Below are 53,255 nucleotides of genomic sequence, written 5' to 3'. Positions count from 1 at the left end.
CTGTTCTTCCGTGAACCGTGAACGCTTCATGCCGTCCGTCTCCGTGTCGTGACAGACTCTACCAGAATCTGGAGGAAGTTCAGGGGCTCAGGTCACCCCATAAAAGGGGCTCACATGGGTGCATGTGATTTGATTCAATGGTTTCTGCAAAGGAGACCATTGATGCGCCGTCATTTTGACCTGATGGATTTCGGGTGAGCGGTGAGCGAGCCGCTTATGCTCCACAACAGCGGCAGCGTGCCGCGGGTCGATGATCGCCGTGTATTCAATGGCATTCTCTGGCGCTTTCGCACCGGCAGACCACCGTGCGGGAGAAGGAGCTCGCCAATACCCCGGCCAACCGAAACGTTCTGTTCTGATACCTAAACCGAGAATACATCTTGAAAGGAATGGCTGGGGAACCTGGATTCGAACCAGGACTAACGGAGTCAGAGTCCGTGGGTCTACCGTTAACCTATTCCCCACCGTCCGGCGCAAACGCGCCTTCAATGTGGGGCGCTTATAAACAGAATTACCCCGGCTTGCCAAGGGGAAAATTCAAAATTTTCCTGTTCGTTGACGATCATGCCCGGACAGGCGGCGGGACGCAAAATCGACAAAAGAAAAGGCATTGGCCTTGCCTTCCGCGGCTGCTATGATGACGTCAACTGAAAATCGATTGAGCGCCATGTTGCGAGCGACCCTTTGGGACAGCGGCTTGCGCGGCGCGATGGAACTGGAAAAGTGGAAGACCCCCAAAACAGCGACAGGCTGTCGGATGGCGGGGCGCGCTTGGAAAAAGGCAGCGAGGGCAAGCGGACCCGTCGTCGCCGATCCCGGAAAGGCAACAGAAATGCTGCCCCCGGAGTGCCCGCATTGAATGACGGCGCAAACGCGTCGTCCGGTAGCGACCCGGCTGTGCCGCAGGCCGCAGCCGTTCCCGGTAAACGCAAGCGCCGTCGCGGCAAACGCCGCAAGGGCGGTTGCGGTCCCGTGCACGACGCAGGCAGCGGCCAGCCGCTTGCGAGCGTTGGCGATATCGCCCGTGAAAAGCCGGACGGCGACACCGCCGCACCCCGACAAAAGAAACGCAGACGGCGACGCAAGGCCCATACCAAGGGGCCGCTTGGCGCCGATGGCTGCAAACATGTGCGCGCTTCCGGTGCAAAATCAGACCGGCCGGATGCCGCGGGTAAGCCGGCCGCAGCAGATGCCCCGCCGCCCCCGCAAAAACGGGGTCCGCACACGGGCGGGACGGCACAAAACGCACCACAGAAACCACAACGCGACCCGGCGCCGCATACAACCGGTCCCGGAAACGGCGGTCCGCGACATGCGGGCAATACCCTCTACGCGGCGCTTGATCTCGGCACCAATAATTGCCGGCTTCTGATTGCCCAGCCGACACGCCACAATCAGTTTCGCGTGGTCGACGGTTTTTCGCGCATTGTCAGGCTTGGCGAAGGCCTTGCCGCAACAGGCAGCCTGTCACCCGAGGCAATGGACCGGGCCGTCGAGGCGCTTTCATTGTGCGCAGCCAAGCTGAAGGGGCGCTCGGTCCGGCGCATGCGGTTGATTGCGACGGAAGCCTGTCGCGCCGCCGATAATGGCGACGCCTTTCTCGAACGGGTGCGTAACGAGACCGGGCTTGAACTTGAAATCATCAACCGCGAAACCGAAGCACGGCTTGCCGTTTCGAGCTGCGCCTCGCTGATCGGGCGGGAAACCCGTTCCGCCGTGCTTTTCGATATCGGCGGCGGCTCCTCGGAAATCGCCGTGATCCGGTTCGGCGAGAACCGGTCGCTACGCATCGCCAATCATATTTCGCACTGGACATCGCTGCCTGTCGGGGTCGTCACGCTTTCGGAGCGGTATGGCGGCCATCACGTCACGCCGGCGATTTTCGAAGACATGGTTGCCGAAGTGACCGCTCTGCTTGGTGATTTCCACTGCCCGGAAATCGGAGGCAGCGCCCATGACGACGGCTTTCACCTGATCGGCACGTCGGGGACGGTGACAACGCTGGCCGGTGTCCATCTCGATCTGCCGCGCTATGACCGGCGCAAGGTCGATGGCATATGGCTTTCCAATGACGAGGTCTCCGCCATGCAGGACAAGCTTTTGTCCTGGGATTTCGCCGGGCGGGCGGCCAATCCCTGCATCGGCCCCGACAGGGCCGATCTTGTGCTGGCGGGTTGCGCCATTCTGGAGGCGATCCGCCGCCGCTGGCCGGCGCCGCGCATGCGGGTTGCCGACCGGGGCCTGCGCGAGGGCATTCTGACGGACATGATGATGCGCGACGGCGTGTGGCGCTCGAAGCGCCGCCGGGGCGGGTTCAACCGCGCCCACCAGCCGCGCCACGACAGCAGGGACTGACAAAAATGGCCAAGCCAACCTCAAAACCGGCCCGCACCGGCCGCAAGATCGGCCAGAAGGTCAAGAAAAGCAAACTCAAGGCCTCGTCACGGCGCTGGATCGAGCGGCATATCAACGACCCTTACGTTCAGCGCGCAAGGACCGAGGGTTTTCGCGCACGTGCGGCCTACAAGCTGCTGGAGATCGATGAAAAACACGAGATCCTCAAGGGCGCACGGCGGATCATCGATCTGGGCGCGGCCCCCGGCAGCTGGTCGCAGATCGCCGCCAAGGTGACCGGGTCCACGGATACGGATGTGCGGGTGGCCGCGATCGACTTTCTCGAAATGGCACCTATTCCCGGTGTCAAATTCTTCCAGATGGACTTTCTGGACGATGACGCGCCGGAACTTCTGCGGGACGCGCTCGACGGTCCGCCCGATCTGGTGATCTCGGATATGGCCGCGCCGACCACGGGCCACAAGCGCACCGACCATCTGCGCACCATGTATCTGTGCGAGGTGGCCGCCTATTTTGCAATCGAGACCCTGGCCGAAGGCGGGCATTTTCTGGCCAAGACCTTTCAGGGCGGGGCCGAAAACGATCTGCTGACCATGCTCAAGCAGAATTTCAAACAGGTGGTCCACGTCAAGCCGGCGGCATCGCGTTCCGAATCGGTGGAGATGTTCGTGCTCGCCAAATCCTTCAAGGGCCGTCAGACGGACGATTGAGAGCGCCGTCACCCGATCGAGATTGCAATCCCGTCAGGCAACAGTGATGCCTATTGATGAGCTGCGTTCATCTTTGTCAGCAATGCGGGCATCTTTTTGCGCCGGCCGCGCATGGCCACATTGAGGATCGATGTGGTCAGGGGGCACGCAATGCCTTCCCGGCCATGACAGACGTGATCGAAGTGAAAGGACAGCGCCATGAACTGGACACCGGAACAACTCGAGGATATCGCGGTCGCCGACGATTTCCGCATCGCCCCGTTTCGCGAGGATGGGAAAACCTACGGTACGCCAACCTTCATCTGGTCGGTTGTGGCGGATGGCGATCTCTACGTGCGCGCCTATAACGGCACGCGTTCACGCTGGTATCGGTCAGCACTTGAACAAAAGGCAGGTCGCATCAGTGTTGCCGGGAAAACCCATGAGGTCAGCTTCGAGCCGGTGACCGACGATGCCGTGAATGACCGCATTGATGATGCATACCGTGCAAAATACGCCAGCAGCAGCTATCTGTCCCCGATGATCGCGCCGCGGACGCGCGCTGCAACGATGCGGGTTACCCTGCGCAAGGCCTGAAGGCCACGGGATGGACCGCGCTGATGCGGTCTGTCCCGGAGAAACGATTACCGGAAGCTGTTGGGATACCGGCGATAGGCTTCGCGGCGGACTTCCTGATAGTTTTCGATGAAGTCGTTGAAGCCGTGGGCAAGGCGAACAAAGGGATTGTGCGAGCGGGTGTTTGAGGTCTGGCCGTCACGGTTGCGATGTCCGAAAGACATGTCTTGAACTCCTTATTTTCGCGTGTGACCAATATATAATACCGTCGCGGCCGCACGAACATGGACAAGCTGTCATCGCAGCCATGCACTGAAGTCTTGCCTCACGGGTCGCCCTCCCCGAAATCGGGTTTGGACGGGTTGTCGGCACTGTTGAGAAACCAGGCGAGCAACTCCGCACTGTTGCGCAGCCCAAGCGCCCGGGTCATGCGCAACCGGTGGGTTTCGATGGTTCTGCGCGAAAGCCCCAGTTCTTCGGCAATGGCGGCATTGGTCTTGCCCTGGGCAACCAGTGTGAGGATCTGACGCTGGCGGCCGGTCAGAACCGTGTTGGCCGCAGACACCGGCCGGGTGATCGGTTCGAAACAGTAAACTGCCGCCGCAAACGGATCTTCGGTGTTGTGCGAGCGCCCCCGAACACGACACCAGAACCGGCGTCCGTCGGTCGCCGCCATGATCCGCTCGTCGTAATAGACCGCACCGCCCGGCAGATTATCCCTCCACATCTCTCCGGTGCGCACGAAGTCGTCGATGGCCGGATAAAGACGCGCAAAGCTCTTGTTGATGAGCGCCTCGCGATCATAGCCGAACAGCGCCGCAAACTCTTCATTGCAGTCACGGATCACGCGATGGGTGGCAAACACAAGCGGCACCGGCAGTTCGGGCAGGGTGAAGGTGGGCGAGGGGTGAGCAGTGTTCATGTCGTATAAATACGACTCGGGCCGGGGCTGCCGCAAGCTTATTCTGTTTCTGACAAATGGCAATTTCTCTGGGAGGAGACAATGCGGAAAGTCTATCAGACCGCAGCCGAAGCGCTGGCCGGTCAGTTGCGTAACGGCATGGTGATCATGTCGGGCGGCTTCGGCCTTTGCGGCATTCCCGAGGCGCTGATCGAAGCGGTCGAGCAATCCGGCGCCCGCGACCTGACGGTGATTTCAAACAATGCCGGCGTTGACGGGATCGGCCTCGGCCGGCTTCTGGAAACCCGGCAGATCAAGAAAATGATCTCGTCTTATGTCGGCGAGAACAAGCTTTTCGCCGAACAGTATCTGGCCGGCGAACTGGAACTGGAGTTCAATCCGCAGGGCACGCTTGCCGAGCGCATCCGCGCCGGCGGGGCCGGCATTCCGGCCTTCTTCACCAAAACCGGCGCCGGCACGCTGATTGCCGAGGGCAAGGAAGTCCGGCGCTTTGATGGCGACGACTATATCATGGAGACCGGCCTTGTTGCCGATGTCGCGCTGGTACACGCCTACAAGGGCGATCATGAAGGCAACCTCGTCTACCGAAAGACGGCCCGCAATTTCAATCCGGATATGGCGACGGCGGCCCGGCTGACGGTCGCGGAGGTCGAGCATCTGGTCGCCCCCGGTGAGATCGATCCCGACCATGTGCACACGCCCGGCATCTTCGTTTCCCGCATCGTGCATGTACCCGACCCCGTAAAGCATATCGAAAAGCGCACCGTGCGCGAACGCAAGACGGAGGGCGCGTAATATGGCCTGGACACGTGACGAGATGGCGGCCCGCGCCGCCCGCGAACTTGAGGATGGATTCTACGTCAACCTCGGCATCGGCATTCCCACGCTTGTTGCCAATTATATTCCCGACAGCATGGATGTCCGCCTGCAAAGCGAAAACGGCATGATGGGCATGGGGCCGTTTCCCTATGAGGGCGAGGAAGATGCCGACCTGATCAATGCCGGCAAGCAGACGGTGACCGCACTTCCCGAAACCAGCTTCTTCTCGAGCGCCGACAGTTTCGCGATGATCCGCGGCGGCCATATCGACCTGTCGATCCTCGGCGCCATGCAGGTTGCCGAAAACGGCGACCTCGCCAACTGGATGATCCCGGGCAAGATGGTCAAGGGCATGGGCGGCGCCATGGACCTGGTTGCCGGTGTCAAACGCGTGGTCGTGGTGATGGAGCACGAGGCCAAGGGCAGCCCGAAGCTTCTGCGCGAATGCAATCTGCCGCTCACCGGCACCCGCGTGGCCGATATGGTGATCACCGATCTCGGCGTTTTCACCATCGCGCGTCACGGCCCGGTGAAGATGGTTCTCACCGAACTTGCCGACGGCGTCAGCCTTGAGGAGATCACCGCCCGAACCGAAGCCCGTTTCGAGTTGGGGCTGGACCACCGGGAGGGCTTGAAATGAGTGATGTCGTCATTGTCGCGGCAACGCGCACCGCTGTCGGAAGCTTCATGAAATCCTTCGCCTCCGTTCCCGCCCATGTGCTTGGCGCCGCTGTCATCGGCGAGGCGCTGAAGCGCGCCAACGTGGCGCCGGATGCGGTGGACGAGGTAATCCTTGGGCAGGTGCTGGCGGCAGGTGCCGGCCAGAACCCGGCCCGGCAGGCAGCCATCGCCGCCGGAATTCCCGATACCGCAACCGCTTTCGGCATCAACCAGGTCTGCGGCTCCGGGCTGCGCACCATAGCACTGGGCATGCAGCAGATTGCCTGCGGCGATGCCGGGATCGTGGTCGCCGGCGGGCAGGAATCCATGTCGCTTGCACCCCATTGCGCCAATCTGCGCAGCGGCCAGAAAATGGGTTCGGTCAGCTTTGCCGACACCATGCTTTGCGACGGGCTGATCGATGCATTCGATGCCACCCATATGGGCATCACCGCCGAAAATGTCGCCCGGAAATTCGGTATCGACCGGGCGCGGCAGGATGCCTTTGCGATTGAAAGTCACCGCAAGGCAGCTGCCGCCCGGGCGGCGGGCCGGTTTGCCGAGGAAATCACCCCGGTCACGGTGCGTGTGCGCAAAAACGAAACGGTCGTCGACAGCGACGAACATATCCGCCTCGACGCAAGCCCGGAAACGCTTGCCGCCCTGCGCCCCGCCTTTGAAAAGGACGGCACGGTGACGGCGGGCAACGCCTCGGGGCTGAATGATGGTGCTGCCGCTCTGGTGCTGATGCATGCAGACGAGGCCGCCCGGCGCGGCCTTGTTCCGCTTGCCCGCATCGCCTCCTGGGCGACAGCCGGCGTCGATCCGACCATCATGGGCACGGGCCCGATTCCTGCCTCCCGCAAGGCGCTCGAAAAGGCCGGCTGGTCCGCAGAAGACCTCGATCTTGTCGAAGCCAACGAGGCGTTCGCGGCACAGGCCTGCGCGGTCAATGACGGGCTCGGCTGGGACCCGGAAAAGGTCAACGTCAATGGCGGCGCGATTGCCATCGGCCATCCGATCGGCGCGTCCGGCGCCCGTATTCTGGTGACGCTGCTTCACGAACTGAAACGCCGCGACGCCCGCAAGGGCCTCGCCACGCTCTGTATCGGCGGCGGCATGGGCGTCGCGCTCTGCGTGGAGCGGGGATAAGGCGCAGCGGGGATGACACCGGCAGGTTCAAGATACCGGGCGACGCTGAGAAGCGCCCCGGGAGACCATCATGCCGTTTACCGCTCAAGCCGTTGCAGCAGGGCCATTGACGGCTCGCCGGTGACCTCAAGCCCCCGACCTCTCTGATAGGCGGATATCGCAGCACGGGTTTCATCGCCGAATACGCCATCAATGCTGCCCGGATCATAACCCGCCGCCTTCAGCCGCATTTGCACCGCCTTGCGCTGATCGGCGGAAAAACCGTATCGATCCGGCGGAAAACTGCCGCGAATCGGACCGGCGCCCGCAATCCGGTCTGCAAGATAGCCGACGCCGAGCGCATAATTCGTCGAATTGTTGTAGCGCTTGATAACGTCGAAATTCGGCCCTACGGCAAAGACCGGCCCGCCGGCCTGCGGCTGGATCTGTCTGGTGCCGGCGGCAGCCCCGGGCGAGCCCTCCTCCCCGCCCCAGGGTTGGCCTTTCCGCCATCCCGAACGCGAAAGATAAGAAGCCGTGCTGGCCAGTGCATCGGTCGGGTCGTCGCCCCAGATATCGCGCCGCCCGTCGCCGTTGAAATCGACCGCATAGGCCAGATAGGACGTCGGAATGAACTGGGTATGGCCCATGGCCCCGGCCCAGCTTCCCACCATGCCCTCCGGGCTGATGTCGCCGTTTTGCAGGATCCTGAGAGCCGCCGTCAGCTGTTGTTCGAAAAACGCGCCGCGCCGGCCGTCATACGCCAGCGTGGACAGGGACGACACGACCGGCACATTGCCGCGCCGTTCGCCATACATGGTTTCAAGCCCCCAGATCGCAACGATGACGTTGGCATCGACGCCGTACGTCGCCTCGATCCGGTCCAGCACATCACGATAGCGCGCATAATTGGCGCGCCCCTTGGCAACCCGCTCATCGGATGCGGCAATCGCCAGATATTCCTCCAGCGTGCGGGAGAATTCAGTCTGGTTGCGGTCGGCCTCGATCACGCCCGGCGTATAGCCTGCGCGGGCAAAGGCTGCGTCCAGCGTCGCCGTGGAAATGCCGCGCCCTTCAGCCCGGCCCCTGAACCCGGCCACCCAGGCATCCCAGCCGCGATTGGGCATTTGCCGCATGCCGGGATCGGCAACTGGCGTAAACCCGCCCGTCAGATTGCTGGAGCAGGCAGACAGAAGAACGGCAAGGGCCCCGGAAGAAAATGCGCGTCGTGTCAAATACATGGCGTCGATCCGATTCGGAGCATTTCTGAAGAGAACGATTCTATCGGATAACAGGAAAGCGGCAAAGAGTGGGCAGAAAGCGCAGACCACGCTGCCGCGGCATACAGGACATCCCGGAGCATTGTCACCTCAAACCGGCTTGCGGCAAGGGACCAACGTCAACCGTCCTGAAATATCAATGTCTTGAAAAAATGATTGGTGCCCAGAAGAGGACTCGAACCTCCACACCCTTGCGAGTACCAGCACCTGAAGCTGGCGCGTCTACCAATTCCGCCATCTGGGCAACGAAGGCCCGTTTAAGAGACCCGGCGGGTTTCGTCAACGGGTATTTGACGTTTTCGCGACAAAAAATTCAAAGCCCTGCAAAATGCGGGGTGCGCGCGCCCGGTCAGTCCTCGGCCTGTTGCACCTCTGTCCGGTCGACATGGCCGAGATCGCGTTCGGGATCGATGATATCGCGGACACGCTGTTTCAGCTCCTTCGGGCCGGGAAAGCCGCCATCGCGCTTGCGCTCCCAGATCAGGGTGTCGTCGACGTGGATTTCGAAGATGCCGCCGGTGCCCGGCTTGAGCGTGACCGCGCCCAGTTCATGCGAAAACGTCGAAAGCAGCTCCTGCGCCATCCAGGCCGAACGCATCAGCCAGTTGCACATGCTGCAATAGTGAATGGTCACTGCCGGTTTCTCGGTCATCCCGCACTCCTGAACTCTATTGGTCTTGCGATCCATAAGCGCAAGCTTCGGCGCAAGGCAACACCGGCGCGCCTCAATTCTGCTTGCTCCGGCTGTTTCATCGTGATTTGCTTTGGATGGAAGCGGCGACGGGAGCGCGGCATGGCAGAGGAACAATTTGCAGGTGGCTGTTTTTGCGGCGCGGTGCGTTTTTCCATGCGCGGCCGCCCGATGTTCATCCATGCCTGCCACTGTCGCGACTGCAGGCGGCAATCCGGCGGCCCGTTCGTCATCAACGGACTGATCGAAACGGACCGCATCACGGTCCTGAAGGGCGCCCCCACCGGCCGCACGCTTGCAACAGACAGCGGCCATCCGCATGATCTGTCTTTCTGCGCGGATTGCGGCACAGCGCTGTGGAGCGACTACGGACGGCGCGGCTGGATGCTGTTTGTGCGCATGGCCACGCTCGATGCACCGGAAAGCTTTGTGCCGGATGTGCACATCTATACGGCGACGAAACTGCCATGGCTGCCACTGCCGGAAAGCGCCCGCAGCTTCAGCCACTATTACGACATGAACGCCGAATGGCCGGCGGAAAGCACCGAAAGACGCCGCGCGGCAAGGTCTCGCGCAGCAGCCGGCAGACAGGACAACAGCTGAAAATACGAGATACCCGGAACCAAAAGCCCGCTTAACAGTTGCTTTTTCAGCAGAAATAGGCCTTTTTAGCGCAAAGACAGGATCGTCAATGAGTATCACAGTGAAACCGCTCCTCGCCACGACCTTCGCCGCCTGTGCCCTGCTTCTGGCGGGCTGCACCACGTATGAGCAGCCGCGCAGTCTGCCGACGCCCACGCAGCCGCAGGTACCGCGGACCGCCGTGGACGGTCAGTGGCTGGATCGGGACGGCATCATTTCGAGCTTTTCTGCCGGAAAGTTCGAAACCCGCACGACGGATTCCAATCAGGTTCTCGCCGTCGGCCAGTACACGGTCACCGGCAATATGGTCGAAATTGATCTGACCTCCGTGCTGCGGCAGACCCGCTCGCGGGTCAATTGCGCGATTGCGGCCCCCTACCTGATGAACTGCACGCCGAGCCAGGGCGACCAGTTCTCGCTCTACAAGCCGGCATCGGCACCGGTCGGCTTCACGCTTGATGACGCCGCCGCCGTGACGGCCGCCAATGCGCCCCAGCAGCCGATGGCCCCCGGCAACGCCGTCACAGGGCAGCAGCAGCCAATGGGCTCGTCCATGCCGCAGACCGGTTACCCGAACACGCCGACGACCTATACCCCGGCGGGCACACCGGCACCCGGCACCAATGTCAACTTTTCCGGCATGCAGAGCGGCGCCGGTTACTGACAACCGTCGATAATCCTCCTGAAGATGACAGCCGGCGCGTATCATATGGGTCCTAATCATTGACTCTTGGTATTATCCGTCAAAAGCAGGCTTGACGGCGCACCCAAAATCATCGTCACATTCGAAGTCTATACTCGGCATCGGGCGACACGTGCCGCGCCTCATCTTCGAACCAGGAGCCTGCCATGCATTCCTTTTCCAAAGCCGCCCTGCTCGCGGCCTCCGTGCTGTCGCTTTCCGCCGGCAGCGCGCTTGCCGATTTCGAGCTGAACATTTTGCACAACAATGATTTCCATTCGCGCTTCGACCCGATCAACAAGTATGATTCCAGTTGCTCGGCGGAAGATGATGCGGCAGGCGAATGCTTCGGCGGCGCGGCACGGCTTCTGACGGCCATCAACGAAACCCGGGACGCGCTGGAAGCCGACGGCAAGAATGTCATCCTGCTGAACGCCGGCGACAATTTTCAGGGATCGCTGTTCTACACCTTCTACAAGGGTGCGATGGAAGGCGAATTCATGAACATGCTCGGTTACGACGCCATGACCGTCGGCAACCATGAATTCGATGACAGCGAAGACGGGCTGAAGACCTTCCTCGACATCGTCACCTTCCCGGTGGTCACCGCCAATGTGAAGACCAATGCGGATTCCACCGTCAAGGACATGATCGAGCCCTCGATCGTGCTCGACATTGACGGCGAGAAGGTCGGCATTATCGGCGCGGTCACCAACGACACGCCGGACATCGCCTCTCCCGGCGAGAACATCGACATCACCGTCGATGTCGACGCGATCACCACCGAGGTCGAAAAACTGCAGGGCGAAGGCATCGACAAGATCATCGCGCTCACCCATGTCGGCTATCCGCGTGATCTGGCGGCCATCGCCGTGATCCCGGGCGTGGATGTCGTCGTCGGCGGCCATTCGCACACGCTGCTTTCCAACACCGATGAAGATGCCGCCGGCCCCTACCCGACCATGGTCGACAACCCCGACGGCTATCAGGTCCCCGTTGTTCAGGCCAACCAGTACGGCAAGTATCTCGGCGACCTCGACGTCGTCTTCAACGATGAAGGCGTCGTCACCTCCGCCAAGGGCGATCCGATCCTGCTTGATGCCTTGTTCACGCCTGACGCGGACGTGGCCAGCTGGATTGCCGAAAAGGCCGGCCCCATCGAAGAACTCAAGATGGAAGAGGTCGGGGAATCCACCGCGCTCATCGTCGGCGACCGCGAAGTCTGCCGCGCCGAGGAATGCCCGATGGGCAATCTCGTTGCCGATGCCATGCTTGACCGCGTTGCCGACCAGGGCATCACGATTGCGATCCAGAATGGCGGCGGCGTGCGCGCCTCGATCGATGACGGCGTTGTGACCATGGGCGAAGTGCTGACCGTGCTTCCCTTCCAGAACACGATTGCGACGTTCCAGCTCAAGGGCTCCGACATTGTTGCGGCGCTGGAAAACGGCCTGTCCCAGATCGAAGACGGTGGCGGTCGCTATCCGCAGGTCTCCGGCATGAAATACACCTATGATTCGAGCAAGGAACCCGGTAGCCGCGTCGTGTCGGTCGAGGTCGAAACCGGCGAGGACGAATTCGCCCCACTCGAGCCCGAAACCGTTTATGGCCTCGTCACCAACAATTACGTGCGCGGCGGCGGCGATGGCTATGCGGTCTTCGCCGAAAACGCCATGAACGCCTATGATTTCGGCCCGAACCTCGAAGAGGCTGTGGCTGAATATCTCGGCATGAACAGCCCGTACACGCCCTATGTCGACGGCCGCATCACCAATGTCGCCGAATAAGGCTCTGTTCTGAAACCCTCTTCTTCGGCCCGGCCTCGCCGGGCCGTTTGCTTTTGACCGGCAAATCGCGACAATTCGCCAGTCTGGCGGGGCCTGCGCTTCGTATCTATATATGGCGCCAGAAAACTGCGCCCCAAAAGCTCGAAACACACGAAACGGAACCGGGATAAAACAATGTCTGAAATGCATGCCGCCTGGCCGGATAACCATCCCAGTGTCGCCTTCGGAAAGACCGGTGTTCTTCTGGTTAATCTCGGAACACCCGACGGCACGGACAAGAAATCCATGCGCCGTTATCTGGAAGAATTTCTGACCGACAAACGCGTCATCGAATGGCCGCGGGCGCTGTGGTATCCGATCCTTTACGGCATCGTGCTGAACCGCCGCCCCGCCAAGGTAGGCCAGGCCTACGAGCTGATCTGGAACAAGGAACGAAACGAGAGCTTCCTGCGCACCTACACCAGAAGCCAGGCGGAAAAACTGGCTGAACACTACGCCGATAAAGACAATCTCGTCATCGACTGGGCGATGCGATACGGCCAGCCCTCCATCACCGCCCGCATCGAAGCGCTGAAGGCGGCGGGCTGCGAGCGCATTCTGCTGTTTCCGCTCTATCCGCAATATGCGGCTTCAACGACGGCGACCGTCAACGACAAGGCGTTCGAGACGCTGCTCGACATGCGCTGGCAGCCGGCGCTGCGCACCGTGCCGCCCTATCACGACGACCCGGTCTATATCGATGCGCTGGCGCAGTCGATCACCGACCATCTGGCAACGCTCGACTGGGAACCGGAACTGATCATCACATCGTTCCACGGCATCCCGCAGTCCTATTTCAAGAAGGGCGATCCCTATCACTGCCAGTGTCAGAAGACGGCGCGACTGCTGCGCGAAAAGCTCGGACTTTCCGAGGAAAGAATGATGATCACCTTCCAGTCCCGCTTCGGGCCTGAGGAATGGCTGCAGCCCTATACCGACAAGACCGTGGAAGGTCTGCCGAAAAAGGGCGTGAAGCGGGTCGCGATCCTCAATCCCGGTTTTGTTTCCGACTGTCTCGAGACCCTTGAGGAAATCGGCGAACAGGCGCGCGAGAGCTTCATGGAGCATGGCGGTGAAAAGTTCACCCACATCCCCTGTCTCAACGACACGCCGGCCGGCATGCGGGTGATCGAACATGTGGTGGCGCGTGAGTTGCGCGGCTGGCTTGAATAGGGCCTCAACGCCTGAAAAACAAGGTCATGGCCTCGCGCACGCCGTTGCGTCTATAATGATAAAACAGACATCAGCCTCGCAAGGCCGATGCAACAGGAGGAAACGACATGGCAGCACTGACCGGATTTTCCGTCACGATCATCATACTGGCGGTCCTGATCCTTCTGACGCTTCTGGCGGGGATCAAGACCGTGCCGCAGGGCTATGGCTACACGGTCGAACGCTTCGGCCGCTATACCCGCACGCTGACGCCGGGCCTCAACCTGATCATTCCGTTCATCGACCGTATCGGCAAGCGCATCAACATCATGGAGCAGGTGCTGGATGTGCCCGAACAGGAGGTGATCACCCGCGACAATGCCAGCGTGGAGGCCGACGCGGTCGCCTTCTACCAGATCCTCAATCCGGCAAGTGCCGCCTATCAGGTCGCCAATCTGGAAATGGCGATCCTGAACCTGACCATGACCAATATCCGCTCCGTCATGGGCTCCATGGATCTCGACGAACTGCTCTCCAACCGCGATTCCATCAATGAGCGACTGCTGCGCGTGGTCGATCTTGCGGTCGAACCCTGGGGCGTGAAGGTCACCCGCATCGAGATCAAGGACATCCGTCCGCCGAACGATCTCGTGGAAGCCATGGGCCGGCAGATGAAGGCGGAACGCGAAAAGCGCGCCCAGATCCTCGAGGCGGAGGGCAGCAAGACCGCGCAGATCCTGCGTTCGGAAGGCTCCAAACAGTCTGCAATTCTTGAAGCCGAAGGCGAGCGCGAGGCAGCCTTCCGCGAGGCCGAAGCCCGCGAACGCCTTGCCGAAGCCGAAGCCAATGCGACACGCTCCGTGTCACTGGCCATTGCCGACGGCGATGTCGCCGCGATCAACTACTTCGTCGCCCAGAAATACACCGAGGCCATGGCCTCGATCGGCACGGCAAAGAACTCCAAGGTGGTGCTGATGCCGATGGAGGCCTCGTCACTGATCGGTTCGCTCGGCGGGATCGGCGAGATTGCGAAGGAAGTGTTCGGCAAGGATGGCGGCGGCCAGGAACAGGCAACGTCCCGTCGCTCGACACCGTCAGTCCGCCCCGGCAATCCGGAAAGCTGACCGGCGATGGAGGCGCTGTTCGACTTCTTCACCGCTGCCGGCCCCTGGGGCTGGTTTATCGCCGGGCTGCTGCTGCTTGTTGCGGAACTTCTCCTGCCCGGAGTGTTCCTGATGTGGGTCGGCATTGCCGCCATCATACTCGGCGCGCTGTCGCTGGTCTTCTGGCCCTTCGGCTTCTGGGGCTGGCAATTGCAGATCCTGCTGTTTGCCGTCCTTTCCGTTGTCGCCATTATTGTCGGGCGGCGGATCCTCAAAAACCGGGAAACCACATCCGACGAACCGCTGCTCAACCAGCGCGCCGCCAGTCTTGTGGGGCGCACCGCCATCGTGGTCGACGCGATCACCGACGGGCGCGGGCGCATCAGGCTCGACGATACGCTCTGGGTCGTGGAAGGGCCGGACCTGCCGGAGGGCGCGCATGTGCACATCGTCGCCGGCGATGGCCGTAAACTTACGGTCGCACCGCTCGAAAAAGCCTGAAGTGGAAAGGATCAGGCCGCGCCGATCCGCAGGAAATCGTGGAAATGCACGATGCCGACCGGACGGTTGTCGTCATCGACCACCATCAGCGCGGAAATATTGTGCTTGTGGATCAGCGCCAGCGCACCCGACACCATCATCGATGGCTTCACCGTCTTCGGCCCTGCCGTCATCACATCGTCGACGGCAAGCGCACTCATGTCGCGCGACAGGTTGCGCGCAAGGTCGCCATCGGTGACGATGCCTGCCAGCCGGCCGTCATCCGACAGCACGCCGACGCAGCCGAAGCGCCGCTTCGACAATTCCATGATCGCCTGCGGCAGCGGCGTGCCTGAACGCACCAGTGGAATTTCCTCGCCCACATGCATGATGTCGGCCACATGCGAAAGCAGCGCGCCGAGCTTGCCGCCCGGGTGATAGACCTTGAAATCGCCCGCGGAAAAGCCCCGCACCTCAAGCAGTGCAATCGCCAGCGCATCGCCAAGCGCAAGCTGCATGGTCGTTGACGTCGTCGGCGCAAGCCCGTGCGGACAGGCTTCTTCGGCCTTCGGCAGGGCGAGCACGATATCGGCCGCCAGCGCCAGTGACGATTTCACCCCGGCGGTAATTGCAATCAGCGGAATGGCGAAACGGCGCGTATAGGCGACCAGCGCCGTCAGTTCGCTACTTTCCCCGCTCCACGAAAGCGCGACCACGGCGTCTTTCTGGGAAATCATTCCCATATCGCCGTGATTGGCCTCGGCGGGATGCACGAAAAAGGCCGGCGTGCCGGTGGACGCGAAGGTCGCCGCAATCTTGGTGCCGATATGACCGCTCTTGCCGACGCCGGAGATAATGACATGCCCCTGCGTTTCCCGAAGCAGCGCGACGGCCTTGTCAAAAGGTTCCGCCAGCCCGTTTTCAAGTGCTGCAGCAAGCGCATCCAGCCCCTTGCGCTCGAATGCGATCGTTCTGAGTGCGGAACGGGTTGCGTCGTTGCCGGGGGTCTTGTCTGTCACATCTGCCATGCACCGCTGTTAGCGCCTTTGGGTTTTGCAATCAATAACCATTCGGTCGCAAGGGCTCACCGGCTGCTGCTCTCAACCAACCTGCTGCGTTGCCGTCTTTGCGGCTTTGCGCTTCATCCAGTCGACAGCAAGCCCCGGCCAGGCCGCCTGGGTGCCATCGAGTGCGCGCAAGGCGAAACCATGCGGCGCATCGGCAAACACATGCAGGTCGACATCCAGCGCCCCGGCTGCTGCCGTTTCGACATAACGCAACGCATGCTGCAGCGGCACCGACCGGTCACTAAGCGCATAGGCAAGAAACACCGGGACTGACGGCAGCCCGTGGGGGTAATCGGCAAGGCCGATCGGCCAGTCGTCATAAAAATCCTGTTTTTCCACCGGCGGATAATCCGGCTTGCCTTCGGGGAACTTGTGTTTGCGGTGATTGGCATTGATCGGGGCATAGGCAATCACGGCGCCGGCGGGTTTCAGGTCGTGCTTTTGGCAGGCCATGACCCCGGCAAGATGACCGCCGGACGACAGCCCGACATGAAACAGCGGCAGATCGCTTTGCTCCGCCGCCACGACATCAAGCGCCCGCAGCCCATCAACAAGCGCTATGTCTTTCGGGTGAACCCCGCCCTTGCCATCAGGGGCGCCGGGAAGCCGGTGCACGACCAGATGAACGTCGATACCCTGCGCGTTCAGCCAGGAGGCAACCTCCGCCCCTTCCTTGTCATAGACCAGCTTCGTGTATCCGCCGCCGACAAAGAGCAGCGCCCGCGCCCAGGGATCACGCGCCCGCCAGGTGTGGACTTCCGGGCGGCTGACGGCATCGAACTGCCGATCGGGCCAACACCCCTGCAACCGGTTCTCCGCCCCCTCAATGAGCGGAACAATAGTCGGTTCAGACGGCATGTCGGCGTTTAAGGGCATGATCAGTTCTTTCGGCAACAAAAAAAGGCGACGCATCTGCGCCGCCCGGTTTTCATGACGAGGCCCGGTCTTGCCGGGCCTCATTGTATTTCCGGTCTGTTATTTCAGCGCTGCGATCAGGGCTTTGAGATCGTCTTCGACCTTCGGACGAATGTCGTCACGCTTCAGCGCCAATGCGATATTGGCGATGATGAAGCCTTCCTTCGAGCCGCAGTCGAAGGTCTGGCCATCGAACTTGTAGCCGAAAAATTCCTGCTCGCCGGCAAGCTTCAGCATGCCGTCGGTCAGCTGGATTTCGTTACCGGCGCCGCGTTCGAGCGTTTCCAGGATCGGGAAAATCTCCGGCTGCAGGATATAGCGGCCGTTGATGAAATAATTGGACGGCGCTGTGCCCGGCTCCGGCTTTTCGACCATCTGGGTGATCTTGAAACCGTTGCCGACGGCATCGCCAACACCGACGATACCGTATTTATGCGCCAGTTCCGGGTCGCATTCCTCAACGGAAACGACATTGCCGCCGGAAACCTCGTAGACATCCATCATACCCTTCAGGCACGGAGTTTCGGCATCCATGACCATGTCGGGCAGGATCAGCGCGAAGGGTTCCGGGCCGACGATTTCGCGCGAGCACCACACAGCGTGGCCAAGCCCGTGCGGCTCCTGCTGGCGGGTAAAGGTGGAGGTGCCGGCTTCCGGCAGCATGGAAGAGAGCAGGCTCAGTTCGGCATTCTTGTTGCGCGCCTTCAGCGTTGCTTCCAGCTCGTACTGGATATCGAAATAGTCTTCGATAACGTGTTTGTTGCGGCCCGTGACAAAAACAAAGTGTTCGATACCGGCTTCAATCGCCTCATCGACAACATACTGGATGATCGGTTTATCCACGACCGGAAGCATTTCCTTGGGAACAACCTTGGTTGCGGGAAGAAACCGCGTTCCAAGACCGGCAACCGGCAAAACCGCCTTACGAACCTTCTTGTTGTGAGCCAAAATACTCTCCTTCATTGCAATGACTGAAAAAGCCTGAAACCAATTTTTTTCCAATATTGGTCAGGCTTAGCAAGATGCAAGAGGGGGTGCAATTCGACGACACGGCGCTTGGCCGGTTTTTCGGTCCGATTGCCTCTTTTTTTCGGAAAAAAGTCCGTCAGCCCGGCGCCGGAACAGCGCCACGCGGATCATCGGTAAAAGAGGACTTACGAAGAAGGCAGACCGCCCCTGCAACCGGAAACGGTATTCCGGCTACAAGGGCGGAAAAAGGCATCAGCGCGGCAGCAGGGTCTCACCCATCAGCGTTTCATCGATCGCGCGCGCTGCCTGACGGCCTTCGCGGATCGCCCAGACGACCAGCGACTGGCCGCGACGGATATCACCGGCCGCCCAGAGCTTGTCGACCGAGGTTTTGTAATCCTGGTCATTGGCAACGACATTGACCGCACCGCGCTGGTTGGTGTTCAGCTCCAGCCTGCCATCCAGTTCGGCAACGAGGCCCTCCTTGTGCGGCCCCAGAAAGCCGAGCGCGATAAAGGCAAGATCGGCCTTGATGACGAATTCCGTACCGGCAATCGGCCGCCGCTTTTCGTCGACATGGCAGCACTTCACACCGGTGAGAACACCGTCCTCACCGACAAATTCAAGCGTACCCACCTGGAATTCACGGATCGCGCCTTCCGCCTGCGAGGAAGACGTCCGCATCTTGGTCGGCCAGAACGGCCAGACCGCAAGCTTGTCTTCCTTTTCCGGCGGCTGCGGGCGAATGTCGAGCTGGGTCACCTTGACCGCGCCCTGACGGAATGCGGTTCCGACACAGTCCGACGCCGTATCGCCGCCGCCCACGACAACCACATGCTTGCCGCCCGCCAGAATGGGTTCCGACGGCCATCCGGTGCTCTCGATATTCTCGCGACCAACCCGCCGGTTCTGCTGAACCAGGAACGGCATGGCGTCATAGACGCCGTGAATATCGCTGCCTTCGATCCCGGACGGACGCGGGGCTTCCGAGCCGCCGCTGTAGAGCACAGCATCATAATCGGAAAGCAGCTGCTCGACCTTCACATCGACGCCGATATTGACGCCGCAATGGAAGGTCACACCCTCGCCGCGCATCTGCTCGACACGGCGGTCGATGAAGTTCTTCTCCATCTTGAAATCGGGAATGCCGTAGCGCAGAAGCCCGCCGGGCCGGGATTCCCGCTCATAAACGTCAACCTCGTGGCCGGCGCGGCCGAGCTGCTGGGCGGCCGCCATGCCGGTCGGGCCGGAGCCGATGATGGCAACCCGCTTGCCGGTCTTCATCGTTGCCGGCTTGGGCACGATGTAGCCAAGCTCATAAGCCTTGTCGGCAATCGCCTGTTCGATGGTCTTGATGGCAACCGGGATATCTTCCAGGTTCAGCGTGCACGACTCCTCGCACGGCGCCGGGCAGACACGGCCGGTGAATTCCGGGAAGTTATTGGTCGAATGCAGGTTTGCAATCGCCTCCTTCCAGTTGCCATTGTAGATGAGGTCGTTCCAGTCCGGAATCTGGTTGTGAATCGGACAGCCGGTCGGGCCGTGGCAATAGGGAATGCCACAGTCCATGCAACGGGCGGCCTGTTTCTGCACTTCCGGTTCCGACATCGGGATGGTGAATTCACGGAAGTGGCGAATGCGGTCGGAGGCCGGCTGATACTTCGCCACCTGCCGGTCGATTTCCAAAAACCCAGTAACCTTGCCCATTTCGTAATCCTGACTGCTTCAAGCTGATATTTCGCGCCCCTGGCGCGCGCAAGAAAGCGCCCCGCACACACGCGGACGGGACGCCGACAGTTATCCTTTGCCTGTTATTCCGCTGCGACACCCATGCGCATGCGCTCCATATCCTCAAGCGCGCGCCGGTATTCGACCGGCATCACCTTGCGGAACATCGGGCGGTAATGCGCCCAGTCGTCCAGAATGGCCCTGGCGCGGGCCGAACCGGTGTAGAGCAGATGATTGTTGATGAGGCGCACCAGACGCTCCTCGTCATGACGGGTCATGTCGCCGGAAACGTCGACGCGGCCCTTGTGCATGAGGTCGCCGCCGTGATGATGCAGCTTCTCCAGCATGTCGTCTTCTTCCGGCACCGGCTCCAGCATGACCATGGCCATGTTGCAGCGATCGGCAAAGCCGCCATCCTCATCGAGAACGTAGGCGACACCGCCCGACATGCCGGCCGCGAAGTTGCGCCCCGTGGAGCCGAGCACGACGACAAGACCGCCGGTCATGTATTCGCAGCCATGGTCGCCAACGCCTTCGACAACGGCAATCGCGCCGGAGTTTCTGACCGCAAAACGCTCACCGGCAATGCCGTGGAAATAGCATTCACCGGCCGTGGCGCCGTAAAGCACGGTATTGCCGACGATGATCGATTCTTCCGGCACGACGGGCGAATTTTCCGGCGGACGGATGATGATCTTGCCGCCCGAAAGCCCCTTGCCGACATAGTCGTTGCCGTCACCGATAAGATCGAAGGTGACACCGCTGGCCAGAAACGCACCGAAGGACTGACCGGCCGTACCATGAAGGGTAACGGAGATCGTGTCTTCCTTCAGGCCCTTCTGGTTCCAGCGCTTGGCCACTTCACCGGAAAGCATGGCACCTGCCGAACGGTCGACATTCTTGATGTCGATGTCGAAGGCGACCTTTTCCTTGCGTTCAAGGGCAGGCATTGCCTTTTCAATCAGCTTGCGGTCGAGAATATCGTCAATCGGGTGCTTCTGCCGCTCGGTCCAGTAGGTGGCTTCCTTGGGTGCTGCCACCTTGTGGAAAATCTTCGAGAAGTCGAGACCCTGCGATTTCCAGTGGGCAATCGCCTCGTCCTTGTCGAGCAGCTCGACCGCGCCGATCACCTCGTTGAGGCTGGTGAAGCCGAGTTCGGCCAGCATCTCGCGCAGTTCTTCGGCCACGAAGAAGAAGTAGTTGACGACGTGCTCCGGCAGGCCCTTGAAGCGCTTGCGCAGGACCGGGTCCTGGGTGGCAACGCCGACCGGGCAGGTGTTCAGATGGCACTTGCGCATCATGATGCAGCCTGCGGCAATCAGTGGCGCGGTGGAGAAGCCGAACTCGTCGGCACCGAGCATGGCGCCGATCAGCACGTCGCGACCGGTCTTCAGGCCGCCATCGACCTGCAGCGCAATGCGGGAGCGAAGCCCGTTCAGCACCAGCGTCTGCTGGGTTTCGGCAAGGCCGATTTCCCACGGGCTGCCGGCATGTTTCAGCGAGGTCAGCGGCGAAGCGCCGGTTCCGCCATCGAAACCGGAAACGGTGATGTGATCGGCGCGCGCCTTGGCGACGCCGGCGGCAACCGTGCCGACGCCCACTTCCGACACCAGCTTGACCGAAACATCGGCCGCCGGGTTGACGTTCTTCAGGTCGTAGATCAGCTGCGCCAGATCCTCGATCGAGTAGATGTCATGATGCGGCGGCGGCGAGATCAGGCCAACGCCCGGCGTCGAATGGCGGGTCTTGGCAATCGTCGCATCGACCTTGTGGCCGGGCAGCTGACCGCCCTCGCCGGGCTTTGCGCCCTGCGCCACCTTGATCTGCAACAGATCGGCATTGACCAGATATTCGGTGGTAACGCCAAAGCGGCCCGAAGCGATCTGCTTGATCGCCGAACGCTCCTTCGGCGTCGCCCCGCTGGGCAGCGGCAGATAACGGTCGGATTCCTCGCCGCCTTCGCCGGTGTTCGACTTGCCGCCGATCTCGTTCATGGCAATCGCCAGCGTGGTATGCGCCTCACGCGAAATCGAACCGAACGACATCGCACCGGTCGAAAACCGCTTGACGATTTCAGAGGCCGGCTCGACCTCGTCAACCGAAACCGGCTTGCGGCCGATTTCCTCTGCATTTTTGATGCGGAACAGGCCGCGGATGGTGTTCATCCGCAAGGACGAAGCGTTCTCGATCCTGGCAAACGCATCATAGCGGTCACGGGCATTGCCGCGCACGGCATGCTGCAGCTCAGCGACCGCATCCGGCGTCCAGGCATGGGCTTCGCCGCGCATGCGGAATGCATATTCGCCGCCGATATCGAGCGTGGAGGCGAGAACCGGGTCCTTGCCGAAAGCGGAGCGATGCCGGGCCACGGTTTCTTCCGCGACTTCCTTCAGGCCAACCCCCTCGATCATCGAGGCCGTACCGAAGAAAAAGCGCTCGACGAATTCCGACGACAGGCCGATGGCGTCGAAGATCTGCGCGCCGCAATAGGACTGGTAGGTCGAAATGCCCATCTTGGACATGACCTTCAGCATGCCTTTGCCGATTGCCTTGATATAGCGGTAGATCACCTCGCCGGCGTCCACTTCCTCGGGGAACAGCCCCTTGGCGTGCATGTCTGCCAGCGTATCGAAGGCGAGATAGGGATTGATGGCTTCCGCGCCGTAACCGGCGAGACAGCAGAAGTGGTGCACTTCGCGCGGTTCGCCCGATTCGACCACGAGACCGACCGACGTGCGCAGCCCCTTGCGGATCAGGTGATGGTGCACGGCCGCCGTTGCCAGCAGCGCGGGCATGGCAATCCGGTCGGGGCCGATCTGACGGTCGGACAGCACGATGATGTTGTAGCCGCCGCGCACGGCCGCTTCGGCACGTTCGCACAGGCGGTCGATCATCGCCGGCATGCCGGCTTCGCCCTCATCGACATCATAGGTGATATCGAGCGTCTTGGTGTCGAACCGGTCCTCGGTATGCCCAATGGAGCGGATCTTCTCCAGATCGCCATTGGTCAGGATCGGCTGGCGCACTTCCAGACGCTTCTCGCGCGCTGCACCCTCATGGTCGAGGAGGTTCGGACGCGGGCCGATGAAGGACACGAGGCTCATCACCAGCTCCTCGCGGATCGGGTCGATCGGCGGGTTGGTGACCTGGGCGAAATTCTGCTTGAAATAGGTGTAAAGCAGCTTCGACTTGTCCGACATTGCCGAAATCGGCGTATCGGTGCCCATCGAGCCGATGGCTTCCTGCCCCGTCGTCGCCATCGGCGACATCAGGATCTTGGTGTCTTCCAGCGTGTAGCCGAAGGCCTGCTGACGGTCGAGCAGCGACACGTCGCGGCGCAGCGCGCGCGGTTCCACCGGGTTCAGTTCCTCGAGGATCAGCTGCGTGCGGTCGAGCCACTGCTGATAGGGATGCATGCCGGCAAGCTCGGACTTGATCTCGTCATCGGAGACGATCCGGCCCTTTTCCATGTCGATGAGAAGCATGCGGCCGGGCTGCAGACGCCATTTGGCAACGATATTTTCTTCCTCAACCGGCAGCACGCCGGCCTCGGATGCCATGATGATGCGGTCATCCTTGGTGATCAGGTAACGCGCCGGACGCAGACCGTTACGGTCAAGCGTGGCGCCGATCTGGCGACCATCGGTAAAGGCAACGGCGGCCGGGCCGTCCCACGGCTCCATAAGCGCTGCGTGATACTCGTAAAATGCCCGCGTCTGCGGGTCCATCGACATGTTGCCGGCCCAGGCTTCCGGGATCAGCATCATCACGGCATGCGCCATGGAGTAGCCGCCCTGCACCAGGAATTCGAGCGCATTGTCGAAACAGGCGGTATCGGACTGGCCCTCATAGGAGATCGGCCACAGCTTGGAAATGTCGTCGCCGAAGAGCGGTGAGGACACCGAAGCCTGACGCGCAGCCATCCAGTTGACGTTGCCGCGCAGGGTGTTGATCTCGCCGTTATGGGCGACCATGCGGTAGGGATGCGACAGCTTCCACGACGGGAAGGTGTTGGTCGAAAACCGCTGATGCACCAGCGCCACCGCCGATTCGAAGCGCGGATCGGCCAGGTCCTTGTAATAGGCGCCGACCTGATAGGCGAGGAACATGCCCTTGTAGACGATCGTCGAGGACGACATCGAGACGATGTAGAAGTCCTCGGTGGCACCGTCCGATTCGGCAAAGATCGTGTTGGAAATCACCTTGCGCAGGATGAACAGGCGGCGTTCGAAATCGGCCTGCGTATCGGCCCGTTCGCCGGCACCGATAAAGACCTGGAGGTGGTAGGGTTCAGTCGCCGCAATATCCTCCGCCTTCGACAGCGAGGAATTGTCGACCGGCACTTCACGGAAGCCGAGGAAATTCTGGCCCTCGTCGGCGATCACCTTCTGGATGATGTCCCGGTAGTGGGCAATGCGTTCGGGATCGCGCGGCATGAAGAAGTAGCCGACGGCATATTCGCCGACCTTCGGCAGCACGACACCTTCGGCCGCCATTTCCTCACGGAAAAACCTGTCCGGGATCTGCATCAGCATGCCGGCGCCGTCGCCCATCAGCGGATCGGCGCCGACAGCGCCGCGATGGGTGAGGTTTTCGAGAATGAACAGCCCGTCCTTGACGATCTGGTGCGACTTCTCACCCTTCATGTGGGCGATGAAGCCGACGCCGCAGGCATCGTGTTCGTTTCTCGGATCGTAGAGCCCCTGACGTTTGTTACGACGGCCGTCAGCAGCTGTTTTGGCGGCAGGCGTCACGTTCATCTGCGTGAGCGGGGCAGCACTAAGCGCTAAGGGCGTCATCTTCGTCATACAAGATCTCCTTAAAACCTGCAGAAATGCAGGTGAAGCCGGATCGTGGAGCAGGCGGATAGAAAAGGCGCAAATCCACCCTGCTTGCCGCAATCATCTTTCGTTTAGGACCGGATTGACCATATCAACGGCGCTCCGGTCGATAGTCCTGCCAAGGCGTGCCGGAACGAGGTCTCCGCTTATAAGATCATTATAGACCATAAAGCGGCAGGACGTCAGCCCCTTGCTAGCGGCACACGGCACAGCCGGACACAAAAATAGGACAGCATAACTGTCCTATCTTCATCTCATGCCAGAAACATCGGAAAGTCGCAAGCAAATAATGAAAATGCGCACCCGGCAGGGAGAGATTATTACCAATCCGGCTCAGACCGCGCAACAAAGTTACTTTTCTTCATCCACTTTCGAAACACCTGAAAGAAAAAGGCATTTTATAGGCAGATTCCACGTCGCTGCGAGGCATACACGCAATCTCCTGCGAAAATCGACCGACACAACCCCGTTTACCGGAAAGCCCCTTTACACACAGCGGCCTTTTCCGTGATATCCCGGAAACCGCATTCCCGAACGTTTTTGAGGTCCTTATCCATGTTTTTTGCATCCGACAACTGGTCCGGCGCCCATCCTGCCATCGGCGAGGCGCTGATGCGCGAGCAGTCGGGCTATGCAAATGCCTATGGCGCCAGCCCGCTCGACCGCAAGATCGAGGCCCGGTTCAACGACATCTTCGAACGCGAAGTTGCCGTCTTCTTCGTCGGCACCGGCACGGCGGCCAATTCGCTGGCGCTGTCATCCGTCGGGCGGCCGGGCGGCGTGGTCTTCTGCCACAAGGACGCCCACATCGCCAATGACGAAGGCGGCGCGCCGGAATATTTCACCGGCGGCGGCCGCCTGGCCACCGTTTCCGGGCCGCATGGCAAGATGACGCCGGACGAACTTGAACGCATCGTCGCACGCTATCCGGCAGACTTTATCCACCACGGCCAGCCGATGGCCGTCTCCCTCACCCAGTCAACGGAAGTCGGCACCGTCTATGGGCTGGATGAAATCGCAGCGCTCACCACCGTCGCAAAGAAAAGCAATCTTCCAGTCCATATGGACGGCGCCCGCTTTGCCAATGCGCTGGTCGCCCTCGACACGACGCCTGCCGAAATGACATGGAAGCGCGGCATCGACATCGTCTCCTTCGGCGGCACCAAGAATGGCTGCTGGTGCGCGGAGGCCATCGTGTTCATGAACCCCGAACAGGCGCGGGAAATGCCGTTCATCCGCAAACGCGCGGCGCATCTCTTCTCCAAGACCCGCTTCATCTCCGCCCAGCTCGATGCCTACCTCACCGACGGGCTCTGGCTTGATCTCGCCCGCCACTCCAATGCCATGGCCGAACGCATGCGCGCGGCCTTCCGCCAGTCCGCCACAGCGCGTCTTGCCTGGGAAACGCAGTCCAACGAGGTCTTCATCGTGCTGCCGAAGGGCGCCGCCGAAGCCGCACGCAAGGCCGGGGCGCAGTTTTACGACTGGCTGACGCCGGCCGACCAGCCCGGACTTATCAATGACGGCGAGGTGCTGGTGCGTTGCGTGACCAGCTTCGCCACTACCGAAGCGGAAGTCGACCGTTTCGTCTCTTTCCTTGAAGCCGAAACACTCACGCAGCAATAACGCCCCCTCACAGACAGGTGACACGGCGTGACGGCAGAATGACGTGCCATTGATTTCCAGTTGAAGGCCGATTTTGAAATACTCCTGCTTGCAAGATCAATCTTGCGCAACAATCGAATACACACATCGATCAAACAGGAGAGATTCATGTCGAGCACCAACAAAATCAACGCCGCCACGCTGGCCGGCGCACTTGCAATCGCCGTAACCGGTCTTGCCGCTTCCGCCCCCGCGCAGGCCGCCGACGTCAAATGCTACGGCGTTGCTCTGGCTGGCCAGAACGACTGCGCCGCAGGCCCCGGCACCACCTGCGCCGGAACCTCCAAGGTCGACTATCAGGGCAATTCCTGGAAGTCCGTTGCCGAAGGCTCCTGCACGACCATGAAGCTGCCGGGCGACCGCATGGGTTCGCTGACGCCGCTCGACCGCGACCTTCCCGAAATGTGATCACGGCTTGCATGCCGCCGGCGCGACCAGCATCGGCGGCATTTCCTTTCCGCCATTCATCATAACGGGAGCGACCGGCATGGCCGAAGCACAACCGGGCCGTTTCGGCTCGCAATCGATACCCCACCGCGCGGGCACGGGCTTCAAGACGGCCCATGCCGACGCGATCCTGAATGACAGCTATCGCACGGGCTTTCTGGAAGTCCACGCCGAAAACTACATGGGTGCGGGCGGCCATCCACACCGCATTCTGACCCGCATGCGCGAAGATTTTCCGTTGTCCGTCCATGGCGTCGGCATGTCGATCGGCTCGCCGCGCGGGATCGATCCCGATCATCTTGAACGGCTGAAAACCGTCGTCGATCGCTATCAACCGGGCCTCGTTTCCGAACATCTGGCATGGTCGACCCACGACGACGCCTATTACAACGACCTTTTGCCGCTGCCCTATACGGACGAAACGCTGGCGCATATCGTCGACCATATCGATCAGGTGCAAAACAGGCTCAAGAGAAAGATCCTGTTGGAAAACCCGTCCACCTATGTGGCGTTTTCTCAGAGCACGATCCCCGAAACCCTGTTTCTGGACGAGATCGCCCGCAAAAGCGGTTGCGGCCTGCTGCTGGACGTCAACAATGTCCATGTCTCGGCCGTCAACAATGGTTTCGACGCCACATCCTACCTCAAATCCTTTCCGCTGGAGCGGGTAGGTGAGATCCATCTGGCCGGCCATGCCGAGGATGTCGACGATACCGGCGCGCCGTTGCTGATCGATGCCCATGACCGGCCGGTCGACGATGCCGTCTGGGCGCTCTATGCCTTCGTCATCCGCCAGACCGGGCCCCTGCCGACGCTGATCGAATGGGACAATGACGTGCCGGAGTGGCCGGTTCTCAAACGCGAGGCGCAACTGGCCGAGGATGTCATGAAGAACGAAGGCGAGCGCTTCCTGCTCGGCGCCCGCCATGGCTGAACCGCAAACGGCACAGGTGACGCTGGACGGTTTCGCAATCGCCCTGCTTTCTCCGCCGGTCGAGACCGCACCGGCCGGGGTCGTCAATCCGCATGGCGGCCCGGCCGTCAAACGGTTCGGCGTTTACCGCAACAATGTGGCCGTCGGCCTGAAAGCAGCGCTTGCAGACATCTTTCCGGTAACCCGGGACCTGGTAGGCGCGAACTTCTTCGCCGCAATGGCTGCCGAATATATCGCACGGGAACCGCCCCGCTCCCCCGTCCTTGCCCAATACGGACATGGGTTCGCCGGCTTCATCGCCGGTTTTGCACCGGCACAGGAACTCTTCTTTCTTGCCGATGTCGCCCGGCTGGAACGGGCATGGCTCGATGCTTATCACGCCCTCGATATGACGCCGCTGTCGCCCGAAGCGCTGCAGCGCTGTTCGCCGGAGGCGCTGATGGCTCTCACACTGAAGCCGCATCCGGCAGCACGTCTGCTGCGTTTGGGCAGCGCGGCGGCCAGCATTTTCACCCGCGTGCGCGACGGCTCGGGTCTCGAGGGCTTCGACCCGACGCCGGCGGAAATCGCGCTGATAAGCAGGCCCTATTTCGACGTCACGGTGATGACGCTTGCCCCCGGCAAAGCCGCCTTCTTCGAAGCCCTCATGAGCGGCGGCACCATCGGTGAAGCCGTCGGGGCGGGAACAGAGGCCGACCCGCAACTCGATCCGGCCGACGCATTTTCAGCAATGATCGGCACGGGCGCTTTCGCCGCCGCAACCAGCACAGAGGAGTAGACCAACATGAAATTCATCTGTGCCGCCGCACAACTTTACAATCGTGTGTTCTCGGACCTGCAGGCGTTTCTGGCGCCATGGTTTCCCGGCCTTTTCGCCCGCATTGTTTTCGCGGCAACGCTCTGGCTCTATTTTCTGAACTCGGCGCTGACCAAGGTCGGATCAGGCATTGCCGGCTTTTTCATGGTCAGCAATTCCGCCTATTATCAGATCGCACTGCCTGCGGTGGAGGCGGCCGGCGGCGATGTCTCGGCCGTTCCGTTCCTGCCCTGGGGCCTTGTTGTCCACCTTGGCACCTATACCGAATTCCTGCTGCCGCTGATGATCATTGCGGGCATCCTCACCCGCCTCAGCGCCATTGGCATGCTGGGCTTCATTGCGGTGCAGACGCTTGTGGACATTACCGTGCATCAGGTCGGCCCCGAGACGATCGGCGCCCTGTTCGACCGGTTTCCCGACAGCGCCATTCTCGACCAGCGTCTTTTCTGGACTGTTCCGCTGGTGCTGCTGATCGTCTACGGGCCGGGGAAGATCTCCGTCGACCATCTCGCAGCCCGTATCATGAAAAAGCCGGCCTGATACAAAAGCGGCGCCCCTGAGGGCGCCGTCAGACTGCTGTCAAACCCGAGAACGTGCGGGCTATTGCCTCCGTCAGCCGTCCCCACAGGTGTCATGCTCGGACGTGATCCGAGCATCCATTCCGCTCAACCCTTTGACAAGAAAGGGTTTCAAACAAGAACACATCGTGTAGCCCTGGATCCTCGGGTCAAGCCCGAGGATGACCCGGAATGAGGGGCAGCTTTGTCGATAAACTGGCGGCGCCCCTGAGGGCGCCGCCGTGTCATTTCGCGTTTGTTGGGAGGCTGCCGTCAGGCGGCATCCATCTCCACATCCTTTTGCGCGGCAATCGTCTTCGGCTCGCTGCCGCGGGTCTCGATCGCGATCCGGCGCGGTTTCATGGCCTCGGGAATATTGCGCAGCAATTCGACATGCAGCAGGCCGTTTCTCAACGTCGCACCACGCACTTCCATGTGGTCGGCAAGCTGGAAGCGGCGTTCAAAAGCGCGTTTGGCAATGCCGCGATAGAGATATTCGCTGCTGCCATCTTCGTCTTCATCGGCCTTCTCGCCTTTCACGGTCAGTACATTAGCATGTGCTTCAATGGAAAGCTCGCTCTCACTAAAGCCGGCGACGGCCATTGAAATACGGTAGTTGTTCTCTCCGGTTCGTTCGATATTATAAGGGGGGTAGGCAGGCGCCTGTTCAGGCTGCCCCATCGAGTCGAGGAGATTGAAAAGTCGGTCGAAGCCGACGGTAGAGCGATAGAGAGGCGAAAAATCAACGTTACGCATAGTGTCCTCCTTTGAGCGACGATTGTTTGCGATACGTTTTCCGTGAATCCCGAAACCGGCGATTATGGAAAACGGTTGAGAACCCAGAGCCTGGCGTCCTCGCACGTTGATTTGGGAAATGATTCCCGACATTTCAAGAGGACAAAGGCAACGCCCAAAGGTCTGTTTCGTCGAAGAAATGCCCCTTTTTCAGCGCTCTTTTGCAAATATGCCGTGCGATTGCCGACACAAAACACACGGAATGAACGCAATATGAATGTCGCATTGAACTCATGTTCAGGCAAAATGCGCCATTCAGTCCTTGCCGGGAACTACGGCGCACCCGTCCCGGCACCACCGCCACTCTTGACCCAGTGACGGTGGTTACTTGGCCGGATCCGCGTCGCTTTTACCCCTGTTCAAGCGCCCGGTTCCGGTCCTTTTTTTACGCAAATCGCGCTCCGGCATTGCCAAGCCCGCAATCGCGCGTCATCACAGGCTCCACCGAACACATCAGACGGCAACCCCAGATGCACGAGAGACCGGCGGAAACAGAACCCGTGACAGGCAGGATGCGCGCCTTTGACGGCGTCGGCCTGCGCTATGCCCTTTACGGGTGCGAGAAAGCCCGTGCCACCGTGATGATCGTGGCAGGACGTTCCGAATTCATCGAAAAATATGCAGAAACCGTCTCGGACCTTCGCCAGGCGGGATATGCCGTCGCCGTTCTCGACCTGCGCGGCCAGGGCGGCTCTGACCGCCGCCCGGAAGACCGCAATATCGGGCATATCGAGCGGTTTTCAGACTATCCGCGCGATATTCTCGATTTTCTTGAACAGCATGTCCGCGGCACGATGCCGGCACCCTGTTTCCTGCTCGGCCATTCCCTTGGAGGGCTGATCGCGCTTTCCGCCGCCGAAAGCGGGCGTGAACGTTTCGCCGGCCTTGTGCTTGCCGCTCCTTTTGTCGGCCTTCGCCATGACCGCTACCCGACATGGCTGATCCGGTCCGCCGCCTGGCTTGCCTGCCATACGGGCCGCGGCGGCCGGCAAACCGGTGTTGCCCGCACCGCGCCGCCACGTTTCGAAGACCAGCACCACACCTCGGACCGCACCCGTTACGAGCGCAATCTTCAAGCCGCCCGACATGACCCGCCCTATCTGCTCGGGCCCGTCTCCTACGGCTGGCTGTCGGCCTGTATTGGCGAAATCAAACGCATGACAAAACCGGAAAGGCTCGCATCCATCAGCTGTCCGGTCCTCGTGCTTTCAGGCGGGCGTGACAGCGTGATCCCGGCGGATGCACAGGCCAGGCTTGCCGAACGGCTTGGCGCACACCACGTGGTCTTGCCGGAATCGGGGCATGAAATCTTTCAGGAAGCCGATGCCACAAGGGACCGTGCCCTTGAAGCGACCATCGGTTTCCTCGACACCCACTCGGCAGCGACCGATAACGGTTAGAGCGTTTCAAGTGCTGCTGCATGCAGCGCCGGCGTGGCCGCCGCCACGATGTCGCCGCCGCCTTCAGGCCGCTCTCCGGTCCATGTCGTCACCACGCCGCCGGCTCTTTCGATAATGGGGATCAGCGCCCCGATGTCATAGGGTTTCAGATCGCTTTCAACCACGAGATCTGCAAAACCGGCGGCAAGCAGGCAATAGGCGTAGCAATCGATGCCATAACGGGCGAGGCGCACACGCTTCTCCAGCCGGTCGTAACGCGCCATGGCTTCGGCCTGCATGATCCTCGGCGAGGTGGTAAAGAGAACCGCATCTTCAAGGCGCCGGCAATCCCGGGTTTTCAGGCTGCGCGGCCCGCCCGGCCCGGCAAACCCTGCGGTCTCGGCATCGGCGAAAAACCGCTCGCCGGTAAACGGCTGATCCATCAGCCCCATGACCGCCCGTCCGTTGTGATAAAGCCCGATCAGCGTGCCCCAGACGGGAACGCCCGAAATAAACGCCCGCGTGCCGTCAATCGGATCGATGACCCAGACATATTCGCGGTCCAGCCCGCTCGACCCGTGTTCCTCGCCGAGTATTCCGTGTTCGGGATAATGTTCGCCGATCAACTGCCGGATAGCGCTTTCGGCCGCCCTGTCCCCCTCCGTCACCGGATCAAAACCGCCAGCCAGCTTGTTGTCGACATTCAGACCGGACCGGAACCGCGGCAAGGTTTGTGCGGCGGCGGCATCGGCGAGACTGTTGAAAAAGATACGATCGGGCAACATGGCATATCCTGTGACGAAACGAGAAGGCGGGTGATCTGAACGGTTTTTCCAAAGCCCGACATGCGGCAGGCCGCTCATATAAAAGGCAAAAAAACATTTAAAGGAGGCAATACGCGCAAAAAATATACAATAGGCCACATTGCGTAAATTTCAGGCAATAAAGCTTGACAGTCATTTCACTGTCATCTACTGTCATACATACAGTCTTTCGACTGTGAATACCCTCCTTGGGTGTTTCCTCCCTAGACTTAACCGCGCCTAAAGCGCGGTTTTTTTTGCGTTCATTGCCGGAGACGCCATTCGGCGCGGGCAATCATTCCGCAGCAAGGCCGACGGAATCAGCCTCGCCGGCGAGGAATGCGGCGAACTCACGCATAAACAGTGTCAGCGCCTGTTTGAGCGCGATGAATTCCGGCTTCTTGGTATAATTCTGTTCATCCGCGTAAAGCCTGCGCGAGACTTCGATCTGCAAGGCATGGCAATCGGCGGCGGGGCGGCCGTAATGTTCTGTGATGAAACCACCCGCATAGGGCTTGTTATAGGCCGTGGCAAAGCCCATGCGCTCCAGGATCGACATCGCCGCGTAGGCGATTTCGCTGGACGCACTGGTGGAAAACCGGTCACCGATGATGATGTCGGGTTTGCGCCGGTGACCGCCGACGGAGACACTGCCCGGCATCGAGTGGCAGTCGATCAGCACGGCCCGGCCGAACAGGCGTCTGGTCTCCTGCATCAGTTGCTTGAGGCTGCGGTGGTAGGGCCGGTAGATATTCTCGATGCGGGCCAGCCCTTCTTCGGCATCGATCGGCGCCGCATAGATCGGCATGTTTTCCGCAACGATCCGCGGAATAGTTCCAAGCCCGCCGGCCACCCGCATTGAGGTTACATTGATATGCGCGGGCAAGGCACCGGAAAACATCCGCGGGTCGAGTTCGAAGGGTTCACGGTTGACGTCGAGAAAGGCGCGCGGAAAAAATGCACGCTGCAGCGGCGCACCGAAGGCCGGCGCCATCGAAAACAACTCGTCGACATAAAGATCCTCCGACCGCCTGATTTCATTGGCATCGAGCCTGCTTGCCGCCAGAAAGGCCGCGCTGTAGCCCCTGCCTGAATGGGGCGAATTGAAGACGAGCGGCAGGGTCTGCTGTTCCGGACGGATCACCTCGAAGAACAGCGCATCTTTGTCAAAATGCGGATCATGTCTGCCGTTTTCTGTCACTGCAACTCCTTTGATACCGGAGATTTACGCGCTCGCGCCGGTCCTGCCAAGACCGTTGCCCGCCCGAGCGGAAACTTTGAACCCGTCTTTATTGCTTGTTTACGACATAGGGTCTATCAGACCGGTTAAGAAACAAGCCTGTTGCGCCGATATGGTTGAGCCGATGGTACTGAAAATTCTTCTGGCGGAAGACGATGATGACATGCGCCGTTTCCTGGTGAAAGCCTTGGAAAAGGCCGGCTATCAGGTCGCCGCTTTCGACAATGGCGCAAGCGCCTATGACCGACTGCGCGAGGAACCGTTTTCGCTGCTTCTGACCGATATCGTGATGCCCGAGATGGACGGGATCGAGCTGGCCCGCCGGGCAACCGAGCTCGACCCCGATCTCAAGGTGATCTTCATCACCGGCTTCGCCGCCGTCGCGCTCAATGCCGATTCGGCCGCGCCGAAGGATGCCAAGGTGCTGTCCAAGCCGTTTCACCTGCGCGATCTTGTCGACGAAGTGGAAAAGGTTCTCATCCCTTGAGGCCGGCGACGTTGAGGGAAAGCACAAAGCGACAAAAAAGCTTCAAAAACCAGTTGACGCCGTCGCCAAAGTTTGGAATACACCGCGCCACGGATGGGCGTGTAGCTCAGCGGGAGAGCACTACGTTGACATCGTAGGGGTCACAAGTTCGATCCTTGTCACGCCCACCATCCAATTTCATGACTTGTTAGGGCTTTCGCTAACCGCGGAGGCCCTTTTGCTTGGTGGCCGCAGGTTTATCGAACCCGAAGGCTACCACGTGACCCGCATCGACAACATAGCGATGCACGCAAGAAAGCACGCTGCACATTTCGTAAAAATCAGCATCTGACCCAGACGTCAGGATTTTCAGGTTCACCGCATTGTTTTTATGGATTCGTTTCACGATGCGCACGACGACCGTCGGTATATTTAGTAAGCCCCGAAAACCGCTTCCCTTAGAGAAAACTTCGAAAAAAATTAACGTTTTCAGAGGCTTGAAATCCAGTTCGGTCGCCAAACGGAACTGTGTCACTTCAATCAATGCCACCTATATCCGCCTCACGACAAGAAACCTCGCAAGGTATTGCTATTATTCATAAAGTTTCGATTCGAGTTCATTAGTGCATAAGGTGCATTTACAATTTCCTTTGCCTGTAAAATCGACCAGGTCCAAACTCCAATATTTCTCGAAGGTTGGCTCTGTTCAACACCGAAATCTTACGATATATTTTCTCAGCACGTTTGCTTTCAGGATCTAAATTTTATCTATTTTTACTTAATGGATTTGAATATTGAACCGGTTTTATAATTTGGATTTTTTGCGAGGCGCTGCTGCTTTTTTGGTACTTGGCGGTCATCTTCGCGCCTACCTAATTGTGGATTATAGCCAAATCATAGCGCAGGGAGACACTGTAGGGATCGGATCTCAAATTTTTTATCTCCTGACGGGTCTTTCACACGAAGCAGTCATAATATTTTTCGCTTTAAGTGGATACCTTGTTGGCGGAAAAGCATTCTCGGACACGCTTTCAGACAGGCTGTCATGGCCTCTGTATTATGCAAGGCGATTGTCCCGCCTCTGGATTGTACTAGTACCTGCATTATTATTAACGTTCATTTTCGACAGCATTGGGATAAGACTGACTGATGGTGTTGGATATGACGGACTATTTGCAGATGTCTATCCGTCTGGCCCAGGTATCGGCGCGGATACTGATGAACTTACGCTCACATCGTTTATTGGAACACTCCTTTTTATCCAGACTATTTTTACGCCGACCTTCGGTAGTAATGGGCCGACGTGGAGTCTGGCAAATGAATTCTGGTACTATGTAACAATTCCACTCATCTTTTGGCTCTGTATGTCAAAATCCGCTTTTCGACCGAAAGTGCTTGGTGTAATCGCTTTGATTTTGAGCTTAATTATTATTCCCGCTAGGTTTTATGAAGGCGCCCTGATTTGGACTGTCGGTGCATTTGCAGCGCTGTCGTTTAAAACACATTTAGGAGGCCGGCTATTCAGAATACCTGTCGTGCAAATCTTCTCAACGCTTGCTATCCCTCTATGCCTTGTTGCGACTAAACTGTCGTCAAACTTCAACGACCTTGAGCTCGGCCTAATCGTTGCTTTAGCGCTTCCTGGATTGGCGAGTTTCCGCACAAAGATTCCAGTTTTCTCAATCACATCTCATGCAATTTCCGAAATATCCTACACATTGTATTTGACTCATATACCTCTTCTGACTCTCATAGTGATGATCGGATTTGCTCCCGAGAGATATCCCATTTCCCCCTATTCACTGGCTCTCTTTTTCACGCTATTCCTAGTCGCTGTCGGTTGGAGTGTTTTGGTTTGGTGGCTGTTCGAGCGTCACACCAACGAAGTTTATGGATGGATCAACAATAAACTGGGCAAGATCGGCATTTCGAAGCCACAAAGGATTTGATGGCACTTCATCGCCAAGACGCTACATCTAAAGCAACCGCACCGGAAACTATCGGTCCGCCTTAACGAAGAACACACCCCCCTCCTCGCTCTGGCTGAAAGGTTATACGAAGAAGGGATTGGGCTTGAAGCCACGTTGACATCGTATAGGGATCACAAGTTCGGTTCTTGTCACGCCCTCCATCCTGTTACGCGATTTGTAAGGGCTTTTGCCAACGGTGAATGCCCTTTTGCTTGGTGGTCTGTGGGTTTACCGTACGCGCGTACCAACGCTCATCTTCTGACAAAGCAAAAGTGCGCATGGCGCAATGTCCGTCCCCACGTCCTTGGTGTGATGCCACCCCGCAAACGTGTCCCCACTGTCGGGCTGCTCCGTCCAACTGCAGGTCTTGGCTTCGAAGCGTTCGGTACGGCCGTGATCACGGCCACGCGAAGGGATGTGGCAGTAAATTTTGCCAGACGCCCAGGGAAATGCCTTGAATTTGAAGACCAAAACCGAGTAGCTTAACGACCATATTTCGTTGCCGACTACGCTCATCCAGCTTGTTCATCTACTTATTGATTTAAACGCTATCTGCTTCAACACACAGGTTAAATTCGTCCGAATGGAAAACCCTGATGTAAAAGTATGGAAATACTGCATAGGATTTTCGTATCTTTCTGACCTATAAATTTGAGAGCACAACATGAAAATCGCTGTTGCCGGTCTCGGCTATGTCGGACTTTCCAATGCCATCCTGCTTTCCCAGAAACACAACGTCATCGCTGTCGATGTGAACGAGGACCGTGTCCGTCAGGTCAATGACAAAAAAAGCCCCATAATCGATGCCGAGATTGAGGATTATCTGGCAAACCGTTCGCTCAACCTGACGGCAACGACGGACGCAGCCGCCGCTTTCAGCGACGCCGATTTTGTCATCATCGCAACGCCAACCAACTACAACACGGAAACGAACTATTTCGACACATCTTCGGTCGAATCCGTCATCAGCGCCGTCAAGGCTATCAACACCAAGGCAACCATCGTCATCAAGTCGACGATCCCCGTAGGCTTTGTCGAACGCATACGGCGTGAATTCGAGACGGACCGGATCATCTTTTCACCGGAATTTCTGCGTGAAGGTCGCGCGCTCTACGACAATCTGCATCCTTCCCGCATCATTGTCGGAGAACAATCCGAGCGGGCAAAGGCATTTGCCGATCTGCTGGTCGAAGGCGCGATAAAAAAGGACGCGCCGGTACTGTTCACCAACCCTTCCGAGGCGGAAGCAATTAAACTGTTCGCCAATACCTTTCTCGCCATGCGAGTCGCTTATTTCAACGAACTCGACAGCTATGCCATGGCCCATGGAATGGACACTCGCCAGATTGTTCAGGGGATCGGGCTCGATCCAAGGATTGGAAGCCACTATAACAACCCCTCGTTCGGTTATGGTGGCTATTGCCTGCCGAAGGATACCAGGCAGCTTCTGGCAAACTATTCGGAAGTGCCTCAGAATCTCATCCGCGCGATCGTCGATGCGAACACCACGCGCAAGGACTTCATCGCCGAGCGTATCATCGCGTTAAAACCGGAGACCGTCGGCATCTACCGCCTAGTGATGAAGGCCGGTTCGGACAATTTCCGCGACTCCTCCGTTCAGGGCATCATGAAACGGATCAAGGCCAAGGGCATCCGCGTCATTGTGTTTGAACCGGTCTTGAGCGAACCGGAATTCTTCCGCTCGCCTGTCGTCAACGATCTTCAGGAATTCAAGCAGGAGGCGGATTTGATCGTCGCCAATCGCATCACCGACGAAATACGGGACGTCACGGACAAGGTCTTCACGCGCGACCTTTTCGGGAATGATTGATATTCAATAGTAATAAATTGCCGCCTCAGCGGTGGCATCTTCACATGGAGTATAGATCAGGCCGGAGACAAGGAAGCTACGGTCAATTGCTGGACTACATATTTCCAGAACATATCTGAGCGGCCACAAACTTTAGAGAACATAAAGTATGCGAGCAGACATCCCATCGTGGGTTGTGAGTAACACACCGCACCCTCTCAACGACACGATACAACGTTGAAATCGCTCGCGCTGCATGAAGTCGTTCCTACCGCCCAAATGCGGCATCGGTGAAAACCTGAACGAAGCCATTGCTCCACTCTTCCCGCCAGAGCTACCTATCGTAGTAGTCACTCGAACTGTAGGCATAATAGGAACCGTAGCTGTTCCCGTATCCGTAGCTTCTCATTCCCGACGCGCTTATCTGGTTAAGCACAAGTCCATCGATCTCCGCGTGAACAGAATCGATCATATTCAGCGCTTCGGAAAGCTGGGACCTGCTGGTTTGGTTCCACTTCACGACGACAACGACCCTGTCGACTTGTTTGGCGACAATTCGGCTGTCAGGCACGATCAGGACAGGCGGCGTATCGATAATGATGTGGTCATAGCGTGAGCGAAGCTCCGTCAGCAAAGCGCTGAAGTTCGGAGAAGAAACGATATCTGCGGCATTGGCTGTTGACTTGCCGCTGCCCAACACGTCGAATCCAAATTCGGCATTGTGTTGAACCACTTCATCAATTGTCGCGGCTCCGTTCAGGACCGACATCAACCCCTTTTCCTGGTCGATATCGAAATACTCTCCGAGTGCACGGCGCCTGATGTCGCCCTCCATCACAAGCACCCTCTTGCCAAGACCAGTCATGTTGAGGGCAAGAGCAAGAGAAATAGAGGTCTTTCCCTCTCCTGGAAGCGACGAGGTTACCATGATAATTTGCGGATCGGAATCGGCATCGGAAAGCAGTATCGACGTCCTGAGATTGCGGATTGATTCAGCTGCCGCCGATGTCCCGTGCTCATGAAAATAGGACAGGAGTTTCTGGCGGCGATTGACAGAAACGAGTGGAATCTGCCCCAAGACTTGTTCTCCTGTCGCCTGCTCCAGTTCCGGCGCTGTATGAAAGACGCGGTTGCGGACCTCTCTCAGCAGGGTTATCCCAGTTCCCAGTGCCAGCCCCAAGACCAATGACACAACAAGAATGAGAGGCTTCCGCGGCTCGATGGGGCCGCCCGGAACAACAGCCTCGGCAATAATGCGGCTATCAGGTTTCTGAATGCCCTGCTGCGCCGATGTCTCCTTCAGCCGCCCCAGAAAATACTGATACAACAAGCGGTTTGCTTCCGCTTCGCGTGTAAGCTGCTGAAGTTGAATAAGCTCCTGACCCTGACGCTCGATCTGTCCGCTCAGTCGCTCCTCCGAGTTCTGCAACGCCGTGAGATTGGAGCTCTGACGCGTCTGGTTTGCCTGCGCGTCGGAAATGATCGCACTGTAGGTCCGATCAAATTCAGCAGCATCGGCAGCATTGGAAGGCGCCGTTGCCGCCAGCTGCTCCAGCCTGGTGTTGCCCGAGACGGCGGCTTTCTCGCTGAAGCTCTCGGCATTTTGCAGCATCGCCAGTCGAGCGGCAGCCTCACGCGCATTCGAGCGCGTGGATTCCAGCCTGTCACGGACAGAGCTCAACTGGCGTTGCAGGCCTGCAAGAACCTCCGGCGTGATCATCGGATTTGCCGACTGAAACTCACTGACCCTGACCTCTGATTGCTCAAGATCCTGCTGAAGTTGGCCCACCTGGTCGGTCAACCAGACAATCGCCTCTTTCATGCTCTCGCGCTTAACGTCAATCTGATCCTGTACATATTGCTGGGCGATGGTATCAGCAATGAGAGCAGCCTTCTGTGGGCTTTCCGATGTGACCGTGATGTTGAACACAGAGGTCGTCGGCAAGTTGCGCACACTAAGGTGCGCGCGAAGAGCACTGATCACGGAATCACGAATAGCCCGATCCATGGCCTCTCTATCAGAAGCAGAAGTGTCACTCTGCTTGTCTGGAAAAAACCATGATGAGATAGCAGACCTGATGCGTGCTCTCAGAGAAGGCGTTCTCAAACGTCCGTTGAATTCAGGATCCTCTATCAGATCAAGCACGTCCACGACATCACCCAGCAAGACACGGGACTGGATGACCTGGATTTCCGATCCAATGGCGTTGGAGTCATTACTCAGTTCGCCGACAACCGACGGAAGATCGACAATCTGCCCGGTCTGATTGTTGCGCATCACCTGCGCGGTCGCACTGTATATCGGCGTTGCCACATTGTAGGCGTAATAGGCGCCTGCCAGCATAGCGACCAAGCCGAAGGCTAGAATGATGAACTTGTCCCGCCACAGAGCACGTAAAAAGCGAAGATCGATAACAGCTTCGTCACTATCTCGGGAATGAGAAGCACTTCCGGCGTGCGAATAATGTTCCATAGACATAGGTTGAACGGGACCTTTTGTTATCGTTCGCCTGAAAAGATAGACATTCACAAAGGGCGAAATGCAAAATTCAGAATTTTATCTTGAACGCGAAATTTCTAGAAAAATCAATGACGCTTTATGTTAATGGTCAACAAAATCAAGTGAGTTTGAGGCCTGTCATCTCTTCAAGCTTTTTTAGCTTTCCCTGCTTATCCGGTATTTCTCCAAGCGCCCTGTCAAATTCCAGCGCTTTGGCCCCAACGAGGAACCGGTACCAGAAGCCCTGCAAAAAGTGATAGATTAAGCCCTCTTTTCCGTCAAGAAATCCAAGCTGAATGAAATAGCGATAAAGGAAATAGCCAAGAGGGCCGCACCAAAACGGCAGACGATTGTAAATGTCTTCTTTGATAAAACGCTTGATCCCGGCCTGCCGGGAACCATCATCACGGCCCAGTTCCTCGCGCGCAAAAAGCTCATAGCGTTGGTTCAGAATATCTACCGCCTCACGGGTGGCATACTTGTTGTGCTTATCGGTAAAGAACGTCAGATCGTTGAGGTTGTGGTCTGAAAAAGCATTATCAAAAGTAACTGTCTGACCGCCCCAGACGATGATATGCTCATCCATCCAGCGGTTTTCGATGCGGCCATGCCCACGTCGCCAGATCCGCGTAAGGATGAGTGGGTATCGCCCTCCGTGACGTATAAATCGGTCCAGGAAGATATGCCGGCGCTTCAGATTGACTGCGACCGTTTCAGGGCCGAGTTCAGGAAGCTTCATATTGATCTCATCGACAAGTTCGGGATCGAAGACCTCATCTGCATCCATACGCATGATCCAGTCTGCGGTGATCGGCGCATGATCCAGGCCCCATTGGAATTGAACTGAATAATTCGTCCAGGGATTCGATAGTACGACCGCCCCTTTTTCCTTCGCGATCGCAACTGTTTTGTCGTTGGAAAAAGAATCGATGACAAACACCTCGCTTGCAAACGAGGCGACGCTGTCGATGGCCCGGCCAATGTGCATTTCTTCATTATACGTGAGAAAAAGAACGGCAAGAGATGAGGTCATGGGCTCTGATCAGGTTTTGAGAAAACGTACAAAGTAACTGGAAACCTCGCAAAGCCACGCATCAAGCAACCTCGCGTTCGAACCTAGGGCGTGCCTTGATCGGCTCGGCCGGATTGCCGCGGTAAACAGTCCAGGGTGCGAGTTCCTGAAAAGCGGCCGCGCGGGCGGCGAGCACAGCACCCTCTCCCACCCTGACGCCCGGTCCGACAAAAGCTTCGGCACAGACCCAGGCATTGTCCTCTATGACAATCGGCTTCGTGAAAAGCTGAAACGAAGGGTGCTTGATGTCATGGGTGCCCGTACAAAGATGCGCGCGTTGCGAAACGACAACGTGGTGGCCAATCACGACCCTGTCCATCGAGTAGCAGATCACCCCCGGACCTAAAGACGCGTAGGCATCCATTTCGAGGTTGGCAGGATACCATATTTTCGCCGAACCGTAGACCCGGGCAGTCGGATGTATTTTCGCCCCGAATAGCCGAAGAAGCCACACACGTACTCCATTCGCCTGAGGAGGCGTCCACGACGCCAGCAAACACCAGGCAAGCCCCCAGGCCATTCTGATTAGGCGATGTTGGAGACTGAAGGTCGCGCCCCCTTTGAAAGGGTCATCAACTTCGGCATTCTTGATGTCTTTCATGGTTTCTCCGTCAACTCAGAGGGTAATCAAAGACAAGGAGATTTTTTCCAGCAATGCTGTTGTATTCGGCGATTTCTGAACCGGTCATCTCTTTTCTCCAACGCCCAACAGTCGCTGGAGTAATTGGCTGAGCAAGGCGTTGAAATGCCTTTTCTGAGACCCGCCAATCCTTTTCTGCGCTGGAGGGCACCAGTTGTTTTTTCAGATCAACGGGTAAATCCAGGAAATTCATAATACGTGTTAACCCTGCTTCAGCATCGCTGGTAAACTCCTCATATTTTACAACGAGAATACGATCGTTTTCACCAAGCAGCTTGCGAACGGGATCGATACAGGAATTAAAGTAGCGAGCATGTGCTTTCACGCTGGAAGCTTGGGGAATGTTTTGCGCGGAGCGTCCCGAGCAAAACGTGTCCCGTCCATCGCGAACAGCCAGTATGATCTTGGAATTTGGAAGATGCTTCAATATATAGCTTAAGTATCGCGCATGTTGAGGGGTCTTTTCGACATACCATCCTTCTTCAGGCATATCAGGAAAGGAGATTTCATGCAGTCTGGCAAAGAATCCCGCCAAAGAGCGACTTTCCGCAAGCGCGCGATTTACGAGCGCCGGCTCTGCATAATGCTTGAACCTTTCGACCTCGTAAATTGACCGAGGCGAAAAGATGTTGGTCTGGATCGGAAAGCCCCTCGTCGCCGGGTGATTTAGCAAAAGCCGATTCAGCAGCGTCGTTCCACTGCGGGGAGGACCGAGAACAAATGCAACCGGAATATTTGAAACTTCCGGATTCTTCCAACGACGGAAATTCTTCAAGATTTCGCCGGGATGAGAAATGTAACGGTCGAAAAGTGGGTGTATCAGCTTGCTCACGAGAACCCCTTCCTAACTACCCGATGCTGGGTCGCCATGACTATTTTGCAGCACGGCAATTTCAAGACACGCCAACAAATCCTCTGCTGCCTGTTGCACGGAAAAATGCGCATCATAACAGGGTCTGGTGCCCGCGCGCATGGCCTGGACCGTAGAGAGATCGAGTTTCATAAAGCTGCGCAACATGCCTTCCGTTGCATCGACGGTGTCATCCACCGCCAGTCCGGCGCCGGCCTTCACGATTTCGCGCCAGATATTGACTTTTGTAGAGATCAGCACCGGCGTGCCGGTGGAGAGCGCTTCGGCGACGACCAGTCCGAAGTTTTCCTGATGCGAGGGCAGGACAAAGGCGTGAGCATCGGCAAATGCCGCCGCCTTTGCCGCCCCCTTGAGCGGGCCCGGCCAGTGAACCCGGCCGGCAACGCCAAGCCGCGCAGACATCGCCTCCAACTCCACCTGCCAGCCCGTTTGGTCAGGTCCGGCAATGACGAGATCAACAGCAGGATACTCGCACGCAATCCTCGAAAAGGCCTCGATCAGCTGATCGCAGGCTTTTTTGGGATGAATCCGACTCAAAAACAGGAGATACGCGCGCCCGCTGAGCGCCGGGAGTTGCTTTTTGAAAGATGCGCGACCCGTATCAAGTTCTTCGGGTCCGAGCCCCTGATCGGAGGCACAGAAAGCCACAACGCGTTCCCGATATTTGGAATGCCCGACAAAAGCGCCCCTTGCCAAACGACGCTCTTCTTCGCAGGTAAACAACACTGTGCTGGCTTCGCTGAGCATCCGGCCCTGCCAGAGCATCCAATATGCCTGCTTGATCCAATGCTTAACCGGCTTGGCTTTCCGAAACCATGGATCCAGCATGCCGTGGGGAAAGATAACCCAGGATAAACCAGCGGAGACGAGGGCGGCATGGCCTGAAATGGTCGCCTGGTTCCAGAGACCGTGGACAACCGCGACATCAAAACTGGGCGCGAGCTCAGCGATTTTCTCGGAAAAGCCAGGGGCTCTGGCAGGTATCCGGCTTCCAGGTCCCGTGCCGAAAACAGGAAAGCCGAATTGCGGAATAAAGGCCGCGTTCGCCCGATCGAGCGTCACGAACACGCTCTCATGCCCAAGCTTGGCATGTTCCGCCGCCATCACGCGCGCATATTCGACAGGCCCACCCCCGTCCGGGTCCACAGACGCTATGAGGTGCATTATCCTCATGAAGTCCCCCCGTACCCGAAAATATCGGTTTTCTCACCCGACAATTTCAGGACCGTGGAGTTTCCCTCGAAAGCCAAACGAAAGCGCCATTTTTCAACTGTCTCTTTCGCATTCTTGTGAACGAAGGAGCCGCCCTTTCGTAAGAAGTCAGTCAATTTTTCTGCTTTGACGTCGCCCCCACCATCACGACGTTTCAGGCTTTGCGCAAACGCACATGGGTGACGCAGGCAAAGCACGATTGCCAGCCCGTTATGCTTTTGCAGGAAATACCCGGAAAATGCGCGAAACGGATACTTGAACACCGCCCGCCATGGCTGCAACGCCAAAGTGAGGTTTGTCAGTCCATATTTGCCTACCCGCAGGCTGTCCGACCGTGACTGAAACCGGCCTATCCGGCTAAACGTCTCAGTCAACAAACTATGACCAAACATGAAACCGATCAGCCGATCACGCACTTCCCGATAGCAACAGTCATCATAACACACGCACCAATGCTCTTGCTCTGCACCGACCGCCGGCTGCGCATTGAGCGGCTCATGCACCACGTGACACTCTGGAGCCTCGCTGAGAATCTGCCCCATGAGGGTATTCATCGAATAATGCGTGCCGGTCACGATGACCGGCATGGAAAAGAGCCTCTGCTTATCCGGCGCCATGAACATACTCCGATCCGGGAAGAGAGGGGCGCTGCGGCAAGTCCGCTGGCATTCCGGTAATATTTGCCACGGCGCGGCAGAGCTCGGTAACATCTCCTCCCATCGCCGCTTGCGAAGCCGCCCGCGCCATGCCCTCCCAGAGCGCACGATTTTCCGAAAGCTCCCGCATGAAGAAACTCATTCCCACGGGATTATCAGGCTCGACGACAAAACCATTCACGGCGGATCTGACGAGCAGGTCGCGAGCCCCGGCATTATCGGAAAGTATCACCGGAAGGCCCGCAGCCTGGGCCTCGGGCACGACATTTCCGAACTGCTCCTCCAGACTGGGGAGAAGAAGTGCGAGCGCGCGCGATAGATGACGCGAGACCTCTTCGGTCTGAACGAAACCCGTGAAGCGGACATAATCAGCGATACCGAGACGTTTGGCCAGCCCCCGCAGGCTCTGCTCCTCCGGACCCGAACCGCACAGAACGAGATCGCGCGCGGGTTCGGTGGTCGAGGCTCTGTAGTGCGCGTAAGCCTCCAGCAACATTGCATGATTTTTCTTGGGCACGAGGCGTGCGACACACAGGAAATAGCGCTCGTCAAAGGGTGTCCCGCCGGGCGCCGGATCCTGTCCCGAGAGCGTGCGGATCCGCTCTATCGAAACAGTATTGTATTCACCCGACAGCTTTTCTGAAGGAACCCCTAGAAAGCGGAAATAATCGATGGACCGGCGACCTGATGCGATCCCCCCCTGATACGGAAGGAACATCAGGCTCTTCAATGCCTCCTTGCGCGCCGAACGGGGCTTGTCGTCGAACTTCGAGCAGCCCATCGTGTAGACTTTCGAACCTGTCAGCCGAAGCCAGATCGCAAACAGGAAGATCGCCGTCACATTCCAGTGACAAAGGATATAATCTCCACGCCCGAGTTTTCTCGCCGCCGTGATCAGCTTCCAAAACAGCTCCCCGGTCCCAAGAGCACTCAGGTCCTTGTTTTGAAAAAGCGTGAGCTTTTCAAACCCCTGATGGTCAAAACCACGCCAGTCATAAGTGTCGCTTCTGCCGCAAAGCTCTATACCCACGACCGACCGGCTGGCACCGAATACGTCGGTCAATGCGCGAAGTCGGTCCTGATGCAGAGGGCCGAAATTGTCCCACAAAAGCGCAAGGGTTCTGGTTTTGGCCATCAGCCCCCCTCGTTCATGGCTGACGCGACATCAACGACCGTAAAACGACGCCTGCCGCGCTCCGAGGCATCGACTCCCACCAGCGTGCCGGCACGATTCCAGCGCGGATGGAGGTCGCATTTCAGGTCGCTGTCACCGGACCCAACGTCGTGTTTGAAGTTCAGCAGGTCGATCCGCCTTTGGCGCGCCATCTCGACGAGCATCAAGGGCGTGTTGCCTGTCTCTGGATGCGGATACTCGTCCACGATCATCCATTTCCGGTTGGGTGAGATCATAGGATGACCATCCTGCGGCAGGGTTCCGGCCATGAACGGCGTCCGCTCGCCGGTTTTGGTCGACATCAGGAAATAGCTCTCGTTCAGGACCATGCCCTTGAGCCTTCCCCGAAATTTCCGGGCTATGTTGACGAGTGGTCGCACGAATGGCGACGCCAGAAGGCCGGACTTGCGCGCCGCAGCGAGGCCCTTGGAGCCCTTTCGCATCCAAATGACGATATTGTCCTCGTCGATCCAGTCGAAGTGACTAATCTTCTCCTGAGCCAGCAGTTTCAGATCATGGCCATCCGCGGTGGCCGAATAGATCAGCGAGTAAAGCGCGTGATCCTTGGAGAAGAAACGCAGCATGAAGACAATGCGCGTTCCCTCGCGATTGAACGAAACGTGGGTCACGAAGACCTTTGTGTCCGCAGATACGGAATTTTCGGAGGCGGAAACCAACGCCCTGATCGAGAAGAGCAGCTGCCGCTCCCCGGTCTCCAGGTCAATCCGCCAGAGGCCGTCGTTCTCAGGCTGGGCAATGTCATCAGCAGCGCTTTCAAAGCCCGAATAGCCATATGCTTTCCAAAGAGCACCCAGCCGGCCGAAATTCGGCGCCATTGCATAGGTGCCGCACGGCGCTATCGATCCGACCGCATGCGGGAGTTGGCGGCGCTCACCGGTCACCAAGTCGACGATCTCGCAGCCAGGCTTGTCGCCCACACGCTTGTTGTAGAGAAGCGTCATCTGCCGACCGGGCACCCACATTGCGCGCGCTCCCTGTTGAAAGTTCCAGCAGGTTGTTTCACCGACAACATCGATAGACCCGCTGGCGTAATCCCAAAGAAGGATTTCGGCACGATCTTCAGGTCGCGGCATACGGCGAATATCCGGATCTATTCTGTGCAGGAGCAACCGCGTGTCATCAGGGCTCCATGGCGAAACATCATGGAATCCGAAAAAATAGGAAGCGTCATCAGGCGCCTTGGCCAGTACCCGAACTCCGCCCCCCCTTTTTTTGCCAGAAGACTCGCCCGCCCAATCCGGCAACTGCGGAAGGTGTCCCGGATTGATCTTGTCTCTAATCCTGCTCAGGGTCGCATCGGGATGGATGATCATATCCAGGCGCTGGCGAAGCCGGCGGACCTTCATGTCTCCATCCGTACGATCACGCCCCATGACCTTGCGAAACATCCGCTCGTGGTTCTGCCTGCTGAGCGCAGCATGGCGCTGACTTCCGGTGATGCTTTCGGGATGTATCACAAAGGCTGACCAGTAGCCCGGCACATGCCGCAGCGACATGCCGGCGAGCGACATGTCAAGCAGAAGCTCGGCGTCCCAACTGGTGCGGTTGTCGACGTTGAAGCCGCCAATCCGCCGGAAACTATTCGCCTTCCAGAAAGTGGATTGCTGCAGGACGAGCGCCCGACCATTGACAAACAACCTCGCCGTGAACGGCGTTGAAATGACACGCCGGGTGGCCTTTCCATATGCATCGGTCATATAGCCATCGCCATAGATGCAATCCGCATCCGGCATGCGTCCTATGGCCGCCGCTGCCTGCTCCAGGGCACCTTCCAGAAAAAAATCGTCGGCGTTCATATAGGCGAACCAATCACCCGTGGCCCGCTCGAACCCCTTGTTGAGCCCGTCAGCGGGACCGTTGTCCCGTTCCCTCAGAACAATAAGCCGCGGATCGCCCTTGGCTTCGTATTCGGTCAAAATCTCGGCCGTCTCATCAGTCGAGCCGGGATCGATCACGATATATTCAATATCTCGATAGGACTGCCCGAGTACACTTTCCATGCAACGGCGTAGAAAACGGCCCTGATTAAATGCATTTGTAACAATAGAAATCTTCATGAAAACTCTTCAGATTATTGTGCGGACCTGCGAGATGGCAGACGGACATTCTGCATTATGACTATGCATGCGATGCAGACATATATCGGTACAAATATTCTCTGAGTAAGTCCGAACGGAGAGAAAAATATAGCCCAGGTTAACCAAAAAAAACATAATAATTCTAAAGGGCCGCTTGGCCTGAAGCCAAAAACAGAGGCAAGAATCGCTCTAAATGATATTATAAGTATAAACAGCCAGAATAATGCCCCTATTAAACCGTGATTAACCCATGCAGAAAAAATGAACGAATGCGTCGGTATTAAATCGCTTCTGTGAACAAATTCAGAATTCCAGTTAATGTCCTCACCAAGGCTTTCCTTGATCTGAAAATACTCCATTCTCAAGGAACTATCTTTTGCATATGAACCATAACCCAAAAAAGGCTTCTCTGCGATAGCCTTCAGGGAAATAAGCGACTCGGAACGCCCCCCTAACAAGACACCAAGCCCAGATTGAGACTGCATGATATACTTTTCCCTGACCTCCTGACCTAAGGCACCCGATCTAACCAAGTTGCCGTAAAGGCCCTCAGCGATCGGATAAATCGCAATAGTCAGAAAGATGAGGGAAATCCCGGCTATTGTCCGAGTTACCGTCCCCAATCCTCTTAGGCCGCCGAATGATGCAGCACCAGCCAAAAATGTATTCAAAAATAGTGAGCGGCTGTTCAAAGCTAGATGAACAAATGCAAATATCATTGTAAACAAGCCCTGCTTTTTCCGAGAAAAGCGCTGCTTTTCAAGATAAATAAGCAAGATAATTGTTATAGCAGGCCCGTTGCCAAACTTCCACGCCACACCAAAGAAACCATCCGCACCAAACGCCGAGACCCCAAGCACGTTTTTCAAAATCATAGACAACGCCATACCGAAGAGAGCAAGCGTATAGCGCTCTTTCTTTCCGTCAATCAGAACAAACAGAACGAAAAAGTACCCCCCGAAAGTCCAAAACGAGGCTTGTGATCGCAGAATATCCGTAACAGCTGTATGTGCACGAAAATCACTTACGATCGAAACCAAACACCATAAGGCGAGCAATGAAAGTATCGGATACAGGAACGGCTGACGAAAATTGAAACGGCGCGACTTCGTCAGAATAACCGGGATCAGAATGAACAACGCCAAATCGGAAGCAAGCAGTGTTCCAACGAGCGGAACACGGATGACGGTCAAAAGCGGTAAAAGAAAACACCAAACTGCCTCAAAACGCAGGTACTTCTTTTTCACCCTGAGCTGATGAACTGCTCTTGGTTTGGGGTGCCGCGATCGCCCACTCATGAAGACACTCCCATTTTCAGCCTTTTTTTAATTATTCGTATCAACCCCATCATATCCGATAGTGGTGGCCTCAAGATATTTAACAGATAACTCACTGCGCTCATTTCAATCAAAGTGACAGTTACTTTAACTGTCAGAACGCACATGGCAAAGCTCGTCAGTAACGTTGACAAAGCTATACCGTTGAGGCCGGAAATTTTTCCCAAGATCACGGCCAACGCCAAGCCTAGTATCGAAATGACGGAATACCCCCACACAATAGGGCGATGCCTATTGGACCCAAGCCTGATTGAGCTGGCTATTCTCCAGATTCCTTCCAAGACGTAGGTGAACAATAGCAAAGCGAACAATTCGTAATGAAATGCTATGTTTCCATGCGTCCAATATGAAAAAATCATATCTCCGAATATCAGAAGCGGAACCGTTACAGAAATTGAAAGCCAGAAGGTTATACTCGAAAGGCGCATCAAAAGGGAGGCGAGGAGAGGTATATCGTCTTTCTTCTGCATAAGGCCGGCTTCAGCCCGGAAGGGCTGTGCAAACATCTGCAAAGACGACGTTATCATCCGAGCCAAAGTACGATGAGTCGTGAAAACCGCAACAGCCGCCGTTCCCGCGATCGTTCCGACAACAAGCGTTATGCCTTGAAGTGAAAAAGAATAAGCGAGCGGCATCAGGAGGTATTCCATGCCGATGAACAAATACGGAAGCAGTCGCTCCTGCCTTTTTGAAAATATTGCAAAAGAGGGTGGAAGTGAACGCCTATACAGGGGAATAGAGCAGGCTGCATATTCCAGTCCTCTGAACGTGGCATTTAACAAAGCCACGCCAACCGGACCAAAATGAAGGTAAAAGACAGCTATAAAGGTAGCAATAACGCGAACATATGCGCTAATCGCCCGGATCAAAAGACCAATATGAAAGAGCTTTTTGACACGCAATCCGGCCATCAACGCATTGCTGTTCATTGAAATCATCGCACCTGCTACAAGCGACAGAAACGTAAGAAACGTTTCGCTCGGCGTCATGATAGACAAGCCAAGCCACTTATTGAGGGGGATTACCGCGGTAAACATACAGAATACAGCAAAAAAAAGAATAGAATATCCCGTAAAGGATGCTGTATATTCTGTGAAGAAACGCTTGACACCTTCTTCTTTTTCCTGTGAAGCGCGCCTGGCAAGTTCATTTGATCCAGCCTGCAGAAATCCGAGATCCGACATCGAAAAATAGATCGGGATGGCGCTCACCAGCAACCATTCGCCGTAAAGGTCGACGGACCAGGCCGACAATAAAATCGGCACCAGAAACAGCTGCTCGAAAGTTCGAGCCATAAGCGCCATTGCAGACGCACCGCTTCCCTTCAGGATTCTGTTAAATGCCAAGCTCATCGGGCCACCCAAAGGAGAACTTTTGCACCCATATACATCAAAGATGGTCCCTAAACCTGAAATCGCGAGCGCCGTGAATGTGGCCGGAGAGTAAGCGACATTTGCACGCGGCAATATTTGTCTCGAATTGCGCCGCTACCTTAAACTTTTCCAGGCAGCACTCCGACCGCCGCCGCGAAGTCACTCTTAAGCCAATCCGTCAATTCCAGATGGAAGGGTTCGAGAGCGCCAGGCGCAAGATGCATGAAGCCGTTTTCGTGAATGACGGGGACGCGCTCAAAGAGTTTAAACCGTCCGTCAACCTGCTCAACCCGCACAGGCTTTCCAAATGACAGGCCGGCGACACCGGCATGAACGCGATCTGTTAAGACCCCCGCACAATACTTATAAATCGCCAGGAAATTGAATGGATTGTAACTGATATAGCTGTTGGCCTTTGAAAAGATCAATTGTGGCAAGGGCGAAAAGGAATGAACCGGACGAACCACTTTCCATGGTCCGACGTTGTCGGGCGACGCTCGACGATGCTCGAAAAAGCGCATCAAACGCCACTGCCGCTGGGAGAGCTGCTTCGGCCATTCAAGTTCAAGCCCCGAAGAGAGCAGATCTGTCGCTGTGGCCGAAACATTCACGAAATTAGGCTCGTATCCCCGGTAATAGCTCGAGCAGATGTAAGGCTTTCCCAGAGAAAGATTGGGAAGATGGGGCATTTTGTCGACAAAGAATGCGAAACAAATGCCGTCCATCTCGGCCGGTGTTATTCCTTGCAACTTCTCGAAACTCGGATGGTCCCGTGTGTGAACCGCCACTGGCGGATGCTCCTCAAGAAACTGACGAACCTCCTGCATGATCGCCTTGTCAGTCGTCGCGTGCACCGAGAGAAGACTATATGTCTTTCCGCGGCGAAGGATTTCGAGGATCAACGGCGCATATCGACGCTTAAAGGTCTTACCGACTATCGGTCCGGAAAAAACGTAATGGTCGGCATCAACCAGATAACGGCTGTCGAAGACAAACTTTTCATGTTTACCCGGACGGAAAGCTCTATCAAACGGACCATCAAAGCTGACAACATCGCACTCCGTAAAAATGGAACGAAGTTGGCTTATGATCGAGTTTTGATAAAATGCATCACCGATATTGTTCCAGGTAGAGCTCTCTACGGCAATCGTGAAAATTCTATTTTTCGTATTTGTATTTTCCATATTATATCTTTTCTATGTTAAATGCACACATCTCAGGTGAATACATACCGATAGATGGGAATATGCCACGGGACTATTGTCGCTTGAATTTCGTTTTTCGGGACAGCGTTTCGAACAACTCCGGGAGGTCGGCCTCGTCGAGCGGCCTATAACCAAATTGCGCTCCCATGCGCGCGAGCTGTGAATCGTCTCGATCCCACCACTTCAACGATTTGAGCGCTTCGATAGTGGCCTCGGAAAACCGTTTTTTGATCAACTTCGCCGGAACTCCACCTACTACCGTGTAGGGAGCAACATCTTTCACAACCACTGCGCCCGCAGCAACAACAGCTCCATCGTGGACCGTGACGCCATCAAGCACCAGGACACGCGCGCCTATCCAGACATCGTTTCCTATTGTTGTTCCCATGCTTTCATGAAAATCAGCACTCACCTTTGTATAGACAAGGCCTGTCTGACCTTTCTTTGAATAGAACGCAGGACTGGTCGAAACGTAATTGGTCGGGTGTCGACCCAAACCGCCAAGTATTACATCCGGTCCTATACTGCAAAAACGACCAATACTTGTATCTTTAACACGACTACCTTGACCTAAATACGACCCCCGACCGAATTGCGAAGTCCGAACGAATGTATTTTTCGTCAATGTGACGTGATCTTCAAACGTGGAGGCAGCATCGACATCCGACGAGAATGACGCGCGAAAGCCAGTAATCTGTCGCTGAGCCACAAGACGACGCCCCAAGACCCAGCCGATCTGCCCTCGCCACTTTCGGATAATCGTTTTCAGAAACATGGACAAAAACCTCTCTTGCGCAAAAGGCCGTTCAATAATTTCCGCTCACGGCTCATAGCCGAGCCGGGCCATCACATCCCCCCATGCATCAGAAATAATCTTCTTGTCTGAATCACTGAGTGATTGACGAACTGCAGAACTCGAGCTCCTGACGAACTGGATATCCTTGCGAGCGTGCTTGTAGCCCTTGAAGCCCTTTTCAAGTCCCTCGCCTTCAAGTCGCGCCATGTTTTCCGCCCCACACCAGTGGATTGTTTCCTTCATCCGTTCTTGCGAGACTGCGAGATCAAAGAATTTCGAGATATCTTCCATGCTCAAATCGAGCGATTGCTTGAGGTCTTCATACCGTATCATCAAAAAAGAAGTCGAATTCTGATGGTCGAGCCAGCTTTCGGTATGCTCTCCCCAAGTTAAAAAGCTCTTTCCCCACTTGCCCTCCACCCAGTTCCGGACAAATTCAGATAACGAGTATGTTTCGTCAAACACCCGGTTTTTCAAATGATAATAGTAAAACGAGACGGCGACAGCATATGGATGTCTCACAATGAACAACACCTTGCGATATTCACTGTGATAATAGTCGTGGCTCTTGAGAAGCCGGGGAGACTGCAGCCTAGCCATCCGCAGTGGGCTTTCGGAATGAATATCCGCGACCAAGTCATTTATCGTGACGAAGTTCACATCTTCGACCTTCTCTGCCATCATCGATGCCACGATAAAGTCCAGCCATGTATTGCCTGATTTCGGATAGCCGACAATAAAGCGATCGTCCGGACGCACCTTGAAGTCACGGCCGGTCCCACCAAGTCCAGCAATACTGTATGTCATTTTTTTGAGCCGTCGAATTGACATAAAATACTCTCTTATATCCTGATAAATCGATATTTATTTAAATATAATAGATGCAGCTATTGATACAACGCTTCCAGG

49 protein-coding genes and 3 tRNA genes (1 of these 52 running past the window's edge) are annotated in these 53,255 nt (G+C 57.4%); 22 read left to right on the top strand and 30 right to left on the bottom strand.

Annotation, left to right across the window (positions count from 1 at the left end):
- Positions 1-390 precede the first annotated feature (390 nt).
- Positions 391-464, bottom strand: a tRNA-Gln gene (locus ABID12_RS02380).
- Positions 465-537: 73 nt separating this feature from the next.
- Positions 538-669, bottom strand: a complete 132-nt coding sequence (locus tag ABID12_RS02375) for a hypothetical protein (RefSeq protein WP_354432946.1) — start codon at positions 667-669, stop codon at positions 538-540.
- 54 nt (positions 670-723) lie between these two features.
- Here ABID12_RS02375 and ABID12_RS02370 point away from each other — a divergent pair, with 54 nt between their 5' ends.
- The 3 genes from ABID12_RS02370 to ABID12_RS02360 all read left to right on the top strand — a co-directional run bounded on the left by ABID12_RS02370 (position 724) and on the right by ABID12_RS02360 (position 3,641).
- The gene (locus tag ABID12_RS02370; protein WP_435528142.1) at positions 724-2,355 is read left to right on the top strand and encodes a Ppx/GppA phosphatase family protein; all 1,632 of its coding nucleotides are present in this window, start codon (positions 724-726) and stop codon (positions 2,353-2,355) included.
- 5 nt (positions 2,356-2,360) lie between these two features.
- The gene (locus ABID12_RS02365) at positions 2,361-3,065 is read left to right on the top strand and encodes an RlmE family RNA methyltransferase (protein WP_354432945.1); all 705 of its coding nucleotides are present in this window, start codon (positions 2,361-2,363) and stop codon (positions 3,063-3,065) included.
- Between the two features lie 198 nt (positions 3,066-3,263).
- Positions 3,264-3,641 carry a DUF2255 family protein gene (locus tag ABID12_RS02360; protein WP_354432944.1) on the top strand — a complete coding sequence of 126 codons (378 nt, stop codon included), beginning with the start codon at positions 3,264-3,266 and terminating at the stop codon, positions 3,639-3,641.
- Between the two features lie 47 nt (positions 3,642-3,688).
- On the opposite strand, the gene ABID12_RS02355 is transcribed toward ABID12_RS02360, so the two are convergent.
- Positions 3,689-3,844, bottom strand: a complete 156-nt coding sequence (locus tag ABID12_RS02355) for a hypothetical protein (RefSeq protein WP_181190776.1) — start codon at positions 3,842-3,844, stop codon at positions 3,689-3,691.
- Positions 3,845-3,945: 101 nt separating this feature from the next.
- Complete coding sequence (locus ABID12_RS02350) at positions 3,946-4,542, bottom strand: helix-turn-helix transcriptional regulator (RefSeq protein WP_354432943.1); 597 nt, start codon at positions 4,540-4,542, stop codon at positions 3,946-3,948.
- Between the two features lie 81 nt (positions 4,543-4,623).
- Here ABID12_RS02350 and ABID12_RS02345 point away from each other — a divergent pair, with 81 nt between their 5' ends.
- The 3 genes from ABID12_RS02345 to ABID12_RS02335 are packed head-to-tail and all read left to right on the top strand — an operon-like array spanning position 4,624 to position 7,173.
- Positions 4,624-5,337, top strand: a complete 714-nt coding sequence (locus tag ABID12_RS02345; protein ID WP_106307620.1) for a CoA transferase subunit A — start codon at positions 4,624-4,626, stop codon at positions 5,335-5,337.
- Between the two features lies 1 nt (position 5,338).
- The gene (locus ABID12_RS02340; protein WP_354432942.1) at positions 5,339-6,001 is read left to right on the top strand and encodes a 3-oxoacid CoA-transferase subunit B; all 663 of its coding nucleotides are present in this window, start codon (positions 5,339-5,341) and stop codon (positions 5,999-6,001) included.
- Complete coding sequence (locus ABID12_RS02335) at positions 5,998-7,173, top strand: acetyl-CoA C-acetyltransferase (RefSeq protein WP_354432941.1); 1,176 nt, start codon at positions 5,998-6,000, stop codon at positions 7,171-7,173. The genes ABID12_RS02340 and ABID12_RS02335 overlap by 4 nt, the downstream gene beginning before the upstream one ends.
- A 77-nt stretch (positions 7,174-7,250) precedes the next feature.
- Here the strand turns inward: ABID12_RS02335 and ABID12_RS02330 are convergent, their stop codons facing one another.
- The 3 genes from ABID12_RS02330 to ABID12_RS02320 all read right to left on the bottom strand — a co-directional run bounded on the left by ABID12_RS02330 (position 7,251) and on the right by ABID12_RS02320 (position 9,084).
- Positions 7,251-8,393: a lytic murein transglycosylase gene (locus tag ABID12_RS02330; RefSeq protein ID WP_354432940.1), complete on the bottom strand. Its 1,143-nt coding sequence runs from the start codon at positions 8,391-8,393 to the stop codon at positions 7,251-7,253.
- 196 nt (positions 8,394-8,589) lie between these two features.
- Positions 8,590-8,676 (bottom strand) — tRNA-Leu (locus ABID12_RS02325).
- 105 nt (positions 8,677-8,781) lie between these two features.
- Complete coding sequence (locus tag ABID12_RS02320) at positions 8,782-9,084, bottom strand: Rdx family protein (RefSeq protein ID WP_354432939.1); 303 nt, start codon at positions 9,082-9,084, stop codon at positions 8,782-8,784.
- A 141-nt stretch (positions 9,085-9,225) separates the two neighbouring features.
- Between ABID12_RS02320 and ABID12_RS02315 the strand changes: the two genes are divergently transcribed.
- The 6 genes from ABID12_RS02315 (at position 9,226) to ABID12_RS02290 (ending at position 15,029) form a co-directional block, all read left to right on the top strand.
- Positions 9,226-9,726: a GFA family protein gene (locus ABID12_RS02315; RefSeq protein WP_354432938.1), complete on the top strand. Its 501-nt coding sequence runs from the start codon at positions 9,226-9,228 to the stop codon at positions 9,724-9,726.
- Positions 9,727-9,814: 88 nt separating this feature from the next.
- Complete coding sequence (gene omp10 / locus ABID12_RS02310; RefSeq protein WP_354432937.1) at positions 9,815-10,429, top strand: outer membrane lipoprotein Omp10; 615 nt, start codon at positions 9,815-9,817, stop codon at positions 10,427-10,429.
- A gap of 185 nt (positions 10,430-10,614) precedes the next feature.
- Positions 10,615-12,234 (top strand): bifunctional metallophosphatase/5'-nucleotidase, encoded by a 1,620-nt coding sequence (locus ABID12_RS02305; RefSeq protein WP_354432936.1) that lies wholly within the window; start codon positions 10,615-10,617, stop codon positions 12,232-12,234.
- Positions 12,235-12,408: 174 nt separating this feature from the next.
- Complete coding sequence (hemH, locus tag ABID12_RS02300) at positions 12,409-13,446, top strand: ferrochelatase (protein WP_354432935.1); 1,038 nt, start codon at positions 12,409-12,411, stop codon at positions 13,444-13,446.
- 107 nt (positions 13,447-13,553) lie between these two features.
- Positions 13,554-14,549: an SPFH domain-containing protein gene (locus ABID12_RS02295; protein WP_354432934.1), complete on the top strand. Its 996-nt coding sequence runs from the start codon at positions 13,554-13,556 to the stop codon at positions 14,547-14,549.
- A 6-nt stretch (positions 14,550-14,555) separates the two neighbouring features.
- Positions 14,556-15,029 (top strand): NfeD family protein, encoded by a 474-nt coding sequence (locus tag ABID12_RS02290; RefSeq protein ID WP_354432933.1) that lies wholly within the window; start codon positions 14,556-14,558, stop codon positions 15,027-15,029.
- Between the two features lie 11 nt (positions 15,030-15,040).
- Here ABID12_RS02290 and ABID12_RS02285 read toward each other — a convergent pair whose 3' ends face one another.
- The 5 genes from ABID12_RS02285 to gltB form a co-directional block, all read right to left on the bottom strand.
- On the bottom strand, positions 15,041-16,036 hold the full coding sequence (locus ABID12_RS02285; RefSeq protein WP_354432932.1) for a KpsF/GutQ family sugar-phosphate isomerase: 996 nt from the start codon (positions 16,034-16,036) through the stop codon (positions 15,041-15,043).
- Between the two features lie 72 nt (positions 16,037-16,108).
- Positions 16,109-16,951 carry an alpha/beta hydrolase gene (locus tag ABID12_RS02280; protein WP_354432931.1) on the bottom strand — a complete coding sequence of 281 codons (843 nt, stop codon included), beginning with the start codon at positions 16,949-16,951 and terminating at the stop codon, positions 16,109-16,111.
- 99 nt (positions 16,952-17,050) lie between these two features.
- Entirely contained in the window at positions 17,051-17,938 is an 888-nt protein-coding gene (gene galU / locus ABID12_RS02275; RefSeq protein WP_106307981.1) for a UTP--glucose-1-phosphate uridylyltransferase GalU, read from the bottom strand.
- A gap of 273 nt (positions 17,939-18,211) precedes the next feature.
- Positions 18,212-19,666 (bottom strand): glutamate synthase subunit beta, encoded by a 1,455-nt coding sequence (locus ABID12_RS02270; protein WP_106307676.1) that lies wholly within the window; start codon positions 19,664-19,666, stop codon positions 18,212-18,214.
- Between the two features lie 104 nt (positions 19,667-19,770).
- Positions 19,771-24,447 carry a glutamate synthase large subunit gene (gltB, locus tag ABID12_RS02265; RefSeq protein ID WP_354432957.1) on the bottom strand — a complete coding sequence of 1,559 codons (4,677 nt, stop codon included), beginning with the start codon at positions 24,445-24,447 and terminating at the stop codon, positions 19,771-19,773.
- Positions 24,448-25,083: 636 nt separating this feature from the next.
- Between gltB and ABID12_RS02260 the strand changes: the two genes are divergently transcribed.
- The 5 genes from ABID12_RS02260 (at position 25,084) to ABID12_RS02240 (ending at position 28,931) form a co-directional block, all read left to right on the top strand.
- On the top strand, positions 25,084-26,154 hold the full coding sequence (locus ABID12_RS02260; protein ID WP_354432930.1) for a threonine aldolase family protein: 1,071 nt from the start codon (positions 25,084-25,086) through the stop codon (positions 26,152-26,154).
- A 147-nt stretch (positions 26,155-26,301) separates the two neighbouring features.
- Positions 26,302-26,601, top strand: a complete 300-nt coding sequence (locus ABID12_RS02255; RefSeq protein WP_106307685.1) for a BufA1 family periplasmic bufferin-type metallophore — start codon at positions 26,302-26,304, stop codon at positions 26,599-26,601.
- Positions 26,602-26,680: 79 nt separating this feature from the next.
- On the top strand, positions 26,681-27,574 hold the full coding sequence (bufB, locus tag ABID12_RS02250) for an MNIO family bufferin maturase (protein ID WP_354432929.1): 894 nt from the start codon (positions 26,681-26,683) through the stop codon (positions 27,572-27,574).
- On the top strand, positions 27,567-28,352 hold the full coding sequence (locus ABID12_RS02245) for an HvfC/BufC family peptide modification chaperone (RefSeq protein WP_354432928.1): 786 nt from the start codon (positions 27,567-27,569) through the stop codon (positions 28,350-28,352). Before bufB ends, ABID12_RS02245 begins: the two co-directional genes overlap by 8 nt.
- A 6-nt stretch (positions 28,353-28,358) precedes the next feature.
- Entirely contained in the window at positions 28,359-28,931 is a 573-nt protein-coding gene (locus ABID12_RS02240; protein WP_354432927.1) for a DoxX family protein, read from the top strand.
- A gap of 290 nt (positions 28,932-29,221) precedes the next feature.
- Here ABID12_RS02240 and ABID12_RS02235 read toward each other — a convergent pair whose 3' ends face one another.
- The gene (locus ABID12_RS02235) at positions 29,222-29,704 is read right to left on the bottom strand and encodes an Hsp20 family protein (protein WP_106307694.1); all 483 of its coding nucleotides are present in this window, start codon (positions 29,702-29,704) and stop codon (positions 29,222-29,224) included.
- Positions 29,705-30,243: 539 nt separating this feature from the next.
- Between ABID12_RS02235 and ABID12_RS02230 the strand changes: the two genes are divergently transcribed.
- The gene (locus ABID12_RS02230) at positions 30,244-31,143 is read left to right on the top strand and encodes an alpha/beta fold hydrolase (protein ID WP_354432926.1); all 900 of its coding nucleotides are present in this window, start codon (positions 30,244-30,246) and stop codon (positions 31,141-31,143) included.
- On the opposite strand, the gene hisN is transcribed toward ABID12_RS02230, so the two are convergent.
- Both hisN and ABID12_RS02220 read right to left on the bottom strand, forming a co-directional pair.
- The gene (hisN, locus tag ABID12_RS02225) at positions 31,140-31,907 is read right to left on the bottom strand and encodes a histidinol-phosphatase (protein WP_354432925.1); all 768 of its coding nucleotides are present in this window, start codon (positions 31,905-31,907) and stop codon (positions 31,140-31,142) included. The two genes, ABID12_RS02230 and hisN, sit on opposite strands and share 4 nt — an antisense overlap.
- A 313-nt stretch (positions 31,908-32,220) precedes the next feature.
- The gene (locus ABID12_RS02220) at positions 32,221-33,126 is read right to left on the bottom strand and encodes an N-formylglutamate amidohydrolase (RefSeq protein WP_354432924.1); all 906 of its coding nucleotides are present in this window, start codon (positions 33,124-33,126) and stop codon (positions 32,221-32,223) included.
- A gap of 163 nt (positions 33,127-33,289) precedes the next feature.
- Between ABID12_RS02220 and cpdR the strand changes: the two genes are divergently transcribed.
- The gene (gene cpdR / locus ABID12_RS02215) at positions 33,290-33,652 is read left to right on the top strand and encodes a cell cycle two-component system response regulator CpdR (protein ID WP_354432923.1); all 363 of its coding nucleotides are present in this window, start codon (positions 33,290-33,292) and stop codon (positions 33,650-33,652) included.
- Positions 33,653-33,747: 95 nt separating this feature from the next.
- Positions 33,748-33,822: transfer RNA gene (locus tag ABID12_RS02210), tRNA-Val, on the top strand.
- Positions 33,823-33,851: 29 nt separating this feature from the next.
- Here the strand turns inward: ABID12_RS02210 and ABID12_RS02205 are convergent.
- Positions 33,852-34,181, bottom strand: a complete 330-nt coding sequence (locus ABID12_RS02205) for a hypothetical protein (protein ID WP_354432922.1) — start codon at positions 34,179-34,181, stop codon at positions 33,852-33,854.
- A gap of 244 nt (positions 34,182-34,425) precedes the next feature.
- On the opposite strand from ABID12_RS02205, the gene ABID12_RS02200 reads away from it, so the two are divergent.
- Together ABID12_RS02200 and ABID12_RS02195 are read left to right on the top strand one after the other, a co-directional pair.
- Entirely contained in the window at positions 34,426-35,580 is a 1,155-nt protein-coding gene (locus tag ABID12_RS02200) for an acyltransferase family protein (protein ID WP_354432921.1), read from the top strand.
- A 685-nt stretch (positions 35,581-36,265) separates the two neighbouring features.
- Positions 36,266-37,432 carry a nucleotide sugar dehydrogenase gene (locus ABID12_RS02195; RefSeq protein ID WP_354432920.1) on the top strand — a complete coding sequence of 389 codons (1,167 nt, stop codon included), beginning with the start codon at positions 36,266-36,268 and terminating at the stop codon, positions 37,430-37,432.
- 313 nt (positions 37,433-37,745) lie between these two features.
- Here ABID12_RS02195 and ABID12_RS02190 read toward each other — a convergent pair whose 3' ends face one another.
- The 14 genes from ABID12_RS02190 to ABID12_RS02125 form a co-directional block, all read right to left on the bottom strand.
- Complete coding sequence (locus ABID12_RS02190) at positions 37,746-39,890, bottom strand: GumC family protein (RefSeq protein WP_354432919.1); 2,145 nt, start codon at positions 39,888-39,890, stop codon at positions 37,746-37,748.
- A 139-nt stretch (positions 39,891-40,029) separates the two neighbouring features.
- Entirely contained in the window at positions 40,030-40,944 is a 915-nt protein-coding gene (locus ABID12_RS02185; RefSeq protein ID WP_354432918.1) for a glycosyltransferase family 2 protein, read from the bottom strand.
- Between the two features lie 61 nt (positions 40,945-41,005).
- Positions 41,006-41,584 carry an LbetaH domain-containing protein gene (locus ABID12_RS02180; RefSeq protein ID WP_354432917.1) on the bottom strand — a complete coding sequence of 193 codons (579 nt, stop codon included), beginning with the start codon at positions 41,582-41,584 and terminating at the stop codon, positions 41,006-41,008.
- Positions 41,585-41,594: 10 nt separating this feature from the next.
- Entirely contained in the window at positions 41,595-42,455 is an 861-nt protein-coding gene (locus tag ABID12_RS02175; RefSeq protein WP_354432916.1) for a sulfotransferase family protein, read from the bottom strand.
- Between the two features lie 12 nt (positions 42,456-42,467).
- Positions 42,468-43,658, bottom strand: coding sequence for a glycosyltransferase (locus tag ABID12_RS02170; protein WP_354432956.1), 1,191 nt, complete (start codon positions 43,656-43,658; stop codon positions 42,468-42,470).
- A gap of 5 nt (positions 43,659-43,663) precedes the next feature.
- On the bottom strand, positions 43,664-44,323 hold the full coding sequence (locus tag ABID12_RS02165; protein WP_354432915.1) for a hypothetical protein: 660 nt from the start codon (positions 44,321-44,323) through the stop codon (positions 43,664-43,666).
- On the bottom strand, positions 44,310-45,497 hold the full coding sequence (locus ABID12_RS02160) for a glycosyltransferase family 4 protein (RefSeq protein ID WP_354432914.1): 1,188 nt from the start codon (positions 45,495-45,497) through the stop codon (positions 44,310-44,312). Before ABID12_RS02160 ends, ABID12_RS02165 begins: the two co-directional genes overlap by 14 nt.
- Complete coding sequence (locus ABID12_RS02155; RefSeq protein ID WP_354432913.1) at positions 45,497-47,614, bottom strand: glycosyltransferase family 2 protein; 2,118 nt, start codon at positions 47,612-47,614, stop codon at positions 45,497-45,499. The genes ABID12_RS02160 and ABID12_RS02155 overlap by 1 nt, the downstream gene beginning before the upstream one ends.
- Before the next feature lie 14 nt (positions 47,615-47,628).
- Positions 47,629-48,933: a hypothetical protein gene (locus tag ABID12_RS02150; RefSeq protein WP_354432912.1), complete on the bottom strand. Its 1,305-nt coding sequence runs from the start codon at positions 48,931-48,933 to the stop codon at positions 47,629-47,631.
- Entirely contained in the window at positions 48,930-50,438 is a 1,509-nt protein-coding gene (locus tag ABID12_RS02145; RefSeq protein WP_354432911.1) for a lipopolysaccharide biosynthesis protein, read from the bottom strand. Before ABID12_RS02145 ends, ABID12_RS02150 begins: the two co-directional genes overlap by 4 nt.
- A 26-nt stretch (positions 50,439-50,464) precedes the next feature.
- Positions 50,465-51,529 carry a polysaccharide pyruvyl transferase family protein gene (locus ABID12_RS02140; protein ID WP_354432910.1) on the bottom strand — a complete coding sequence of 355 codons (1,065 nt, stop codon included), beginning with the start codon at positions 51,527-51,529 and terminating at the stop codon, positions 50,465-50,467.
- Between the two features lie 73 nt (positions 51,530-51,602).
- A complete protein-coding gene (locus tag ABID12_RS02135) occupies positions 51,603-52,325 on the bottom strand; it encodes a CatB-related O-acetyltransferase (protein ID WP_354432909.1) in 723 nt (240 codons plus the stop codon).
- A 45-nt stretch (positions 52,326-52,370) separates the two neighbouring features.
- Positions 52,371-53,153, bottom strand: a complete 783-nt coding sequence (locus tag ABID12_RS02130) for a sulfotransferase domain-containing protein (RefSeq protein WP_354432908.1) — start codon at positions 53,151-53,153, stop codon at positions 52,371-52,373.
- An 80-nt stretch (positions 53,154-53,233) separates the two neighbouring features.
- Positions 53,234-53,255, bottom strand: the end of a protein-coding gene (locus tag ABID12_RS02125; RefSeq protein WP_354432907.1) for a glycosyltransferase family 4 protein. 1,268 nt of this gene lie beyond the right edge of the window; 22 of the gene's 1,290 nt are visible here — the last part of the coding sequence; its start codon lies off the right edge, out of view; the stop codon is at positions 53,234-53,236.

It is taken from the genome of Martelella mangrovi, assembly GCF_040545495.1.
GTDB lineage: Bacteria > Pseudomonadota > Alphaproteobacteria > Rhizobiales > Rhizobiaceae > Martelella > Martelella mangrovi.
The sequence above is the reverse complement of the archived record's forward strand: the minus strand, read 5'-3'. Positions and strand labels throughout refer to the sequence as shown.

Excerpts from the sequence above, each read along its gene's own strand:
- ABID12_RS02375 (WP_354432946.1), bottom strand. The coding sequence starts at position 669 with ATGGCGCTCAATCGATTTTCAGTTGACGTCATCATAGCAGCCGCGGAA.
- ABID12_RS02365 (WP_354432945.1), top strand. The coding sequence starts at position 2,361 with ATGGCCAAGCCAACCTCAAAACCGGCCCGCACCGGCCGCAAGATCGGC.
- ABID12_RS02360 (WP_354432944.1), top strand. The coding sequence starts at position 3,264 with ATGAACTGGACACCGGAACAACTCGAGGATATCGCGGTCGCCGACGAT.
- ABID12_RS02355 (WP_181190776.1), bottom strand. The coding sequence starts at position 3,844 with ATGTCTTTCGGACATCGCAACCGTGACGGCCAGACCTCAAACACCCGC.
- ABID12_RS02350 (WP_354432943.1), bottom strand. The coding sequence starts at position 4,542 with ATGAACACTGCTCACCCCTCGCCCACCTTCACCCTGCCCGAACTGCCG.
- ABID12_RS02345 (WP_106307620.1), top strand. The coding sequence starts at position 4,624 with ATGCGGAAAGTCTATCAGACCGCAGCCGAAGCGCTGGCCGGTCAGTTG.
- ABID12_RS02340 (WP_354432942.1), top strand. The coding sequence starts at position 5,339 with ATGGCCTGGACACGTGACGAGATGGCGGCCCGCGCCGCCCGCGAACTT.
- ABID12_RS02335 (WP_354432941.1), top strand. The coding sequence starts at position 5,998 with ATGAGTGATGTCGTCATTGTCGCGGCAACGCGCACCGCTGTCGGAAGC.
- ABID12_RS02330 (WP_354432940.1), bottom strand. The coding sequence starts at position 8,393 with ATGTATTTGACACGACGCGCATTTTCTTCCGGGGCCCTTGCCGTTCTT.
- ABID12_RS02320 (WP_354432939.1), bottom strand. The coding sequence starts at position 9,084 with ATGACCGAGAAACCGGCAGTGACCATTCACTATTGCAGCATGTGCAAC.
- ABID12_RS02315 (WP_354432938.1), top strand. The coding sequence starts at position 9,226 with ATGGCAGAGGAACAATTTGCAGGTGGCTGTTTTTGCGGCGCGGTGCGT.
- omp10 (WP_354432937.1), top strand. The coding sequence starts at position 9,815 with ATGAGTATCACAGTGAAACCGCTCCTCGCCACGACCTTCGCCGCCTGT.
- ABID12_RS02305 (WP_354432936.1), top strand. The coding sequence starts at position 10,615 with ATGCATTCCTTTTCCAAAGCCGCCCTGCTCGCGGCCTCCGTGCTGTCG.
- hemH (WP_354432935.1), top strand. The coding sequence starts at position 12,409 with ATGTCTGAAATGCATGCCGCCTGGCCGGATAACCATCCCAGTGTCGCC.
- ABID12_RS02295 (WP_354432934.1), top strand. The coding sequence starts at position 13,554 with ATGGCAGCACTGACCGGATTTTCCGTCACGATCATCATACTGGCGGTC.
- ABID12_RS02290 (WP_354432933.1), top strand. The coding sequence starts at position 14,556 with ATGGAGGCGCTGTTCGACTTCTTCACCGCTGCCGGCCCCTGGGGCTGG.
- ABID12_RS02285 (WP_354432932.1), bottom strand. The coding sequence starts at position 16,036 with ATGGCAGATGTGACAGACAAGACCCCCGGCAACGACGCAACCCGTTCC.
- ABID12_RS02280 (WP_354432931.1), bottom strand. The coding sequence starts at position 16,951 with ATGCCCTTAAACGCCGACATGCCGTCTGAACCGACTATTGTTCCGCTC.
- ABID12_RS02270 (WP_106307676.1), bottom strand. The coding sequence starts at position 19,666 with ATGGGCAAGGTTACTGGGTTTTTGGAAATCGACCGGCAGGTGGCGAAG.
- gltB (WP_354432957.1), bottom strand. The coding sequence starts at position 24,447 with ATGAACGTGACGCCTGCCGCCAAAACAGCTGCTGACGGCCGTCGTAAC.
- ABID12_RS02260 (WP_354432930.1), top strand. The coding sequence starts at position 25,084 with ATGTTTTTTGCATCCGACAACTGGTCCGGCGCCCATCCTGCCATCGGC.
- ABID12_RS02255 (WP_106307685.1), top strand. The coding sequence starts at position 26,302 with ATGTCGAGCACCAACAAAATCAACGCCGCCACGCTGGCCGGCGCACTT.
- bufB (WP_354432929.1), top strand. The coding sequence starts at position 26,681 with ATGGCCGAAGCACAACCGGGCCGTTTCGGCTCGCAATCGATACCCCAC.
- ABID12_RS02245 (WP_354432928.1), top strand. The coding sequence starts at position 27,567 with ATGGCTGAACCGCAAACGGCACAGGTGACGCTGGACGGTTTCGCAATC.
- ABID12_RS02240 (WP_354432927.1), top strand. The coding sequence starts at position 28,359 with ATGAAATTCATCTGTGCCGCCGCACAACTTTACAATCGTGTGTTCTCG.
- ABID12_RS02235 (WP_106307694.1), bottom strand. The coding sequence starts at position 29,704 with ATGCGTAACGTTGATTTTTCGCCTCTCTATCGCTCTACCGTCGGCTTC.
- hisN (WP_354432925.1), bottom strand. The coding sequence starts at position 31,907 with ATGTTGCCCGATCGTATCTTTTTCAACAGTCTCGCCGATGCCGCCGCC.
- cpdR (WP_354432923.1), top strand. The coding sequence starts at position 33,290 with ATGGTACTGAAAATTCTTCTGGCGGAAGACGATGATGACATGCGCCGT.
- ABID12_RS02195 (WP_354432920.1), top strand. The coding sequence starts at position 36,266 with ATGAAAATCGCTGTTGCCGGTCTCGGCTATGTCGGACTTTCCAATGCC.
- ABID12_RS02190 (WP_354432919.1), bottom strand. The coding sequence starts at position 39,890 with ATGTCTATGGAACATTATTCGCACGCCGGAAGTGCTTCTCATTCCCGA.
- ABID12_RS02185 (WP_354432918.1), bottom strand. The coding sequence starts at position 40,944 with ATGACCTCATCTCTTGCCGTTCTTTTTCTCACGTATAATGAAGAAATG.
- ABID12_RS02180 (WP_354432917.1), bottom strand. The coding sequence starts at position 41,584 with ATGAAAGACATCAAGAATGCCGAAGTTGATGACCCTTTCAAAGGGGGC.
- ABID12_RS02170 (WP_354432956.1), bottom strand. The coding sequence starts at position 43,658 with ATGCACCTCATAGCGTCTGTGGACCCGGACGGGGGTGGGCCTGTCGAA.
- ABID12_RS02165 (WP_354432915.1), bottom strand. The coding sequence starts at position 44,323 with ATGGCGCCGGATAAGCAGAGGCTCTTTTCCATGCCGGTCATCGTGACC.
- ABID12_RS02160 (WP_354432914.1), bottom strand. The coding sequence starts at position 45,497 with ATGGCCAAAACCAGAACCCTTGCGCTTTTGTGGGACAATTTCGGCCCT.
- ABID12_RS02155 (WP_354432913.1), bottom strand. The coding sequence starts at position 47,614 with ATGAAGATTTCTATTGTTACAAATGCATTTAATCAGGGCCGTTTTCTA.
- ABID12_RS02150 (WP_354432912.1), bottom strand. The coding sequence starts at position 48,933 with ATGAGTGGGCGATCGCGGCACCCCAAACCAAGAGCAGTTCATCAGCTC.
- ABID12_RS02140 (WP_354432910.1), bottom strand. The coding sequence starts at position 51,529 with ATGGAAAATACAAATACGAAAAATAGAATTTTCACGATTGCCGTAGAG.
- ABID12_RS02135 (WP_354432909.1), bottom strand. The coding sequence starts at position 52,325 with ATGTTTCTGAAAACGATTATCCGAAAGTGGCGAGGGCAGATCGGCTGG.
- ABID12_RS02130 (WP_354432908.1), bottom strand. The coding sequence starts at position 53,153 with ATGACATACAGTATTGCTGGACTTGGTGGGACCGGCCGTGACTTCAAG.